The sequence below is a fragment of the Rhizomicrobium sp. genome (assembly GCA_037200045.1).
Taxonomy (GTDB): Bacteria; Pseudomonadota; Alphaproteobacteria; order Micropepsales; family Micropepsaceae; genus Rhizomicrobium.
The window spans coordinates 1,199,027-1,253,996 of record JBBCHM010000001.1; the positions used below are offsets into that span (position 1 = coordinate 1,199,027).

General features: G+C 65.5%; 59 protein-coding genes and 3 tRNA genes (2 of these 62 cut by a window edge). 48 read left to right on the top strand and 14 right to left on the bottom strand.

Annotation, left to right across the window (positions count from 1 at the left end):
* Positions 1-147, top strand: the 3' end of a protein-coding gene (locus tag WDM86_05335; GenBank protein MEI9989444.1) for a sulfite oxidase-like oxidoreductase. The gene continues 522 nt to the left of window position 1, outside the view; the window shows 147 of its 669 coding nt (coding positions 523-669); the start codon falls outside the window, past its left edge; it ends in the stop codon at positions 145-147.
* A 28-nt stretch (positions 148-175) separates the two neighbouring features.
* Here the strand turns inward: WDM86_05335 and WDM86_05340 are convergent, their stop codons facing one another.
* On the bottom strand, positions 176-814 hold the full coding sequence (locus WDM86_05340) for a uracil-DNA glycosylase (protein MEI9989445.1): 639 nt from the start codon (positions 812-814) through the stop codon (positions 176-178).
* A gap of 79 nt (positions 815-893) precedes the next feature.
* On the bottom strand, positions 894-1,487 hold the full coding sequence (locus tag WDM86_05345; GenBank protein MEI9989446.1) for an NYN domain-containing protein: 594 nt from the start codon (positions 1,485-1,487) through the stop codon (positions 894-896).
* Between the two features lie 101 nt (positions 1,488-1,588).
* Between WDM86_05345 and folK the strand changes: the two genes are divergently transcribed.
* Positions 1,589-2,086, top strand: coding sequence for a 2-amino-4-hydroxy-6-hydroxymethyldihydropteridine diphosphokinase (gene folK / locus WDM86_05350; protein ID MEI9989447.1), 498 nt, complete (start codon positions 1,589-1,591; stop codon positions 2,084-2,086).
* Here the strand turns inward: folK and WDM86_05355 are convergent.
* Positions 2,070-2,633 carry a hypothetical protein gene (locus tag WDM86_05355; protein ID MEI9989448.1) on the bottom strand — a complete coding sequence of 188 codons (564 nt, stop codon included), beginning with the start codon at positions 2,631-2,633 and terminating at the stop codon, positions 2,070-2,072. The two genes, folK and WDM86_05355, sit on opposite strands and share 17 nt — an antisense overlap.
* A 114-nt stretch (positions 2,634-2,747) precedes the next feature.
* On the bottom strand, positions 2,748-3,122 hold the full coding sequence (locus WDM86_05360; protein ID MEI9989449.1) for a hypothetical protein: 375 nt from the start codon (positions 3,120-3,122) through the stop codon (positions 2,748-2,750).
* 169 nt (positions 3,123-3,291) lie between these two features.
* Here WDM86_05360 and WDM86_05365 point away from each other — a divergent pair, with 169 nt between their 5' ends.
* Complete coding sequence (locus WDM86_05365; GenBank protein MEI9989450.1) at positions 3,292-3,822, top strand: hypothetical protein; 531 nt, start codon at positions 3,292-3,294, stop codon at positions 3,820-3,822.
* Between the two features lie 169 nt (positions 3,823-3,991).
* A complete protein-coding gene (gene rpoZ, locus WDM86_05370; GenBank protein ID MEI9989451.1) occupies positions 3,992-4,378 on the top strand; it encodes a DNA-directed RNA polymerase subunit omega in 387 nt (128 codons plus the stop codon).
* A 1-nt stretch (position 4,379) separates the two neighbouring features.
* Here rpoZ and WDM86_05375 read toward each other — a convergent pair whose 3' ends face one another.
* Together WDM86_05375 and WDM86_05380 are read right to left on the bottom strand one after the other, a co-directional pair.
* Positions 4,380-4,883, bottom strand: coding sequence for a GNAT family N-acetyltransferase (locus WDM86_05375; GenBank protein ID MEI9989452.1), 504 nt, complete (start codon positions 4,881-4,883; stop codon positions 4,380-4,382).
* The gene (locus tag WDM86_05380; GenBank protein ID MEI9989453.1) at positions 4,884-5,189 is read right to left on the bottom strand and encodes a DUF1778 domain-containing protein; all 306 of its coding nucleotides are present in this window, start codon (positions 5,187-5,189) and stop codon (positions 4,884-4,886) included.
* A gap of 104 nt (positions 5,190-5,293) precedes the next feature.
* On the opposite strand from WDM86_05380, the gene WDM86_05385 reads away from it, so the two are divergent.
* Positions 5,294-7,531 carry a bifunctional (p)ppGpp synthetase/guanosine-3',5'-bis(diphosphate) 3'-pyrophosphohydrolase gene (locus WDM86_05385; GenBank protein MEI9989454.1) on the top strand — a complete coding sequence of 746 codons (2,238 nt, stop codon included), beginning with the start codon at positions 5,294-5,296 and terminating at the stop codon, positions 7,529-7,531.
* Between the two features lie 467 nt (positions 7,532-7,998).
* Positions 7,999-8,283, top strand: coding sequence for a hypothetical protein (locus WDM86_05390; GenBank protein ID MEI9989455.1), 285 nt, complete (start codon positions 7,999-8,001; stop codon positions 8,281-8,283).
* A gap of 156 nt (positions 8,284-8,439) precedes the next feature.
* On the opposite strand, the gene WDM86_05395 is transcribed toward WDM86_05390, so the two are convergent.
* On the bottom strand, positions 8,440-8,709 hold the full coding sequence (locus WDM86_05395; GenBank protein MEI9989456.1) for a hypothetical protein: 270 nt from the start codon (positions 8,707-8,709) through the stop codon (positions 8,440-8,442).
* 325 nt (positions 8,710-9,034) lie between these two features.
* Here WDM86_05395 and WDM86_05400 point away from each other — a divergent pair, with 325 nt between their 5' ends.
* From WDM86_05400 to WDM86_05465, 14 genes are all read left to right on the top strand, one after another.
* Positions 9,035-9,466, top strand: coding sequence for an SgcJ/EcaC family oxidoreductase (locus WDM86_05400; protein ID MEI9989457.1), 432 nt, complete (start codon positions 9,035-9,037; stop codon positions 9,464-9,466).
* Positions 9,467-9,521: 55 nt separating this feature from the next.
* Positions 9,522-9,836 carry a hypothetical protein gene (locus tag WDM86_05405; GenBank protein ID MEI9989458.1) on the top strand — a complete coding sequence of 105 codons (315 nt, stop codon included), beginning with the start codon at positions 9,522-9,524 and terminating at the stop codon, positions 9,834-9,836.
* On the top strand, positions 9,833-10,564 hold the full coding sequence (locus tag WDM86_05410) for a pyridoxine 5'-phosphate synthase (GenBank protein ID MEI9989459.1): 732 nt from the start codon (positions 9,833-9,835) through the stop codon (positions 10,562-10,564). Before WDM86_05405 ends, WDM86_05410 begins: the two co-directional genes overlap by 4 nt.
* Entirely contained in the window at positions 10,561-11,325 is a 765-nt protein-coding gene (locus WDM86_05415; protein MEI9989460.1) for a hypothetical protein, read from the top strand. Before WDM86_05410 ends, WDM86_05415 begins: the two co-directional genes overlap by 4 nt.
* Positions 11,322-11,723 (top strand): holo-ACP synthase, encoded by a 402-nt coding sequence (gene acpS, locus WDM86_05420; protein MEI9989461.1) that lies wholly within the window; start codon positions 11,322-11,324, stop codon positions 11,721-11,723. Before WDM86_05415 ends, acpS begins: the two co-directional genes overlap by 4 nt.
* Before the next feature lie 57 nt (positions 11,724-11,780).
* Positions 11,781-12,635 (top strand): signal peptidase I, encoded by an 855-nt coding sequence (lepB, locus tag WDM86_05425; protein MEI9989462.1) that lies wholly within the window; start codon positions 11,781-11,783, stop codon positions 12,633-12,635.
* Positions 12,556-13,290 (top strand): ribonuclease III, encoded by a 735-nt coding sequence (rnc, locus tag WDM86_05430; protein MEI9989463.1) that lies wholly within the window; start codon positions 12,556-12,558, stop codon positions 13,288-13,290. The genes lepB and rnc overlap by 80 nt, the downstream gene beginning before the upstream one ends.
* Positions 13,287-14,201: a GTPase Era gene (gene era, locus WDM86_05435; protein MEI9989464.1), complete on the top strand. Its 915-nt coding sequence runs from the start codon at positions 13,287-13,289 to the stop codon at positions 14,199-14,201. Before rnc ends, era begins: the two co-directional genes overlap by 4 nt.
* Before the next feature lie 153 nt (positions 14,202-14,354).
* Positions 14,355-15,092, top strand: a complete 738-nt coding sequence (gene recO, locus WDM86_05440) for a DNA repair protein RecO (GenBank protein MEI9989465.1) — start codon at positions 14,355-14,357, stop codon at positions 15,090-15,092.
* Positions 15,093-15,290: 198 nt separating this feature from the next.
* A complete protein-coding gene (parC, locus tag WDM86_05445; protein ID MEI9989466.1) occupies positions 15,291-17,531 on the top strand; it encodes a DNA topoisomerase IV subunit A in 2,241 nt (746 codons plus the stop codon).
* 184 nt (positions 17,532-17,715) lie between these two features.
* A complete protein-coding gene (locus tag WDM86_05450; GenBank protein MEI9989467.1) occupies positions 17,716-18,537 on the top strand; it encodes an enoyl-CoA hydratase-related protein in 822 nt (273 codons plus the stop codon).
* Between the two features lie 177 nt (positions 18,538-18,714).
* Positions 18,715-20,034: an MFS transporter gene (locus WDM86_05455; GenBank protein MEI9989468.1), complete on the top strand. Its 1,320-nt coding sequence runs from the start codon at positions 18,715-18,717 to the stop codon at positions 20,032-20,034.
* Positions 20,035-20,068: 34 nt separating this feature from the next.
* Positions 20,069-21,025: a L,D-transpeptidase gene (locus WDM86_05460; protein MEI9989469.1), complete on the top strand. Its 957-nt coding sequence runs from the start codon at positions 20,069-20,071 to the stop codon at positions 21,023-21,025.
* A 140-nt stretch (positions 21,026-21,165) separates the two neighbouring features.
* Positions 21,166-22,251: a L,D-transpeptidase family protein gene (locus WDM86_05465; protein ID MEI9989470.1), complete on the top strand. Its 1,086-nt coding sequence runs from the start codon at positions 21,166-21,168 to the stop codon at positions 22,249-22,251.
* A 181-nt stretch (positions 22,252-22,432) separates the two neighbouring features.
* On the opposite strand, the gene rlmB is transcribed toward WDM86_05465, so the two are convergent.
* On the bottom strand, positions 22,433-23,239 hold the full coding sequence (gene rlmB, locus WDM86_05470) for a 23S rRNA (guanosine(2251)-2'-O)-methyltransferase RlmB (GenBank protein MEI9989471.1): 807 nt from the start codon (positions 23,237-23,239) through the stop codon (positions 22,433-22,435).
* Positions 23,240-23,344: 105 nt separating this feature from the next.
* Between rlmB and WDM86_05475 the strand changes: the two genes are divergently transcribed.
* The 5 genes from WDM86_05475 (at position 23,345) to WDM86_05495 (ending at position 28,480) form a co-directional block, all read left to right on the top strand.
* A complete protein-coding gene (locus tag WDM86_05475) occupies positions 23,345-23,740 on the top strand; it encodes a hypothetical protein (protein ID MEI9989472.1) in 396 nt (131 codons plus the stop codon).
* A 122-nt stretch (positions 23,741-23,862) separates the two neighbouring features.
* Positions 23,863-26,007: a TonB-dependent receptor gene (locus WDM86_05480; protein ID MEI9989473.1), complete on the top strand. Its 2,145-nt coding sequence runs from the start codon at positions 23,863-23,865 to the stop codon at positions 26,005-26,007.
* Between the two features lie 93 nt (positions 26,008-26,100).
* Complete coding sequence (locus WDM86_05485) at positions 26,101-26,772, top strand: ATP-binding cassette domain-containing protein (GenBank protein ID MEI9989474.1); 672 nt, start codon at positions 26,101-26,103, stop codon at positions 26,770-26,772.
* Positions 26,769-27,980 carry an ABC transporter permease gene (locus tag WDM86_05490; GenBank protein MEI9989475.1) on the top strand — a complete coding sequence of 404 codons (1,212 nt, stop codon included), beginning with the start codon at positions 26,769-26,771 and terminating at the stop codon, positions 27,978-27,980. The genes WDM86_05485 and WDM86_05490 overlap by 4 nt, the downstream gene beginning before the upstream one ends.
* The gene (locus tag WDM86_05495) at positions 27,977-28,480 is read left to right on the top strand and encodes a DUF3299 domain-containing protein (protein MEI9989476.1); all 504 of its coding nucleotides are present in this window, start codon (positions 27,977-27,979) and stop codon (positions 28,478-28,480) included. The genes WDM86_05490 and WDM86_05495 overlap by 4 nt, the downstream gene beginning before the upstream one ends.
* Here the strand turns inward: WDM86_05495 and WDM86_05500 are convergent.
* Positions 28,452-28,835 carry a hypothetical protein gene (locus tag WDM86_05500; GenBank protein MEI9989477.1) on the bottom strand — a complete coding sequence of 128 codons (384 nt, stop codon included), beginning with the start codon at positions 28,833-28,835 and terminating at the stop codon, positions 28,452-28,454. The genes WDM86_05495 and WDM86_05500 overlap by 29 nt on opposite strands.
* A gap of 332 nt (positions 28,836-29,167) precedes the next feature.
* Between WDM86_05500 and WDM86_05505 the strand changes: the two genes are divergently transcribed.
* From WDM86_05505 to WDM86_05570, 14 genes are all read left to right on the top strand, one after another.
* Positions 29,168-29,252, top strand: a tRNA-Tyr gene (locus WDM86_05505).
* 41 nt (positions 29,253-29,293) lie between these two features.
* A tRNA-Gly gene (locus WDM86_05510) sits at positions 29,294-29,367 on the top strand.
* A gap of 110 nt (positions 29,368-29,477) precedes the next feature.
* The gene (gene tuf, locus WDM86_05515; protein MEI9989478.1) at positions 29,478-30,668 is read left to right on the top strand and encodes an elongation factor Tu; all 1,191 of its coding nucleotides are present in this window, start codon (positions 29,478-29,480) and stop codon (positions 30,666-30,668) included.
* 13 nt (positions 30,669-30,681) lie between these two features.
* A tRNA-Trp gene (locus WDM86_05520) sits at positions 30,682-30,757 on the top strand.
* Between the two features lie 32 nt (positions 30,758-30,789).
* Positions 30,790-31,047, top strand: coding sequence for a preprotein translocase subunit SecE (gene secE, locus WDM86_05525; GenBank protein MEI9989479.1), 258 nt, complete (start codon positions 30,790-30,792; stop codon positions 31,045-31,047).
* Between the two features lie 4 nt (positions 31,048-31,051).
* Complete coding sequence (nusG, locus tag WDM86_05530; GenBank protein MEI9989480.1) at positions 31,052-31,612, top strand: transcription termination/antitermination protein NusG; 561 nt, start codon at positions 31,052-31,054, stop codon at positions 31,610-31,612.
* 190 nt (positions 31,613-31,802) lie between these two features.
* On the top strand, positions 31,803-32,231 hold the full coding sequence (gene rplK, locus WDM86_05535) for a 50S ribosomal protein L11 (protein ID MEI9989481.1): 429 nt from the start codon (positions 31,803-31,805) through the stop codon (positions 32,229-32,231).
* Positions 32,232-32,236: 5 nt separating this feature from the next.
* A complete protein-coding gene (gene rplA / locus WDM86_05540; protein ID MEI9989482.1) occupies positions 32,237-32,944 on the top strand; it encodes a 50S ribosomal protein L1 in 708 nt (235 codons plus the stop codon).
* A complete protein-coding gene (locus tag WDM86_05545; protein ID MEI9989483.1) occupies positions 32,941-33,168 on the top strand; it encodes a hypothetical protein in 228 nt (75 codons plus the stop codon). The genes rplA and WDM86_05545 overlap by 4 nt, the downstream gene beginning before the upstream one ends.
* A gap of 271 nt (positions 33,169-33,439) precedes the next feature.
* Positions 33,440-33,955 carry a 50S ribosomal protein L10 gene (rplJ, locus tag WDM86_05550; GenBank protein MEI9989484.1) on the top strand — a complete coding sequence of 172 codons (516 nt, stop codon included), beginning with the start codon at positions 33,440-33,442 and terminating at the stop codon, positions 33,953-33,955.
* A 92-nt stretch (positions 33,956-34,047) separates the two neighbouring features.
* Complete coding sequence (gene rplL, locus WDM86_05555) at positions 34,048-34,422, top strand: 50S ribosomal protein L7/L12 (protein ID MEI9989485.1); 375 nt, start codon at positions 34,048-34,050, stop codon at positions 34,420-34,422.
* A gap of 162 nt (positions 34,423-34,584) precedes the next feature.
* Entirely contained in the window at positions 34,585-38,667 is a 4,083-nt protein-coding gene (gene rpoB / locus WDM86_05560) for a DNA-directed RNA polymerase subunit beta (protein ID MEI9989486.1), read from the top strand.
* Positions 38,660-42,916 carry a DNA-directed RNA polymerase subunit beta' gene (rpoC, locus tag WDM86_05565; protein MEI9989487.1) on the top strand — a complete coding sequence of 1,419 codons (4,257 nt, stop codon included), beginning with the start codon at positions 38,660-38,662 and terminating at the stop codon, positions 42,914-42,916. The genes rpoB and rpoC overlap by 8 nt, the downstream gene beginning before the upstream one ends.
* Positions 42,917-43,293: 377 nt before the next feature.
* Positions 43,294-43,803, top strand: coding sequence for a methylated-DNA--[protein]-cysteine S-methyltransferase (locus WDM86_05570; protein MEI9989488.1), 510 nt, complete (start codon positions 43,294-43,296; stop codon positions 43,801-43,803).
* Between the two features lie 166 nt (positions 43,804-43,969).
* On the opposite strand, the gene WDM86_05575 is transcribed toward WDM86_05570, so the two are convergent.
* Genes WDM86_05575 through WDM86_05585 form a run of 3 tightly spaced genes read right to left on the bottom strand, consistent with a single transcriptional unit; the run spans position 43,970 to position 47,660 of the window.
* Positions 43,970-44,707 (bottom strand): tetratricopeptide repeat protein, encoded by a 738-nt coding sequence (locus tag WDM86_05575; protein ID MEI9989489.1) that lies wholly within the window; start codon positions 44,705-44,707, stop codon positions 43,970-43,972.
* Positions 44,704-45,381 carry a Fe2+-dependent dioxygenase gene (locus tag WDM86_05580; GenBank protein MEI9989490.1) on the bottom strand — a complete coding sequence of 226 codons (678 nt, stop codon included), beginning with the start codon at positions 45,379-45,381 and terminating at the stop codon, positions 44,704-44,706. Before WDM86_05580 ends, WDM86_05575 begins: the two co-directional genes overlap by 4 nt.
* 8 nt (positions 45,382-45,389) lie before the next feature.
* Positions 45,390-47,660 (bottom strand): TonB-dependent siderophore receptor, encoded by a 2,271-nt coding sequence (locus WDM86_05585; GenBank protein MEI9989491.1) that lies wholly within the window; start codon positions 47,658-47,660, stop codon positions 45,390-45,392.
* 132 nt (positions 47,661-47,792) lie between these two features.
* Here WDM86_05585 and WDM86_05590 point away from each other — a divergent pair, with 132 nt between their 5' ends.
* Complete coding sequence (locus tag WDM86_05590; GenBank protein ID MEI9989492.1) at positions 47,793-48,014, top strand: MAPEG family protein; 222 nt, start codon at positions 47,793-47,795, stop codon at positions 48,012-48,014.
* Here the strand turns inward: WDM86_05590 and WDM86_05595 are convergent.
* Both WDM86_05595 and WDM86_05600 read right to left on the bottom strand, forming a co-directional pair.
* On the bottom strand, positions 47,991-48,272 hold the full coding sequence (locus tag WDM86_05595) for a type II toxin-antitoxin system YafQ family toxin (GenBank protein ID MEI9989493.1): 282 nt from the start codon (positions 48,270-48,272) through the stop codon (positions 47,991-47,993). The two genes, WDM86_05590 and WDM86_05595, sit on opposite strands and share 24 nt — an antisense overlap.
* Entirely contained in the window at positions 48,259-48,522 is a 264-nt protein-coding gene (locus WDM86_05600) for a type II toxin-antitoxin system RelB/DinJ family antitoxin (protein MEI9989494.1), read from the bottom strand. The genes WDM86_05595 and WDM86_05600 overlap by 14 nt, the downstream gene beginning before the upstream one ends.
* Positions 48,523-48,884: 362 nt before the next feature.
* Here WDM86_05600 and rpsL point away from each other — a divergent pair, with 362 nt between their 5' ends.
* The 8 genes in view from rpsL to WDM86_05640 are tightly spaced (at most 29 nt apart) and all read left to right on the top strand, a layout consistent with a single transcriptional unit that may run on beyond the window.
* Positions 48,885-49,256 (top strand): 30S ribosomal protein S12, encoded by a 372-nt coding sequence (gene rpsL / locus WDM86_05605; GenBank protein ID MEI9989495.1) that lies wholly within the window; start codon positions 48,885-48,887, stop codon positions 49,254-49,256.
* Between the two features lie 13 nt (positions 49,257-49,269).
* The gene (gene rpsG / locus WDM86_05610) at positions 49,270-49,740 is read left to right on the top strand and encodes a 30S ribosomal protein S7 (protein ID MEI9989496.1); all 471 of its coding nucleotides are present in this window, start codon (positions 49,270-49,272) and stop codon (positions 49,738-49,740) included.
* 18 nt (positions 49,741-49,758) lie between these two features.
* Positions 49,759-51,831, top strand: a complete 2,073-nt coding sequence (gene fusA / locus WDM86_05615) for an elongation factor G (protein MEI9989497.1) — start codon at positions 49,759-49,761, stop codon at positions 51,829-51,831.
* Between the two features lie 28 nt (positions 51,832-51,859).
* Positions 51,860-53,050: an elongation factor Tu gene (gene tuf, locus WDM86_05620; protein MEI9989498.1), complete on the top strand. Its 1,191-nt coding sequence runs from the start codon at positions 51,860-51,862 to the stop codon at positions 53,048-53,050.
* Positions 53,051-53,079: 29 nt separating this feature from the next.
* Positions 53,080-53,388 (top strand): 30S ribosomal protein S10, encoded by a 309-nt coding sequence (gene rpsJ / locus WDM86_05625; GenBank protein ID MEI9989499.1) that lies wholly within the window; start codon positions 53,080-53,082, stop codon positions 53,386-53,388.
* A 12-nt stretch (positions 53,389-53,400) separates the two neighbouring features.
* Positions 53,401-54,114 carry a 50S ribosomal protein L3 gene (gene rplC / locus WDM86_05630; protein MEI9989500.1) on the top strand — a complete coding sequence of 238 codons (714 nt, stop codon included), beginning with the start codon at positions 53,401-53,403 and terminating at the stop codon, positions 54,112-54,114.
* A gap of 1 nt (position 54,115) precedes the next feature.
* Positions 54,116-54,736: a 50S ribosomal protein L4 gene (gene rplD, locus WDM86_05635; GenBank protein ID MEI9989501.1), complete on the top strand. Its 621-nt coding sequence runs from the start codon at positions 54,116-54,118 to the stop codon at positions 54,734-54,736.
* Positions 54,733-54,970, top strand: the 5' portion of a protein-coding gene (locus WDM86_05640) for a 50S ribosomal protein L23 (GenBank protein ID MEI9989502.1). It continues 50 nt past the right edge of the window; the window shows 238 of its 288 coding nt (coding positions 1-238); the start codon lies at positions 54,733-54,735; its stop codon lies off the right edge, out of view. The genes rplD and WDM86_05640 overlap by 4 nt, the downstream gene beginning before the upstream one ends.

Consider the following 54,970-nt stretch of genomic DNA (forward strand, 5'->3'; position numbering starts at 1 on the left):
CGCGTCGTGGTGCCCGACTGGTATTTCTGGAAGAGCGCCAAATGGGTGACGCGCATCGTCTTCCACGCCGAGGACCGCCCCGGTTTCTGGGAGACCCGCGGCTACAACAACGAAGGCGATCCGTGGAAGGAAGAGCGGTACAGCTAACCTCTCCCGCTTGCGGGAGAGGTTATCGTCACAGCGCGTGCAGCGCCGCGATCTTGGCCTCTTTCACCACCGCGTCGAACATCGCCTCCGTCAGCACGCCGGTGTTCGTGTTGTAGCGCGAGCAGTGATAGCTCGAAATCAGCGCCAGCTTGCCGATCTGGTGCGCCCCGCCATGCTTGAACGGATGCGCCGATTTTTTCGCGCCCAGCGTATCGCACACGCTGTCATGCGCGATTCTGCCCAGCGCCAGGATGGCGCGCAGATGCGGCATCGCTTCGATCAGCGCGATGAGGAACTTGCGGCAAGTCCTGATCTCCGCCGGCAGCGGCTTGTTCTGCGGCGGCACGCAGCGCACCGCGTTGCTGATCGCGCAATGCACCAGCTCGACGCCGTCGTCCGGCCGCCGGTCGTACACGCCCTTCGCCAGATCGTGCTTCAGAAGCGTCGCGTAGAGCAGGTCGCCCGCATAGTCGCCGGTGAACGGCCGCCCCGTCCGGTTGGCGCCATGCAGCCCCGGCGCCAGCCCGACGATCAAGAGGCGCGCCTCGCGGCTGCCGAAGGTCGGCACCGGCGCGTTGAAATAGTCCGGATATTCGCGGCGGTTGTCGGCGCGGAATTCCGCCAGCCGCGGACACAGCGGACAATTCTTCGGCGGTTCGGATGTCATTGGGAGCGATTCCACATCGCCCCAATCTGTCATGGCTCGCGAATACGGGCCATGACAATCGGGCTTGCGTTGGCGACCGCTACGCGGTCTGCGCGTAATGCGGGCTCGAACCGGCCGCGGCGTTCGCTGCCGCCGAGCGCGGGCCGCCTTCGCGCGCGATCTGCGGCTTCAGCTCTTCCAGCTCGATGAAATTGTCGGCCTGGCGGCGCAATTCGTCCGCCGCCATCGGCGGCTGGGTGCGCACCGTGGAGACCACGCTGACGCGCCGTCCCTTCCGCTGCGCCGCTTCCACCAGGCGGCGGAAATCGCCGTCGCCGGAGAAGATCACGATGTGGTCGACCTGCTCGGCCATCTCCATCACGTCGATGGCGAGCTCGATGTCCATGTTGCCCTTCACGCGGCGGCGGCCCTGCGCGTCGGTGAATTCCTTGAGCGGCTTGGTCACCACCGCGAAGCCGTTGTAGTCGAGCCAGTCGACCAGCGGCCGCAGCGGCGAGAACTCCTGATCCTCGGCGACCGCGGTATAATAGAAGGCGCGGACGAGAATCCCCTTGCGCGCGAAAAGCTCGAGAAGGCGCTTATAATCGATGTCGAACTGCAAGCCCTTCGCCGCGCCGTACAGATTGGCGCCGTCGATGAATAGGGCCAGCTTCTCCTGCGGGTAAAACAACATATGTGCTCCTGTTCAAGTAATGGCCGTACCGGCAATAATCCCCCGACCGCCAAATGTTCTTCTACGCCAAGCGGTTTCGTTGGCAAGAGCGGAAAGCGCAAATGATATTGATCGCGCTCGGCGCCAATCTTGAATCGCGCGCCGGAGTTCCGGCGCAAACATTGAACGCGGCGCTCGCGGAGATTGAACAGCGCGGCGCGAAGATCGTCGGCGTTTCGCCTTACTATATCACGCCCGCCTGGCCGGATCCGTCCGATCCTCCCTTCGTCAACGCGGTCGCGCGGGTTGCGAGCGAACTGTCGCCACACGCGCTGATGGCGCTTCTCCACGATACGGAAACGTCGTTCGGCCGCGTCCGTTCCACGCCGAACGCGCCGCGCACGCTCGATCTGGATCTCGTCGATTACGACGGCCGCGTGGACGCGGGCCCGCCGGTGCTGCCGCATCCGCGCATCGCCGAGCGCGCCTTCGTGCTCGTGCCGCTGGCCGATGTCGCGCCCGATTGGATTCATCCCGTCACGGGCAAAAGCGTGACCGAGCTGATCGCCGCCTTGCCCGACGCCGAACGGCGGATCGCGCGGCTTACTTCCCGAACGTAAGCGTGGCGCGGATGCGGTCGAATGCCGAGGTCAGCCTCGCGCGGTCGAACGGCCGGACCGTTCCCGGATCGTAATTCTCGATCGCGGAATAATGGATGAAATATCGCACCGCGAGGCAGGGCGAGGTCGCGTCCAGCACGAAGACCGTCGTCTCGTAGCGATTGCCGGCGCCGGCGTCCTCGCTCGTCGCGACGCTGTAGACGCGGCCGTCGGCATGCAGCGTGTGCGCATTCTCCGCCGGATCGACGAACCGCGCCGGCGTGCAACCGCGGCCGGAGAGGCTCTCGACCGAGAGCTTGGTGTCGCCGCCAAGATTGGTGCCCGCGGTCAGGCTCTGTGGAATCTGGATTGCGACGCCCTTGATCTCGCGGCCGGGTCCGAGCTGGTCGTAGACGTATTGCGTGTCGATCGTCCAATCCGCCGGATAGGCGATGGCATAGCCGAGCGTCCGGTCGGTGTAGTGCTTCGGCGGCGCCGCCAGCGCGGCCGTCGTGCCGGCCAGGAGAACCGCGAACCCGATGGAGGTCAGGACTCTGGCACCGGTCATCGGCGTCGTCTCCCCGCGAGCGCGCCAGCCTATCGCCGCCGCGATGCCGATCCAATGAAAAACCCGGGCGGATGTCCGCCCGGGTCTTTCGACGTTCGACAAAGAAGCGCCTGGCTATTTCCAATGCGCCCAGGTCTTGCCGGTCTTCTGGTTGTAGCTGATCGAGATCTCCGAGATCGTGCACAGGTTGAAATTGCTCCAATGCGCGTCGGTGTCGTCGTCATAGACGACCTTCAGATCCCAATTGCAGCCGCCGGCGTGATGCGGGAAGCGGATCAGGACCGACGAACCGTCGTCGAGCGTGTCCTGGCCCAGCACGTCTTCTTCCCAATCGTTGGTCGAAACGGGAGAGACGTAGACTTCCTTGATCGTGTAGCCGGTGTTGTTCACCAGGTTGAAATTCTGCCGCCCCGCCGCGTCAGCGACCGTCGGAGCAAGCATCGTCAGGCCGGCCACCATGGCGGCGGCCAACATCGTTCTAAAAAACATTAAGTCCCCTTTCTGAGAGCCCCTCAACGGAGCGATAGTGCAGCAAACCCGTCCCGCCAAGCAATGGACGGTGGCCGACCGTTCCAAAATACAACACGACTTGCACGTCCGCCATGCCAAAGGGCACACCGCTGCGGGAACCGCCCGCCGCCAACGACAAGGCATCGTCATGACAAGCCTCACCCCGTTCATCGTTCCGGCGCTGGCGCTCTATTTCATCGTGCGCCGCGGCGCCAAGCCCCAGCGGATCAAGCCGGACCGGCTGTGGATCTTCCCCGGCGTCATCACGCTCCTGGCGCTCGGGGCGATCTGGAGCGGCAAGGCGCCGGGCCTCCTGGACGTCGCGGTTTACGCGGTGGCGATACTGGCCGGCGGCGTGCTCGGCTGGTTCACCACCCAGCATGTCGAGCTGACGCTGGACGATGCGACCGGCACGGTCATGAGCCAGCCGACCTTGTTCGGAACCGTACTGACCGCGGCGGTGTTCGTCGCGCGTTTCGCGCTCGATTTCCTGACCACAGGCGGCAATGGCGGCGGCGTGAAGGCGCTGGCGCAGCAGCACGGCGCGAGCCTCGTGCTGATCGCCAATGCCGGATTGCTGTTCGTGGCGGCGCGCGGCCTGTCGCGCGCCTGGCACATGCTGGCGCGCATCAACCCGCTGCTGGAGCAGCACAAGGCCGCGCAATTGCCGCCGCAATAATTTCCTCCCCCGCGGTTGCGGGGGAGGTGCCGAGCGCAGCGAGGCGGAGGGGGACGCCCCGGCCTTGCTTCGGGCGGCAACAATCTATAGGTTCCGCCGCCTTCTGCCCGGTCCGGCGCCGATTTGCCCCCGCATCTGCGCCTAAGACCTTCGAAAGACAAGGATTTCCATGGCTCGCGTCACCGTTGAAGATTGCGTCGACAAGGTCCCGAACCGCTTCGACCTGGTTCTGATCTCGGCCTACCGCGCCCGCCAGCTCTCGGGCGGCGCCGAGCCTTTGGTCGACCGCGACCGCGACAAGAACCCGGTCGTGGCGCTGCGCGAGATCGCCGCCAAGGAAGTGAAGCCCGACGAGACCAAGGAGGAATATATCAAGTCCCTCCAGAAGCACGCCGATGTCGACGAGCCGGAGGAGGCCCGTCCCGACTCCGACGACCAGCGCGAGGACAGCGCGTCGCGCCAGGTCACCGAGGAAGAATTGCTGCGCGCCCTCACCAGCGAGGCCCAGCGCCGCGCCGAGCCGCAGCCGGAACCCGAAGCGGATTACGAAGAGTAGTTCAGCCGAACAGCGCGGCGATCTCGGCCATCGGCTTGAACAGGCGCCGGCCGGCGCTCGGCAGCGCGGCGAAGCCATAGCGTTCGTAGAACGCCTGCGCCGTGTCGTCCTTCGCGTCGACGACGAAGGCAAAGGACGCGATTTCGCTGCGCAGCGTGCGGGCGAACGCGTCGAACAGAAGCGCTTCGCCGAAGCCGCGCCCGCGAAATCCGCCGTCCACCGCCAGCCGGCCCATCAGCGTCGCGGGCACCAGCGGATAGCGCGGCAGCTTCTTCGCCAGGACCGGCGGCAGTTCGGCGAGCAGGACGCTGGTCGCGGAAAGCGTATAAAAGCCGGCCATTTTGCCGTCTTCGACCGTCAGCACGAAGCAGGACGCGACCCGGCGGCGATTGTCCTGCCCGGCCTGCACCCGAAAATACCGGTCGAGCGCCTCGCTCCCGCAGTGAAACGCGGCGCGGTCGTGCTCCTCGTTCAGCGGCTCGATGCGTTCGGCGGCCTTGGCCACTCAGCCCCCGAACCGCTCCAGATAGCGCTGCGCCGCGGCGCGCAGTTTGCCGTTCGGCTTTTTCGGATTGCTCAGAGCCTCGGCGAAGGCGCGGCTGTCCTGCGCGCTCAGGCGGATGAGCTGGGTCTCCTCGATGGTGCGAACCGCCGCCTCCTGCACGCTGTAGAGCACGAAGTCGGTGAGCGAGCGTCCCTGCAATTCCGCCGCGCGCTGGAAGAGTTCCTTCTGGTCGCGGGATATCCGCGCCTCCAGGCGTTCCTGGCGCGCCGGCTGGGACGGAGTCTTGCGGACGGGAGAACGGGCCATGCGATGTCACCTCGGCGGCGATTGTACGGCAAACGGCCGCACAAAAGAAGACATCCTGCCGCCAGGGATTCCTGATTCGTCGCGGATGCGCCTATATTAAGTTCATGAGTGCACCGACGGCGCCCGAAACCAAGGCCGTGGAGCAGGTTACCCCTGCGCCGGAGCCCGTGCGCACGCCCGCGCCCAAGGGCAAGCGCCGGCTGATGCGCCAGACCGAACTGGTCGACCGCGTCAAGGCCTATGACCCCGACGCCGACGAAGCCCTGCTCAACAAGGCCTATGTCTACGCCATGAAGGCGCACGGCAAGCAGTTCCGCGCCTCGGGCGATCCCTATTTCGCCCACCCGCTCGAAGTCGCCGCCATCCTGACCGACCTCAAGCTCGACGTGGCGACCATCGTCACCGCGCTGCTGCACGACACGATCGAGGACACGCTCGCCACTTATGACGACATCAAGGCCAATTTCGGCGAGGAGATCGCCAACCTGGTCGACGGCGTCACCAAACTGTCCCAACTCGAACTCTTCAGCGAGCGCACCAAGCAGGCGGAGAATTTCCGCAAGCTGATGCTGGCGATCACCTCCGACATCCGCGTCCTCCTGGTCAAGCTGGCCGACCGGCTGCACAACATGCGCACGCTCGGGTTCATCCAGAAGCCGGAGAAGCGCCGCCGCATCGCGCAGGAGACGCAGGACATCTACGCGCCGCTGGCCGGCCGCATCGGCATGCAGAACATGCGCGAGGAGCTCGAAGACCTCGCCTTCGCCGAGCTCAATCCCGACGAGCGCAACTCCATCGTCACGCATCTGAGGCGCCTGGAAGGCGACAGCGGCGACCGCATCGGGCGCATCGCCGACCAGATCAAGCGCAAGCTGGCCGAGCACGGCATCGACGCCTGGGTCTATGGCCGCGCCAAGCGCCCGTTCTCGATCTGGCGCAAGCTGCAGAGCAAGCAGCTCAATTTCGAGGCGCTGTCGGACATTTTCGGCTTCCGCGTCATCGTCAAGAGCGAGGACGATTGCTACCGCGCGCTCGGCGTGCTGCACACCACCTGGCAGATGGTGCCCGACCGCTTCAAGGACTTCATCTCCACGCCCAAGACCAACGGCTACCGCTCGATCCACACCACCGTGATCGGGCCGGAGAAGCAGCGCGTCGAGGTCCAGATCCGCACCCAGGAGATGCACGACATCGCCGAGCGCGGCGTCGCCGCCCATTGGCGCTATCGCGAGCACGTCGCCTCCGAGGGCGACGACCGCGCCTATGGCTGGCTGCGCGACATGGTCGATCTGCTCGAGCGCGACAGCGCCGAGGACTTCCTGGAGAATTCGCGCCTCTCGATGTACCAGGATCAGGTCTTCTGCTTCACGCCGAAGGGCGATCTGATCTCGCTGCCGCGCGGCGCCACCCCGATCGATTTCGCCTATGCGCTGCACACCGATATCGGCAATTCGACGGTCGGCGCCAAGGTCAACGGCGTGCACGTGCCGCTGCACACGCCGCTGCGCAACGGCGACCAGGTCGAGATCATCCGCACCAAGGAGCAGACGCCGTCGCCCTTGTGGGAGCAGTTCGTCGTCACCGGCCGCGCCCGGGGCGAGATCCGCCGCTTCCTGCGCCACGCCCAGCGCGACGAGCATGTGAAGTTCGGCCGCAACATCCTCAAGAAGGTCTTCGCCGACGAGGGCGCCGAGCTGACCGAAAAGGCCATCGTCGACGTCGCCAAGAAGCTGCATGCCAGCAAGGCCGAGGATGTCTATGCCGAGGTCGGGCGCGGCGCCCTGCGCGGCCAGGAAGTGCTCGAAGCGGTGTTCCCCGAACTGAAGAAGGACCCGGAGCGCCGCAAACGCGCCGCCTTCGCCGAGCCCGCCGCCAAGCGGCCGGTCTCGATCCGCGGCATGACGGAGGGCATCTCCTACCGCCTCGGCCAGTGCTGCCATCCCCTGCCGGGCGACCGCATCGTCGGCCTGCGCACGCCGGGGGAGGGGGTTGTGATCCACACCATCGATTGCGCCGAGCTCGAAAAGGCGCAGGATTCGATCGAGGACTGGATCGACGTCTCCTGGGGCCGCCACGCCGCCGAGGGCGGACCCTCGATCGCCCGCGTCGCGGTCAGGGTGAAGAACGCGCCGGGCTCGCTGGCGGCGGTGATGAGCGTGATCGCGCACAATGGCGGCAACATCTTCAACATGAAGGTGACCAACCGGAACCCGCTGTTCTTCGAGTTCACCGTGGACATCGAGGTCCGCGACCTGGCGCACCTGCAAAACATCCTGGGCGCGCTTCGGGTGAACGCGGCGGTGGAGTCGGTCGACCGCGTGCGCGAGCAGGAAAGCGTGTAAGACCGATTCTATTGGGCCAAGAGTCGCGCGCCCTGGACTCGGACTAATTGCCGCGAGCTATACGTGGGACGAAGATGGCTTTGACCTCCGAGTTTGGTAGGAGCTCATATTTGATGTCGACCTCGACACCGGCCAATTCAATGGCGCCCAAATAGGCGCGATAGGAAGTTAGAAGTTCAGTCACGGATTCGGGGCGAACGCCCAGCTCCGATCGCCTCTCGTTGGTGTATTTGCTATAACCTTCGAACGACATACTCATCGGCGACCTCAAGAGGTATACGGCGTCTGATCCCTCGCTTCCCCAATGCTTCGAATCATCTCTCTACTTTATTGCTTAACCCTAAACCTTCTCCCAGGTTAGTTGTGGATATTGTTAAATGCTACTTAATGGGGTAGCGTTCCGTTCGGGGCTTTTTCCAGAGGCAAAGGTGGCTGTTCTTCGACTCGACCTACCTGGGGGAATTGATTTGAATCAGACGGAGGATTTTTCTGTACGCGCCACAGTTTCGGAAGCGACGGAAGTTGAACTGAAGGAACTTCTGTTCCAGCGCCCGGGGGCGGTGCTCGTTGACGAGTTGTCCAACATCTTTGCAGTTGTCGTTCGACCGTCGGAATTCAATCTGCTTGCGGGCATGGCCGACCTCGCTACCAATCTCGACATTTACCGCGCGCGGGCTGACGATCCCAAGCGCGGTACTCTCTCGTTTGCCGAGTTTACGGCCCTCAATCTCAAAAAACGCGCCGAGATATAGGAGGGTTCCGAAATGCTAGGGCCGCTGTACGTAGAATTTGATGAGGCAGCCGTCGAAAAATATCTGGATGGGCATCCGAGCCATACCGAGCGGGGATGTCTGCAAGATTTTTTTGAGGACCTTCAGCGAATCGGTAGTAGTGCCCCCTTCACGAACTCAGGAGGGTACTTCGTCGTCGATGTGTGTGGTTACATCGTCCACCTTCGCGACATCGCCGACGATGGAACCCGCGTTCGCGTCGAAGGCATAGGTCGCTCTCTGGTCGGAGCGTCGGCCACGCGCTAGCCGATCGGGGAATTCATGCACGGTGTCTTGCACGATTGGCCCGAATTGTTCGGGATTGCGGGAAGCGTTTTTGGTGTCGCCGGAACGTTTCTCATGGCCAACCGGCATTTGAACATACGCTTCTACAAAATCCCCAGCCATATGATCTATGCGTTCACGAATACACGACGCGCAGATGTCGAAGAGCAAATTTCGGAATGGACTAGAGAGAACTCGCTTCAGTCCATTCGAGGACTTGCGTTAATCGCGCTTGGATTTTTGCTTCAGGTCGTGCCGAGCGTTTGGAAGCTCGTTACCTGAGAGCCCGCTTGCGCGCCCGGCCCGAATTTGAGAGGGCCGGCGCCAACCGACAACTGCCCGCGCACCGGAAAGAAATTCCAGCCGCCAACCCCGCAAGCAGCGCTCCGGCGTGGCGGCCCGCCGCGATCCTGCTTATCCTGCGGCGAACCGCGCAGGGGGACATGTCATGTCGGCGACCGACACCAAAGCCATCGAAGACCTGATCGCGTCCGAGGACGCCGCCTGGGGGCAGGGCGATGCCGCCGCCTTTTCCAAGGCCGTGCTCGCCGACTGCGTCTTCACCAACATCTTCGGCCAGGTCTTCGTCGGCCATGATGCGTTCGAGGCGCAGCACGCGCACATCTTTTCGACCATCTATCGCGGCACCAGGCTGCGCCAGACCGTCACCCATCTGCGCTTCCTGCGCCCGGACGTTGCGGTGGCGGATACGAGCGCGGCGGTCTTGGGCCTGACGCGTCTGCCGCCCGGCCTCGCGAGCCCCGACGGCGCGCTGCACACCAGGCTGCTCCAGGTCTTCGTCAAGGATGGCGGCGCCTGGGGCATCGCGGCCTATCACAATGTCGACCTCAAGCCGCCGCCAGGCCCGCCACCGGCGTAAGAGCCATGCACGCGCGACTTATCCAACAGCGCGAAAACCGTCGTACAATCGCGCCATGAGAACCGACAACGACTCCTTCGCCCTGCCGCCCGCGATCGCCGCCGCGCGTCTGCGCGCGCCGCGGCACTTGCGCAAATCGCGCGACCGCGAAAACAATTATATTGCCGAAAACACCGTAAGCCACGGAAAGAAAAAGACGAATCGGAAACGTGCCGGCGCGCCTTCCGGCAACCGCAACGCCGTCACGCACGGCGCCTACACCGCCGAACACCGGGCGTTCCGCGCCCAGGTCCACCGCCTCATCCGCGCGGCGCGCGAGACCCTGGCGCTGCGCAAGCTGGCGGTCGCGCTGTGGGGGCAGCGGTCGTGACGAAGCTCCGCCTCGGCGTGAACATCGACCATGTCGCCACGGTGCGGCAGGCGCGCGGCAGCGCCTATCCCGATCCGGTGCGCGCCGCGCTCCTGGCGCAGGACGCCGGCGCCGACGGCATCACCGCGCATCTGCGCGAGGATCGCCGCCACATCTCCGACAGCGACATCGACCGGCTGTCGCGGGAATTGAAAATCCCGCTCAATCTCGAAATGGCCGCGACCGACGAGATGCACGTCATCGCGTTGAACGCCAGGCCGCACGCCGCCTGCATCGTGCCCGAGAAGCGCGAGGAGATCACCACCGAAGGCGGCCTCGACGCCGCGCGCCAGCACAACCATCTGGCGCCCATCGTGCGCAGCCTCGGCGCCGCCGGCATCCGCGTCTCGCTCTTCATCGAGCCGGCGCGCGAACAGCTCGACGCCGCAAGGTCGCTCGGCGCGCCCGTCGTCGAGCTGCACACCGGCGCCTATGCCAATGCGAGCGGCGCCGAACAGGAGCGCATCCTGAAACGTCTGCGGGACGCCGCCGTCTACGGCGCGTCCCTCGGCCTGGAAATCCATGCCGGCCACGGCCTGACCTACGACAACGTGGCGCCCATCGCCGCCATCCCGCAGATTCGCGAGCTCAATATCGGCCATTTCCTGATCGGCGAGGCGATCTTCATCGGCCTCGACGCCGCCATCCGCCGCATGCGCGCGCTGATGGACGAGGCGCGGGCGTCTTGAACCTTTACATCTTCCTGCCGGCGCTCGCCGTGATCGCGGCCATCCTGCTCCTGTCGCGGCGGCTGCCGCGCCGCGTGCTCATGGTTCTCGGCCTCGTCTTCGTGGTGGCCGGGGCGGGCGCTCTCGCCGCGCTGGAACTGTGGTATTCGCCCGCCCGCACCCAGCCCTTCGCGATGCGCCTGTCGCTGGACGCGGCCGGCGCCACGGTCGCGAGCCGGCCCTTCACGCTCGGCCTTAGCGGTCCCTACAATCTGCTTCTGCAGCTCGATCGCGGCGACGGCGTGCTCGCCTTCGGCTGCCTGACCGCCGAGCCCGGTTTCGAGGCGCTGTGTCCCGGCCGCGAACCCGAACTCGATGTGAGCTGGACCGTCAGCGAAGCCGGCACGCTCATCGCGCGCGGTGGCGGCGGCCTTGCCCGCTGGAAGGCGCGCCGGGCGGCGCTCGATCCCAAGGCGGCGGCGGCCAAGCTCGCCGCGTTCCACGCTTATGCCGACCACGCGCAGGAACCGTCCGACCAGACGCCGCTCTATCACGACCTCGGCACGTTCCGGGGCGAAGCTGGCCGCGGTTACGAGATCGAATTCCGCGTCGGCCGCGCCGCGCCGACCCTCGCCAAGCTGCATCCCCGCGTCATCGTCGGCCTCGACACCGCCGTGACCAGGTCCGCCGGCCCCACTTTCCTCGGCCTTGCCCTGTTGTGCCTGGGCGGCGGAGCTTTCATGCTGCTGCTGTCCTTTTCGAGGCCCAAGACGGCGCCATGATCATCGGCCTGGGTTCCGACCTCATCGACATCCGCCGCGTCGACAAATCGATCGAGCGCTTCGGCGAGCGCTTCCTCGGCCGCATCTTCACGGCGGTCGAACGTGAAAAATCGGACAGGCGGGCGCAGCGCTCCGCCAGCTACGCCAAGCGCTTCGCCGCCAAGGAGGCGTGTTCCAAGGCGCTCGGCACCGGCCTTCGGCGCGGGGTGTTCTGGCGCGACATGGGGGTGGTGAACCTTCCGGGCGGCAAACCCTCGATGAAGCTGACCGGCGGCGCCCTGAAACGCCTGCAGGAGATCACGCCAAAAGGTCACACCGCCCAAATCGACCTGACCATCACCGACGATTTCCCGCTCGCCCAGGCGGTGGTCATTATCTCGGCCGTTCCAGCCGCTTAAGCAGTTTCTCGCGCGCCGCCTTGACCTTCTTCCGCGCCCCCCGCAAAACACCGCACCATGTCCGACGAAGACCCCGAAAAGCTGATCGACGAGCTCATCGACGCGCCGCACCCCGCGCCCGTCGTCAAACCGGCGCCGGCGCCCGTCGTCACGCTCCCCGCGCCGCCACCGCCGCCCAAGCAGGGCGAGTCCTGGGTCGAGACCGGCAAGACCATCGTCTACGCGCTGCTGATCGCGCTCGTCATCCGCACCTTCCTGTTCCAGCCCTTCAACATCCCGTCGGGCTCGATGGAAGCGACGCTCTTGATCGGCGACTATCTCTTCGTCGAGAAATTTTCCTACGGCTACAGCCGCAATTCCTTCCCCTTCAGCTTCCCGCCCTTCGCCGGCCGCGTGTTCGGCTCGCCGCCGACGCAGGGCGACGTCGTGGTGTTCAAGATGCCGAACCAGGCCTCCGAGCACTACATGGAGGATTACATCAAGCGGGTGATCGGCATGCCCGGCGACCGCGTGCAGATGATCGACGGCGTGCTCTATCTGAACGACAAGGCGGTGCCCAAGGTCCGCGTCGCCGACTATATCGAGCGCGACGAATTCGGCCTCGTGCACCACGTGCCGCAGTTCCGGGAGACGCTGCCCAGCGGCAAGTCCTATCTGGTGCTCGACCGCGAGACCACGGCGTTCGACAACACCCCTGCCTATGTCGTGCCCAAGGGCGAATACTTCATGATGGGCGACAACCGCGACAATTCCGACGACAGCCGCGGCGATGTGGGCTACGTTCCGGCCGAAAACCTTGTCGGGCGCGCGGAACTGCGCTTCTTCTCCATCGATGAAAGCGCCATCTGGTACGAACCTTGGACCTGGCCCGGAGCGATCCGCTTCAGCCGGATGTTCACCCTCATCGACTGAGCTGGAAGACCGTCTCGGCCACCGCTTCTCAGACCGCGATCTGTTGAAGCGCGCGCTGACCCATTCCAGCGCCAACGCGATCGCCTCCAACGAGCGTCTCGAATTCCTCGGCGACCGCGTGCTCGGCCTGGTCATCGCCGAGGATCTGCACAAGCGCTATCCCGACGACGCCGAGGGCGCGCTGGCCCTGAAGCTCAACGCCTTGGTGCGCGAGGAAGCCTGCGCCCGCGCCGCCGAGGCGGCGGGCCTCGCCGACAGCCTGATCCTCGCCAAGTCGGAATCGCTCAGCGGCGGGCGGCGCAAGGGCGCGATCCTCGCCGGCGCCTGCGAGGCGGTGATCGCCGCGCTCTACCAGGACGGCGGGCTCGAGACCGCGCGCCGCTTCATCGAATGCTATTGGGCGCCGATGATCGAGACGCTCAGCCCCGACATGCGCGATCCCAAGACGACGCTGCAGGAATGGGCGCAGGCGCGGCGCGGCAATTCCGGCGCGCCGGTCTACGCGCTGGTGAAGCGCGAGGGCCCCGACCACGCGCCGCATTTCGTCGTGGAGGTCCGCGTCGCCGGACAAGACCCGCTCACCGGCGAAGGCCGCTCGAAGCGCGAAGCCGAACAGGACGCGGCGAAGAAGATGCTGGAAAAGGTACGCGAATGACCCATTGCGGCTTCTGCGCCATCATCGGCGCGCCGAATGCCGGCAAGTCGACGCTGGTCAACGCGCTGGTCGGCTCCAAGGTCGCCATCGTCAGCCCCAAGGTGCAGACCACCCGCATGGCGGTGCGCGGCGTCGCGCTGAAGGACGACACCCAGATCGTGTTCATCGACACGCCCGGCATCTTCAAGCCGCGCCGGCGCCTCGACCGCGCCATGGTCAACGCCGCCTGGGCAGGCGCCGGGGACGCCGACGCCATCGTCCTCCTGGTCGACGCCGCCGAACTCACCGCGAACCCGAAGGGCCGCGCCGCCGATGACACCCACGCCATCGTCAAGGCGCTGAAGGACGCCGACACGAAAGCCGCGCTGGCGCTCAACAAGATCGACGGCATGAAGCGCACCGATCTGTTGCCGATGGTGCAGGCGTTCAACGCCGAGGGCGCGTTCGAGGAGATCTTCCTGATCTCCGCGCTGAAGGGCGACGGCGTCGCCGATCTGCTCGCCTGGGTGGCCAAGCGGATGCCGGAGGGCCCGTGGCTCTATCCCGCCGACCAGTCGGCCGACATCCCCTCGCGCCTGCTCGCCGCCGAGATCACGCGCGAGAAGATCTATCTGCGCCTGCACGACGAGTTGCCTTATGCGTCCGCCGTCGAGACCGAGAAATGGGAGGAGCGCAAGGACGGCTCCGCCCGCATCGAGCAGACGATCTACGTCCAGCGCGAGGGCCAGAAGGCGATCGTTCTGGGCAAGGGCGGCGCCACGATCAAGATCATCGGCGAACTGGCGCGCAAGGAGATGGAGGAGATTTTTGGGCGCCGCATCCATCTCTTCCTGTTCGTGAAGGTCCGCGAGGACTGGGCGGAGCAGCGCGCGCATTACAAGGAAATGGGTTTGGAGTTCCCGGAGGAATAGAAAGCTCCGTCAAACAAAAAGGTGTCATCGCCCGCGAATGCGGGCGACCCAGGTGACATCTTCGCCGCTCTCGCCGATTTCGCTCTCATCCCGCACACACGCGAATGCCTCAACTGGGTGGCCCGCATTCGCGGGCCATGACACATTGGCGCGATGGAATGGACCGACGCCGCCCTCGTGCTTTCGTCCCGCCCCCACGGCGAAACCAGCGCGATCCTCGAAACGCTGACCCGCGAGCACGGCCGCCATCTCGGCCTGGTGCGCGGCGGCGCGTCGCGCAAATCGAAATCCGTGCTCCAGCCCGGCAACAGCGTGCAGCTCCATTGGCGCGCGCGGCTGAACGAGCATCTCGGCAATTTCACCGTCGAGCCGGCGAAGGCCCGCTCCGGCGACATGATGGAGAGCCGTGAGGCGCTGGCCGGCCTCAACGCCTTCACCGCGGTCGCCTCCGCCGCGCTGCCCGAGCGCGAGGTCCACGCGCCGGTGTTCGAGGCCGGCACGCTGCTGCTCGACGCGATGCAGGCGAGCGATTTCGCCCATTGGGGCGCGCTCTATGTCCGCTGGGAGGCGGGCCTGCTCGAGGAACTCGGCTTCGGCCTGGACCTTTCGCGCTGCGCCTCGACCGGCGCGACCGAGAACCTGATCTACGTCTCGCCGCGCACCGGCCGCGCGGTGTCGGGCGAGGCGGGGGCGCCCTACAAGGACCGGCTGCTTGCGCTGCCCGGTTTCCTGCTGGGTTCGCAGAATGCGACACCCGACGCCGCCGACGTCGCGGCGGGCCTGAAACTCACAGGACATTTTCTGTTGGAGCGTGTGCTCATGCCGCACGGCAAGGAAATCCCCGCCGCCCGCCTACGCCTCGACGCGCTGGCGATCGGCGAATCGCGGTAAACCAACCCTCCCGTTCACGGGAGGGTCGAACAAATCGACGCGAAGCGGCGATTTTTCGGGGGTCCATAGCGTCAGCGTATGGACGCGGAGCGAAGCGGAGCAGGGGGACAAACTCCCCGAAATTTGCTCCGCTGCGCTTCGCAAATTTCGACCCTCCCGTGAACGGGAGGGTAGGACACCAACACAAGCAACTTGACCATGGCCGACATCACAGACGACATCCGCCCCGAACCCCTCGGCAAAGCCCTCGCCGAGCGCTACCTCGCCTATGCGCTCTCCACCATCACCATGCGCGCGCTGCCCGATGCGCGCGACGGATTGAAGCCCGTCCACCGCCGCATCCTCTACGGCATGCGCCTGCTGCGTCTCGACTCCACCTCGGCGTTCAAGAAATCCGCCAAGATCGTCGGCGACGTGATGGGCTCGTTCCACCCGCACGGCGACCAGGCGATCTACGACGCGCTGGTGCGCCTCGCCCAGGACTTCGCCACGCGCTACCCGCTGGTCGACGGCCAGGGCAATTTCGGCAATATCGACGGCGACAATCCTGCCGCCTACCGCTACACCGAAGCGCGCATGACCGACGTCGCGGCCATGCTGCTCGACGGCCTGGACGAGAACGCGGTCGATTTCCGCCCCAATTACGACGGCCAGGACGAGGAACCCGTCGTCCTTCCCGGCGCCTTCCCGAACCTGCTCGCCAACGGCTCGTCCGGCATCGCGGTCGGCATGGCGACCTCGATCCCGCCGCACAATGTCGGCGAATTGTGCGAGGCGCTGAAGAAGCTCATCGACAATCCGAACACCCGCGACCGCACGCTGAGCGACATCGTGCGCGGCCCCGATTTCCCCACCGGCGGCATCCTGGTCGATGGCCCCGAGACCATCGCGGAAGCCTACAAGACCGGCCGCGGCTCCTTCCGCGTCCGCGCCAAGTGGAAGCGGGAAGAGGGCGCCCGCGGCGTCTACCAGATCGTCGTCACCGAGATTCCCTACCAGATCCAGAAGGCCAAGCTGATCACCCAGATCGCCGAGCTTCTGGAACAGAAGAAGCTGCCGCTGCTCGACGACATCCACGACGAGAGCGCCGAAGACATCCGCATCGTGCTGACGCCCAAGAGCCGCACGGTCGAGGCCGAGATATTGATGGAGCAGTTGTTCCGCTCCAGCGACCTGGAATCGCGCTTTCCGCTCAACATGAACGTGCTCGACCACGGCACCGTGCCGCGCGTCATGAGCCTGAAGGACGTCCTCCAGGCGTTCGTCGATCACCGCCGCGAGGTGCTGGTGCGCCGCTCGACGCACCGCCTCGAAAAGATCGCCGCCCGCTTGGAAATCCTCGAAGGCTATCTCGCGGTCTTCCTGAACCTCGACAAGGTGATCCGGATCATCCGCACCGAGGACGAGCCCAAGCCCGTTCTGATGAAGGCGTTCAAGCTCACCGACAACCAGGCCGAGGCCATCCTCAACATGCGCCTGCGCAGCCTGCGCCGGCTGGAGGAGATGGAAATCCGCGCCGAGCACGACGCGCTGACCCGGGAACAGAAGGACCTCAAAAAGCTGCTCGCCTCCGACAAGCTGAAGGACGAGAGGCTGATCGAGGAGGTCAAGGCGATCGACGCCAAGTTCGGCGCCAGGACCGCGCTCGGCAAGCGCCGCACCCAGATCATCGAGGCCAAGCACATCGACAAGATCGAGGCGCTGGCCGAAGAAGCCGTGGCGCTGGCCACAGCCGTCGAGAAGGAGCCGGTCACCGTCGTCCTTTCCGAGAAGGGCTGGCTACGCTCCTTCAAGGGCCATATGGAAGAGAACGACAGCGTCAAATACCGCGAGGGCGACCGGCGCAAATTCTGGATCCACGCCCAGACCACCGACAAGCTTATGTTGTTCTCGACCGACGGCCGCTTCTTCACGCTGGAGGCGAGCAAGCTGCCCGGCGGGCGCGGCAATGGCGAGGCGATCCGCACCTTCATCGACCTTCCGCCGGACGCCGATATCGTGACGATGTTCGCGCATGTCCCGGGCCGCAAGCTCCTGCTCGCCGCCGAAAGCGGCCACGGCTTCGTGACCAGCGAGGACGAGGCGGTGGCGATGACCAAGGCCGGCAAGCGCGTGATGAACGTGAAGACCGGCGTCGAGGCCAAGGCTTGCGCCTTTGTCAGCGGCGACAGCGTCGCGGTGATCGGCGACAACCGCAAGCTCCTGATCTTCGGCCTCGACGAAGTGCCCGAGATGGCGCGCGGGCAAGGTGTGTACCTGCAACGCTACAAGGACGGCGGGTTGCTGGACGCGACGACGTTTGTCGGCAAGGACGGCCTGAAGGACGAGAACAACCGCGAATTTTCCGCCGCCGAACTGAAAGACTGGCGCGGCGAACGCGCGCAAGCGGGCCGCCTGCAGCCCCGCGGCTGGGCGAAGAGCGGCAAGTTCGCGCGCTGAACAACCCTCCCGTTCACGGGAGGGTCGAAATTTGCGCAGCAAATTTCGGGGAGGGGACAGCCTCTCCGCTTGAGCTCGACTTGCGCCGCTGTCCCCTCCCCGAAAAATCCTCGCTGCGCTCGGATTTTGTCGACCCTCCCGCAAGCGGGAGGGTTAAATACGGCGCTGACATCAGGAGCCGCCCATGCCCTTTCATGACATCCTCTACGCCTCCGACGGCGGCGTCGCGACGATCACGATGAACCGGCCGAAGTTCAAGAACGCGCTGTCCTACCGCCTGCTCGACGAGATCGACGCCGGCTTCACCTTGGCCCAAAACGACAAAGCCGTCCGCGTCGTGGTGCTGCGCGGCGCCGGCGGGAATTTCTCGTCCGGCCACGACCTCGGCACGCCCGAGGCGCTCGAATACCGCAAGAATCTCGGCGCCGAGCCCGGCACCATCGAGGCCTATGACGAGTTCAAGAAATACAATCTCGACGTCCATCTGCGCTGGCGCAATTTCCCCAAGCCGACCGTCGCGATGGTCGAAGGCTTCTGCATTTACGCCGGCTGGATGACAGCCGCGTGCTGCGACGTCGTCTTCGCCGCGTCGAACGCCGAATTCCTCGCCGGCTTCGTCGAATACATGTCGATCCCCTGGGACATCGGCATCCGCCGCGCCAAGGAGCTTTGCTTCGAGAGCCGCTTCATCTCCGCCCAGGAGGCGCATGATTACGGCTTCGTCAATCGCGTCGTGGCGCCGGAAAAACTGGAGCAGGAGACCTACGACTACGCCCACCGCGTCGCGGAGAATTCCCCCGACGCGCTGCGCTTCGCCAAGATCCAGATGAACAAGGCGCAGGATGCGCAGGGCTTCACCAACGCGGTGGAGGATTCGCTCGGCGACTATCAGGCGATGATGTATCTGCTGGGCAGCGAGCAGATGCGGGTGGGCGGGCAGCGCCGGCTCCTGACCGTCGATCTGGCCGTCAAGGGCCGCAAGAAGGAACGCCGCGGGCAGAAATAGCAATCTTTGCTGCCGCCACGCCTCGGTTGTCATGGCCCGCGAATGCGGGCCACCCAGGTGACGCCCGGCACGGATGGAGGCAGACTGTCGATGCGCGAAACTGGCGCGATCCGAGAAGATGTCAACTGGATGGCCCGCAGTCGCGGGCCATGACAGGTTGAGCAGGGGGAGAAATCATTGTCGATCGAACGGACTGCCGCGCGCCCCGGCACCGGTGGCGTCTCGCGCCGCTACATCCTGGTGATGCTGACGCTCGTCTATGTCGTCAATTATCTCGACCGCAACATCCTCAACATCCTGCTCCCCGCGATCAAGGCGGAATTCCACCTGACCGACGCGGCGCTCGGCCTTTTGTCGGGCACCAGCTTCGCGATCCTCTACGCCATCCTGGGCGTGCCGCTCGCCTGGCTCGCCGACCGCGTGAACCGGCGCAACGTCATCGCCTATTCGATGATCCTGTTCGCCGCGATGACGGCGGTCTCGGCGCGGGCCGCGAACTTCTTCCAGCTCGTCGCCGCGCGGATCGGCACCGGCATCGGCGAGGCGGGCACCAGCCCTTCCGTCAACTCGATCATCTCCGATCTCTACGAGCCGCATGAGCGGGCAGGGGCTCTGTCCTTCTATGCCGCCGGCCTCAATATCGGCCTGCTGGTCGCCTTCTTCGGCGGCGGCTGGATCGAGCAGCATTACGGCTGGCGCACCGCGTTCCTCGCCGCCGGCCTGCCGGGCCTGGTGCTCGCGCTGCTCTTTCTCTTCACCGTGCCCGAACCGAGGCGCGGCCAGGTGGACGGGATCGCCGACACCGGCCGCGCGCCGCATCTGCCCGAGACGATCGCCTTTCTGTGGTCGCGCAAATCCTTCCGCTTCATCGCGCTCGGCACCGGCATGGCGTCGTTCGGCGGCTATGCCGGCAATTCCTTCGTGCCCGTCTTCCTGGCGCGCACCCATCACATGAGCCCGTCCGAGATCGGCGTGACGCTGGCGGTCCTGTTCGGCGTGGTCGGCGGCATCGGCACCTATATGTCGGGCGTCCTGGCCGACTGGCTCGGCAAGCGCGACGTGCGCTGGAACATGTATGTCATCGTGATCTTCATCGTCTGCGCCCTGCCGTTCTTCCCGTTCTATTTCCTCGCGCCGAGCCTGCCCGTCGCGCTCGTCTGCGCCGTGATGCCGACCGCGAGCGGCGCCGCCTATCTCGCGCCGTCCTACGCCATGGTGCAGAGCCTGGTGCCGCTGCGCATGCGCGCCCAGTCGGCCGCGATCCTGCTCTTCGTGCTCAACATCATCGGCTTCGGCCTGGGGCCGCTTTCGGTCGGCAAGCTGAGCGACCTGTTGACGCCCGCGCTCGGCAGCGACGCGCTGCGCTGGGCTTTGCTCGCGACGGTCGTCACCTGGACGATCGCGGCCTGGTGTTTCTGGATGGCGAGCCGCCGGCTGCCGGCCGAACTTGCCAGCGCCAATGCGCCGCCCGCCGACACCGTCGAGGTCGGCGCTTGATCCCGCCGCGCATTGCGGCAGGATGGCCGGCGCGATGACAGCCAGGATCGAAGTGGGAAGCTTGAGAGGCTTCGCGGCCGTCGCCGCGATCCTGATGCTCGGCATGGGCGTCGCGATGGCCGTCGGCGGCCAGGATCGACATCCCGCGCCGCGCATCGCCGGAGCGATGCCGCCGCCGCGCCCCGGCAAACCCGCCCCGATGGTCAAGGTCCTCGTCGCCGAACCACGCGCCACGCCGCTTGTTCCGCGAACCATCGCGCGCGCGGTGTCGAAACCGGTTCAGGCGCCGCAGACGGTCGCGATGGCCCCGCTGCCGCCGCAAACCATCGCGCCCGATCCCGCCACGCCGGCCGAAGAGGCGAGCCGCGTCGCCGCGCGGGTTTCCGCCAAGGTGCCGTCCGCCCTCGCGCCCTATTTCGACACCTTCATCTATGTCAGCAAGGCGGCGAGCGGCCCCTGGGCACAGCGCCTGTTCCTGTTCCGCAAACAGCCTGACGGCACGCTTGCCCTCGACCAGAGCTTTCCCGTCTCGACCGGCCGCGAACGCTCCGAGCAGTATTTCACCGCCACGCCCACCGGCCTGTTCGAGCTCGACGTCCACCGCTTCTTGCCGATGGCGCGCTCGGCCAAGTGGAACGACGCGGCGATGCCCTGGGCGATGTTCCTGAACTACGCCTATCGCACCCAGATGTCGGGCGTGGCGCTGCACGCCGCCATCGGCCGGCGCGAGCGCGCCGATATCGGCCATCGCGCCTCGGGCGGCTGCGTCCGCCTGCCGCTGGAGAAGGCCGATCTCCTCTTCCACCGCTTCCTGGCGGAGGAGCGCGGCCAGGTCCCCGTCTTCACCTTCGATCCCGCCCGGGGAACGACCAACACGGCGGGAATCGTCAGCCATGATGCGCAGGGCAACATCGTCCTCGCCGACGGCCTCAAGGTCCTCGTCATCATCGACAACTTCTCCGGCGAACCGCCCCCGCTGCCGCAATCCTGAGTTTCCCCGCCAGGGCAGCCAAAAGCCGCACCACGGAATTAACCGGCCTCGTCCCGAAGCGGGACAGACGGTTTATTTTTGGTTATCATGCGCGGCGGACCCTGTTTTCGGATTCCATGTCGGCGCTGCGGAAATTAAGCGTGGTCTACCTGCTGTGCGCCCTGGCATTCGGCGTGGCGATCGCGTTCGACCGCGATCCGCCGCTCGAACGGGCCAGCCGCGCGACGGTGGCCGCCGCGCTCGACGCGACCCGGACCTATGTCGTCGCTCCGGCGTCCGGCCTCTTCCGCGACGCGGGCCGGCGCGTCGCCGATCTCATCGCCGGCCCGGCCAGGCCCAAGGCGCCCGTCGCGGCGCCGCATCGCGACATCGCGCGGGTGAAGCTGCATCCGCCCGCCTTGCCGGTGCCGTCCGAGCCGGTCCTCGCCGCGCCGCGGGCTCCGGTCGTCGCCCCGCCGGATATCCAAACCGCCGAGGACGCGGCACCGCCCGCCGCAGCGCCGCCGCCGCCCGCGCCGTCGCGTCCCGAACTGTCGCTCGCGCCGCCGCCACCCTCGCGCGCCGCCGTCGCGCCCGCCGACATCGTGCGCGTGTCGATGCGGCTGAAGGAAAGCCTGACGCGCGAGATGTTCGAGAATTTCTCGCTCTTCCTCTATGTGTCGAAGGCCGACACCGGTCCCTGGGCGCAGCACATGTATGTGTTCAAGAAGGACGGCTCGGGCGATCTCGCGATGCTCTACAACTGGCCGGCCTCGACCGGGCGCGAGAAGGACGAGATCGCGCCCAACGGCACGCGCCAGCCGAGCTTCACGCCGCGCGGCTATTACCAGCTCGACCCGGCGCGCATGTACAAGACGCATTTCTCCGGCCAGTGGCACGAGCCGATGCCGCACGCGATGTTCTTCAACTGGCAGCATGACGGATTGCAGACCGGGCTCGCCATTCATGGCGCCGTGGGGATCGAAGTCGGCCAGCTCGGCAGCCGCGCCTCCGCCGGCTGCATCCGCATCGCGCCGCAGAACGCGGCGCTGCTCTTCAACCTGATCCGCTCGCAGTACAAGGGCCTGGCGCCGCGCTTCGCCTTCGACCGCCGCACCGCGACGATGAGCAATGACGGCCTGATGATGCACGACGCCGACGGCAATCTGCGGATGGCCCAGGGCTACAAGGTGCTGGTGTTCGTCGAGAACTACGGCGGCGAGAACGTCGTGGCGGCGTTGTACTGACGTTCCCGAATTGCGCGCGATTCCTCTCCCGTTTACGGGAGAGGACGCAAAAGCTTGCACTTAGCGGAGCACTTGCGGAGCTAAGTGCTTAGCTTTTGCTGGTGAGGGGGCGAAGCTTGGCGCGAACCCTCACCCGAACGTCGCTTCGCGCCGTTCGACCTCTCCCGCGAAGCGGGAGAGGTTAAGAGCGCGTCATCTCGTACAGCGCCACCGCCGCCGCGTTCGACACGTTGAGGCTCTCCATCGCCGCCGCGATCGGCACATGCGCGGCGACATCGCATTTCTCGCGCACCAGCCGGCGGATGCCGGCGCCCTCCGAGCCCAGCACCAGCGCGACATCGCCCTTGTGCATCGCATCGGCCAGCGTCAGTTCGCCGTCGCCGGCCAGCGCGATGCGCCAGAACTCCCGCTTGCCGAGATCCTCCAGCGTCCGCGCGATGTTCACCACCGTGATCACGGGTATGATGTCGAGCGCGCCCGACGCGGCCTTGGCGAGGACGCCGGTCTCCGGCGGCGAATGGCGGTCCTGCACCACCACCACCGTCACGCCGAACGCCGCCGCGGTGCGCAGGATCGCGCCCTCATTGTGCGGATCGGTGATCTGGTCCAGCACCAGCACGATGCGCCGCTTGCCCGCCGCTTCGTCGAGGATCGATTCAAGTTCGCGCCGGGGCAGGGGCTCGACCAGGAGCGCCACGCCCTGATGCACCGCGCCCTCGGGCAGGATCTTCGACACGCCCGCCATGTCGACGATCTCGTGCTTGACGCGGTTGAGCAGCTTGGCGCCGATCTCCTCCGCCGCGCGCTCCGTCAGGACCGCCCGCCGCACGAACCTTTTGGGATTGGCCAGCGCCGCGCGCACCGCATGGGTGCCGTACAGCCACAGCCCGCTTTCGGGCTTGGCATGCGGCTTGAAGAATTTGCGTTCCGGCTTGCGCTCGGATTTGCCGGTTGGGCGGCGTTCACGCCCGCGTTCCTGTCGTGCCATGGCGGGCGCTTATAGGCGAAAGGCCGCCCGCGCAAGTCGTCGCAGGCCCGCCGATCACGGCAAATTGGCTTTCCTGCTGCATTGCGGTAGGATCATATCCTGGCCATGCAACGAAACCGTCACCCGGGAACCAAGGTCCGCGCCGCGTCGCGCGGGATGGTCTCGCGCGCCCTGGTGCTGCTGACGCTCGTCGCCTTCCTGGTCCAGGGCTTCGTCACCCAGACCCATATCCATGCCCGCCCGGTCGGCGCGCCGGTGGCGGTCGACCTGTTCGACGGCGCCAAGGCGCCGGCCAAGGACAACGCACCCTCCAAGAACGACGAGGCGAACTGCCCGCTCTGCCAGGCCTTCGCCAGCAGCGGCCAGTTCCTCACCCCGGCGGCCGCGGCGATCCTGCTGCCGTCGTTCTCGGTTTCCGTCATCCAGCTCGTCCCGCTCGCGGCGAAGCTGGTCCGCTCCGCCAGCCACGCCTGGCGTGGCCGCGCGCCGCCCTCGGCCTAAGCCAAAAGCCAGACTCGCGATCCGTCGCCGGCGTCCCGCGCCGGCCACCGGGCGCATTCCACAACATTCGCGATGCAAATCCGTACACGGGGGCATTGCGGCTTTGCCGAGGTATTTTTCCGATGAATCGTTCCCAACTTCTGGCCGGCGCGGCCATCACCTCCCTGCTGTGCCTGAGCGCGGCGCCGGCCGGCGCCGAGGAAATCGAGACCGTGGTCGTGACCGCCGCCAAGCTCAACGCGGCGCGTCTGGGCATCCAGGCCCAGGTCGGCGCCTCGACCTACACGATCAGCGACAAGGCCATCGAGGCGCAGCCCGGCGGCGACAACAACCTGCTCAACCAGGTCGTGCTCCAGGCCCCCGGCGTGGCGCAGGATTCGTTCGGACAGCTCCATGTCCGCGGCGAGCATAACGGCCTGCAATACCGCCTGAACGGCATCATCATCCCGGAGGGCATCTCGGTGTTCGGCCAGACGCTGGACCCGCGGCTGGTGGGCTCGCTCAAGCTGATCACCGGCGCGTTGCCGGCCGAATACGGCCTGCGCACCGCCGGCATCATCGACATCCAGACCAAGTCCGGCGTGTTCCAGCCCGGCGGCGACGTTTCGGTCTATGGCGGCAGCCACAACGAGGTGCAGACCAGCGCCAGCTATGGCGGCTCCGACGGCGGGCTCAACTACTTCGTCTCCGGCGACTACACGACCAACTCGCTCGGCATCGAATCGCCCGACGGCAGCAGCGATCCGTTGCACGACCGCACCAAGCAGTATCACGGCTTCGCGTTCCTCCAGGACATCCTGGACAACAACTCCTCGATCACCGCGATCCTCGGCACCTCGAACGATATGTTCCAGATCCCGAACCAGCGCGGCCTTCAGCCGAGCGGCCTCGACGGCATCACCGGGCTCGGACCGGCGGGCGAACTGACCGCCAACGGCCAGTTCCTCTTTCCCAGCGGCAATCTCAACGAGAACCAGCGCGAGACCACCGATTACGGCATCGTCAGCTATCTGCGCTCGATGGGGGATGTCGACGTCCAGGTCTCGGCCTATGGCCGGTTCTCGAGCCTGTTCTTCACGCCCGACGCGATCGGCGACTTGCTCTACAACGGCATCGCGCAAACCGCCTATAAGCGCGACGTCGCCTATGGCCTGCAGGCCGAAGGCGCCTGGCATGCCGGCGACGGCCACACCCTGCGCGCCGGCGTGATCTACCAGGCCGACGACCTCGCCAGCCGCACCTCCTCGCAGGTCCTGGCCGTCGACGGCGCCGGGATGCAGACGCTGCCCGACACGCCGCTCACCATCCCCGACAACGGCACCAAGCATGCCTGGAGCTACAGCCTGTACCTGCAGGACGAATGGGAACTCATCCCCGACACGCTGACGCTGAATTACGGTGTGCGCTGGGACCAGTTCGGCGCCTTCGACTCCGAGAACCAGCTCAGCCCGCGCGTCAATTTCGTCTGGACGCCGACCGACACGATCACCGTCCATGGCGGCTATTCGCGCTATTTCTCGCCGCCGCCGATCGAGCTGGTGGGCACCACCGATGTCGCGCTGTTCAACGGCACGACCGCCGCCGCCGGCAGCACGGTCGACGACACGCCCAAGGCCGAACGCGCCGACTACTACGATATCGGCGTGCAGAAGACCCTGCCGGACGACGGGCTCACCTTCGGCCTGGACGGTTTCTACAAGCTCTCCCACAACCTGATCGACGAGGGCCAGTTCGGCGCGCCGATCATCCTGACGCCGTTCAACTATCTCCACGGCAAGCAGTACGGCGCGGAGCTGACGGCCAATTACGACGACGGCGGCCCGCTGACCGGCTATGTCAACGCCGCCTATGAGCGGGCGGTGGGCGAGGACATCGTCTCCAGCCAGTTCCAGTTCGATCCGGGCGATCTCGCCTATATCGCGAACCACTTCATTCCGCTGGATCACCAGCAGCTCCTCTCGGTCTCGGCCGGCGCGTCCTACAATTGGCGCGACATCCGCTTCAGCGCCGATTTGATCTACGGCTCGGGCCTGCGCCGCGACGGCCTCACGCCCAACGGCGATCACGTCCCCGACTACACCCAGGTCAATATCGGCGTCAGCCACACCTTCAATCCCTGGGGCGACAAAGGGCTCACGGCGCGGTTCGACGTGATCAACCTGCTCGACGAGAAATACGAGATCCGCGACGGCACCGGCATCGGCGTCGGCGCGCCGCAATTCGGTCCCCGGCGCGGCTACTTCTTCGGCTTGTCGCAAGCGCTGTAGGCGGCGCGCGGGCGGCCGGATATTCGGCCGCCCGCGCATCGGCGGCGTGCGCGAGGAACGCCACGCCGGTCGCATAGCGGACGGGTGCTCGTCATGAACGATGATCGCGTATCGAAGAAAGCCATCCTGGCGACCGCCGGCGTCGTGCTGGAGCGCGGCGGAAGACAATTCGCGCGACTCCCCGATCTTAACGTCGCCGCCGGCCAGTCCGTGGCGATTGTCGGCCCTTCGGGCTGTGGCAAGACCACGGCGCTGATGGCGCTGGCCGCGATCCGCGCCCCGCGGCACGGCACGATCGAGATCGAAGGCACGAAGCTTTGGGCGCTTGGCCGGGGCGGACGCGACGGGTTTCGCGGCCGCCGCATCGGGTTGGTGTTCCAGTCCTTCCATCTGATCGATGCCTTGAGCGTCCGCGCGAACATCCAGATAGCGGCGCAATGCGCCGGCCATCCCGTCCACGATCCGCAGCGTCTCGACCGGCTGATGGAACGCCTCGGACTGACCGCGATCCAGTCGCGGCGCGCCGACCGGATCAGCCACGGCCAGGCGCAGCGCACCGCCATCGCGCGCGCCCTGATGAACCGGCCGGCCGTCATCCTGGCCGACGAGCCGACCTCGGCCCTCGATGATGCGAACACCGCGGCGCTGATGGCGCTGCTGGTCGAGTCCGCCGTGTCGGAAGACGCCGCTTTGGTCGTGACGACGCATGACCGCCGCGTGCTGGACGCCGTCGATACCGTCGTCGAAATGGAGGCGCTGCCATGATGGCGGTCACGCTGGCCTTTGCCTATCTGCGGCGGCGCTGGGGACAGGCGCTGCTTTCGATCCTGGTCGGCGCGCTCGGCGTCGCGGCGGTGGCCATCGCCTATGTCGGGCTGGATGCGTTTCCGGCCGCCGCGGAACGCGCCTGGGGCGGCGTCGACCTCGTCATCGGACCGAAGGGCTCGGCGCTGGACCTGGTTCTGTGCTGCGCGCTGCACGTCTCCGATCCGCGCGGACTGGTTTCGGAAAAGGCGGCGATGGCGGCGGCCTCCCATCCGCTGATCCGTGTCGCGGCGCCCATCGCGCTGGGCGACAATGTCGAGGGCTGGCGCATCGTCGGCACCACGCCGCAACTTCTTTGGATCTATCGCACCGACGTGGTGCAGGGCCGCGTCTGGAACAAGCCGCTCGAAGCGGTCCTGGGCGCGGATGCGGCGGATGCCCTGCATCTCAAAATCGGCCAGAGCTTCATCGGCGCCCACGGCCTTGCGGCGGGCGGCGAGCTGCATTCGCAGTTCCCCTACCGCATCGTCGGCATCCTGCCGCGCACCGGCTCGGCGCTCGACCGGCTGGTCCTCTGCGATATCGAAACCGTCCGCTACATCCACAAGATGCACCAGGAGGACGAAGCCGCCGCGACCGGCGTGACCGAGACCTATGTCAATCTCCCCGACGCCGCGACGGCCGTCGTCGCGTCGTACAAGAGCCCGGTGGCGGCGTTGCTTGTCCCGCGCCTGATCGATGCCAGCCCGGAGCTGACGGCGGCGAGCCCGAGCTTCGAGATCGCCCGGCTGATGAGCTATCTGCGGCCGCTGACCGTGGCGGCGACCGCGCTGGGCATCCTGCTGGTCGTCATCGCGGCGGCCGCCGCCGCCGCCGCCCTGATGGCCACGATGAACGCCCGCACCCGCGACCTCGCGCTGCTCCGCGCCTTGGGCGCCGGACCCGTGACCATCGCGACGGTCGCGATCGCGGAAGCGGCGATCATCGCGCTCGCGGCGCTGCTGCTGGGCGCCGGTCTCGCCGCGCTCCTGTTCTATGCCGGGGCCGGCCTGCTGGCCGAGCGCACCGGTCTTCTGATCGAGCCGCGGATCGACGGCGACGCGGTTCTGTATCTCGTCATCGGCGCCCTTGGCACGGCGCTGATCGCCGCTCTTTTCCCCGCCATCCGTGCCGCGCGCACACCCATAGAGGAGCTGCTTCAGTCATGATCCGCAAATCCCTGACACTGGCACTCATCATCCCGGTCTTTCTGTTGAGCGCGGGCTTCCGTCCGCAGCAGAAGGTCCTGGCCACCGACCCCAACGCGCAGCCCGCCGACGAGCGCGCGATGCAGGACCGGCTCCCGAAGTCGCACGACGCGCTGTGGTCGAAACTGCTCGACAGCAAGGTCGCCTACAACAACCGCACCGGCATCTACAGCATCACCGTGTCGCCCCAGATCAAGGCGCTGGCGAACCGGCAGGTGACGGCCAGCGGCTGGGTCCTGCCGCTCGACGGCTCCGATCAGACCCGGCATTTCCTGCTGACGCGGCGCACGCCGGTGTGCATGTTCTGCCCGCCCGGCGAGCCCAACGAGGTCGCCGAGGTCGTCAGCCCCACGCCGATCGCCTGGACCGACAAGCTGGTGACGGTCACCGGCCAGTTCAGCCTCGTCAACAACGGCGAGAAGGGCATCTTCTTCAAGATCGCGGCGAACGCGATCCGCTGATGCGGCAGGCCGCAAGCAGCGCCTTGGCCCGTGGCACCGTCAGGCCGCCGCGCCACGCGGCGCAGGCTTCGCCCGCCGGCGCGAGCGCCCGCGCATAGGGCAGGATGGCGTCGCCGTCGCCAGCCGCGAGCAGTGCCCGGCGCGGCGGGTGGATTGCGGCCGGCACGGCGGCCCGTTCCAGGCCCGGCGATACGGCGCGGATCGTCGCCCGCGCCCGCGCCTCCTGGTCCAGAAGGACGATCCGCAGGCGCCGGCCATCCTTTTCGAGGGCGGCCAACACGGGAAGTTCCATCCGGCACGGGATGCAGGTCGGGGAATAGTAGACTTCGAGAATCGGCGGCGGCGGAACGGGCATGGCGGAAACCCTAGTCGGGCGGGGGGCCATCCGCCATCGCCGGACCCGCCTTTGCCCCGAATCCGGCGGACCGGCTGTCAAGCAATCAATTCGCTTGCGCCGGCCGGCGGGCCGGGAATAGCCTTTCCGTCAAGCTGTTGTTCGCGGGGGCAAATTCGGGCCTGTTCCGCGCTAATAAACTGTTGACAGCTTGATCCTCTTAGCCAATAACCCGCGATCCGCAGCCAACCCTTCCGAAAGGCACGTACACACGTTCGTTCCACAAAAACGGACGCGCATCGGTGCCGCCTCGGAACTGGCGCGTAAGTAGTTGAGCCGGTTGAACAATCGAAGGAGGGGTGCCCGAGTGGCTAAAGGGGACGGACTGTAAATCCGTTGGCTACGCCTACGCTGGTTCGAATCCAGCCCCCTCCACCAGCCGGCTGGAACGAAGAAGAGGACGAAGGAAGTCGAATAAGGCGGGTGTAGCTCAATGGTAGAGCAACAGCCTTCCAAGCTGATGACGAGGGTTCGATTCCCTTCACCCGCTCCAATCTCGCCCTTGTAGGGCTTCGGTTGGCAGGCCACCTCACTGGGACGGGGCGAAGAAGAACCGAGTACCCCCGCCTCGGGCGGGACGTGAAGAACGAAGGATAAGAGATTATGGCCAAGGCCAAATTCGAGCGTAACAAGCCGCACTGCAACATCGGGACGATCGGCCATGTCGACCATGGCAAGACGTCCTTGACGGCCGCCATCACCAAGGTCCTGGCCGAGACGGGCGGGGCGACGTTCACCGCCTATGACCAGATCGACAAGGCGCCGGAAGAGAAGGCGCGCGGCATCACGATCTCCACGGCGCATGTGGAATACGAGACCGCGAACCGCCACTACGCCCATGTCGACTGCCCCGGCCACGCCGATTACGTGAAGAACATGATCACCGGCGCCGCCCAGATGGACGGCGGCATCCTGGTGGTGTCGGCGGCCGACGGCCCGATGCCGCAGACCCGCGAGCACATCCTTCTGGCCCGCCAGGTCGGCGTGCCGGCGCTGGTGGTGTTCCTGAACAAGTGCGACATGGTCGACGATCCGGAGCTGTTGGAGCTGGTGGAGATGGAAGTGCGCGAGCTGCTTTCGTCGTATCAGTTCCCGGGCGACGACATCCCGATCATCCGCGGCTCGGCGCTGATGGCGCTGGAAGACAAGAACAAGGAGATGGGCCACGACGCGATCCTGAAGCTGATGGCGGAAGTGGATCGCTACATCCCCCAGCCGGAGCGTCCGATCGACCAGCCCTTCCTGATGCCGATCGAGGACGTGTTCTCGATCTCGGGCCGGGGAACTGTGGTCACGGGAAGAGTCGAGCGCGGCATCGTGAAGGTCGGCGAGACGGTGGAGATCATCGGCATCCGTCCCACGTCCTCGACCACGGTGACGGGCGTCGAGATGTTCCGCAAGCTGCTCGATCAGGGCCAGGCGGGCGACAACATCGGCGCACTTCTGCGCGGCGTCGAGCGCGAGGGCGTGGAGCGCGGCCAGGTTCTGGCCAAGCCGGGTTCGGTGACGCCGCACACGAATTTCACGGCGGAGATCTACGTGCTGACGAAGGACGAGGGCGGCCGTCACACGCCGTTCTTCGCGAACTACCGTCCGCAGTTCTATTTCCGCACGACGGACGTGACCGGCATCGTGAAGCTTCCGGAAGGCACCGAGATGGTGATGCCGGGAGACAACGTGTCGATCGAGGTCGAGCTGATCGTTCCGATCGCGATGGAAGAGAAGCTGCGCTTCGCCATCCGCGAGGGCGGCCGCACCGTCGGCTCGGGCGTCGTCGCCAAGATCATCAAGTAGGGGCTTGTGTCCTAGGAGTGTAGCTCAGTTGGTAGAGCGGCGGTCTCCAAAACCGTAGGCCGTGGGTTCGAGTCCCTCCACTCCTGCCAGTAATGTGAAACGGATTGAACGAAGAAAAGACATGGCGGACGCGACGAAAAAGACGGCGGATACGGCGGGCAAGGATTTGCCGGCGCCGGTGCGCCGGCGCACCAATCCGCTGGCGTTCTTCGGCGAGGTCCGGCGCGAGGTTTCCAAGGTCACCTGGCCCTCCTGGAAGGAGACCTGGCTCACCTCGGCGATGGTTTTCATCATGGTGGGCCTCACCATGGTGTTCTTTTTCGGCGTCGACTGGATTCTTTCCTACGGCGAACGTCTCCTGATCGGCGCGGTGGGCTAAAGCGATGAGCGACGCAGCAACCAAGACCGTCAACGCCAACGCGAAGTGGTACATCGTCCACACCTACTCGAATTTCGAGAAGAAGGTGGCCGAGGAGATCAAGCGCCAGGCGAAGATCCAGGGCCTCGAGGAAGAGGTCGTCGACGTCGTGGTGCCGACCGAGGAAGTCCTCGAAGTGCGCCGCGGCCAGAAGGTCAAGGCGGAGCACAAATTCCTGCCGGGCTATGTGCTCTTGCACGCCCACCTGACGGATCATTGCTACCACCTGGTCAAGAACGTGGCGAAGGTCACCGGCTTCCTCGGCCAGAACAACAAGCCGATGCCGCTGCGCCAGGCCGAGGTCGACCGCATCCTCAACCAGGTCAGCGAGGGCGCGGAGAATCCGAAATCGACGATCACCTTCGAGATCGGCGAGCAGGTCCGCGTCGCGGACGGCCCGTTCACCTCCTTCACCGGCACGGTGGAAGAGGTCGACGAGGACCGCAGCCGCGTGAAGGTCGCCGTCTCGATCTTCGGCCGCGCGACGCCGGTCGAATTGGAATTCACGCAGGTGGAGAAGGTCTGACGCAACCACCTCGGTGTCATGGCCCGCGAATGCGGGCCACCCAGGTGAAACGGGTGCTGTGAGAGTCATTGGCGCGCGGATGCGCGTTTGATGGGTGGCCGGGTCAAGCTGGCCACGACGAGTGCAAAGGAACGCGGGAGGGCCAAGCCGGTCCGTTCGAACCGCAAACCGCTAAGGAGGCGGTCAGAGAGTGGCAAAGAAGATTACCGGTTACATCAAGCTGCAGGTGCCCGCCGGCGCGGCCAATCCGTCGCCGCCGATCGGCCCCGCGCTCGGCCAGCGCGGCCTCAACATCATGGAGTTCTGCAAGGGCTTCAACGCCAAGACGCAGGACCAGGAGAAGGGCACCCCGATCCCGGTGACCATCACCGTGTTCTCGGACAAATCCTTCACCTTCGAGATGCGCACGCCGCCGGCGTCGTTTTTCCTGAAGAAGGCCGCCAAGCTCACCTCGGGCTCCAAGTCGCCCGGGCTCACCTCCGCCGGGTCGGTGACCAAGGCGCAGGTCCGTCAGATCGCGGAAGCGAAGATGAAGGACCTGAACGCCAACGACGTCGAGATGGCGATGCTCATGATCGAGGGCTCCGCGCGCTCGATGGGCATCGAGGTGAAGGGATAACCGCGATGACACTCTCCAAGCGATTCAAGAAAGCCGTCGAAGGCGTCGACGCCACCAAGGCCTATCCGGTCGAGGAAGCCGTCAAGCTGATCAAGTCGCGCGCCACCGCCAAGTTCGACGAGACGATCGAGCTGTCGATCAATCTCGGCGTCGATCCGCGCCATGCCGACCAGATGGTGCGCGGCGTGTCCTCGCTGCCGAACGGAACCGGCCGCAAGCTGCGCGTCGCGGTGTTCGCCAAGGGCGCCAAGGCCGACGAGGCCCGCAAGGCCGGGGCCGACATCGTCGGCGCCGAGGACCTCGCCGCCGAGGTCACGGCCGGCAAGATCGATTTCGACCGCTGCATCGCGACGCCCGACATGATGGGCATCGTCGGCCGCCTCGGTAAGGTGCTGGGTCCGCGCAATTTGATGCCGAACCCGCGCGTCGGGACGGTGACGATGGACGTGACCCAGGCGATCAAGGACGCCAAGGGCGGCGCCGTCGAGTTCCGCGTCGAGAAGGCGGGCATCGTCCAGGCCGGCGTCGGCAAGGCGAGCTTCACCGAGGACGCCATCGTCCAGAACGTGAAGTCCTTCGTCGACAGCGTGATGAAGGCCAAGCCGACCGGCGCCAAGGGCGTCTACATGAAGAAGGTGTCGATCTCCTCGACGATGGGCCCGGGCGTGAAGATCGCGCTGGCATCCGTCGGCGCGGGCGGCGCGGAGGCATGACGGTGGCGGCGTGGTTCGGGCCCAAGGACGTCGGTTCGGGGATCAGCCCCCGCGGCGTTGCCGGCTGGATTGCGCTGTTGGTGTTCCTCGGCGGGCTCGCCGGCATCACTTGGCTGCATCGCCATTACGGCCTTGCGCTCTGGTCGTTGCTGGCGGCTCTGGCCGTATGGGTCGTGGCGTTCTTCGCGGTGGTGTCCTCCACCTACCGCTACGACCGAGTTTGAAGAATTCCGGCGGACGATCGCCGGAACTGTCCGAGACCGCTGGAGTGCTTCGGCACTTAAATGTCCAGCGCAGACAGGGAAGAGAACCGGAATTCGAGGCCCATCTTCGGATGTCAGCCTCGCGCTTCGGGTTTGAGCCCTGGGACAGGAATTGTGTGTCACAGGGCAGGGCTCCGGATCGTCACGGAGACCTGTTGAGAACTGGTCTGGACGCCAAGCTACGGCCTTTTTGGCCTCAAGTAGCGAAGCGATAGGCCAAAAAGGAGCAGAAGTGGACAAAGCAGAGAAAGCGGAAGTCGTCGAAGAGCTGAAAGGCGTCTTCGCGAATGCCGGCTCCCTGGTTGTCGCCCACTATACCGGCATGACGGTGGCCCAGATGAACGATCTGCGGGGGCGCATGCGCGCCGCCGGAGCGTCCTTCCGGGTGTCGAAGAACCGTCTGGCGGTGCGCGCGCTCCAGGGAACGCCCGTGGAAGGCATCTCCCACCTCTTCAAAGGTCCGACCGGCATTGCGTACAGCAAGGACCCGGTCGCGGCTTCGAAGGTGGCGGTCGCCTACGCCAAGGATAACGAGAAACTCGTGATCCTGGGCGGTTCGGTCGGAGCAACGGCGCTGGATGCCGAGGGCGTGAAGGCCCTTGCCACCCTGCCGTCGCTCGACGAACTGCGGGGCAAGCTCGTGGGCCTCATTCTGGCGCCCGCGACCAAGATCGCCGGGGTTGTTCAAGCCCCCGCCGGTCAGCTCGCCCGCGTCATCGCGGCGTATTCCAAGAAGGAAGCGGCATAGGGGAACAGCGGCCATTCGGCCGTGCGACCCCAAAAGTGGACGTCAACCTATTCATCAACATCGAACCCGAACCAACTGAAGGAACTATCGAAATGTCTAAGATTGAACAGCTCGTCACCGATCTCTCGGGCCTCACCGTTCTCGAGGCCGCGGAACTCGCCAAGCTTCTCGAAGAGAAGTGGGGCGTTTCGGCCGCCGCTCCGGTTGCCGCCGCTGCTGCCGCTCCGGCCGCCGCCGCTGCCGCCGCCGTGGAGAAGACCGAGTTCACCGTCGTCCTGACCGACGCCGGCGACAAGAAGATCAACGTGATCAAGGAAGTGCGTCAGATCACGGGCCTGGGCCTCAAGGAAGCCAAGGACCTGGTCGAAGGCGCGCCGAAGGAAGTGAAGGCGGACGTCTCCAAGGACGAGGCCGCGAAGATCAAGAAGCAGCTCGAGGACGCCGGCGCGAAAGTCGAGCTGAAGTAAAGGAGGCGAGGAGGGTTGAAGAACCCACCCCGCGTACATATTTCGTTAAACCCACCCCCTCCCGGCGATTCGCGCGCCGGGAGGGCCGGTGGAACTCGTCATTGGTTTAGCAATTACTCGCACACCGCAGCGGTCAATTAGGACCGCAAGAAGGACGCAAGAATGACGCTCTCGTTCACCGGACGCAAAAGGCTCCGCAAATACTTCGGCAAGATCGCCGAGGTCGCGGAGATGCCCAACCTCATCGAGGTCCAGAAGACCTCCTACGACCAGTTCCTCCAGGTGGATAAGCTTGAGGAAGGCCGCAAGGACGAGGGGCTGGAGACGGTGTTCCGCCACGTGTTCCCGATCAAGGATTTCTCGGAATCCTCGCTCCTGGAATATGTCGACTACCACTTCGAAGAGCCGAAATACGATGTCGAGGAGTGCCAGCAGCGCTCCATGACCTATGCCGCGCCGCTCAAGGTGACGCTGCGCCTCATCGTGTTCGATGTGGACCAGGAAACCGGCGCCAAGTCCGTCAAGGACATCAAGGAGCAGGACGTCTATATGGGCGATGTCCCGTTCATGACCGAGAACGGCACCTTCATCATCAACGGCACCGAGCGCGTGATCGTCAGCCAGATGCACCGCTCGCCGGGCGTCTTCTTCGATCACGACAAGGGCAAGACCCATTCCTCGGGCAAGCTCCTGTTCGCCGCCCGCGTCATCCCCTATCGCGGCTCGTGGCTCGATTTCGAGTTCGACGCCAAGGACATCATCCATGTCCGCATCGACCGCCGCCGCAAGCTGCCGGCGACGACGCTGCTCTATGCGCTCGGCCTGACCCAGGAAGAGATCCTGGAATATTTCTACACCAAGATCGCCTTCAAGCGGCACAAGGACGGCTCCTGGCATACCCCGGTCGAGCCGGGCTGGATGCGCAACGCCAAGGTCGGCTCCGACTGGAAGAACGGCAAGACCGGCGAAGTCATCGCCGAGGCCGGCTCCAAGATCACCGTGCGCCTGCTGCGCAAATGGCAGGAAGACGGCATCAAGAACGTCGCGATGTCCGAGGAAGAGCTGGTCGGCCGCTACAACGCGCTCGACATGGTCAATCCCGAGACCGGCGAAATCTATGTCGAGGCCGGCGACGAGCTGACCGCGGCGAGCATCGCCACCCTGATCGAAGCGGGCGAGAACGAGATCAGCATCATCAACGTCGACGGCATCACCATCGGCGGCTATGTGCGCAACACGCTGACGGTGGACAAGAACCACTCCCGCGAGCAGGCGCTGATCGACATCTACCGCGTCATGCGCCCCGGCGAGCCGCCGACGCTGGACACGGCGGAGACGCTGTTCGGCCAGCTCTTCTTCGACAGCGAGCGCTACGACCTGTCCTCGGTCGGCCGCGTGAAGATGAACATGCGCCTGAACCTCGACGCGCCCGATACGTATCGGACGCTGCGCAAGGAAGACATCCTGGCGATCCTGAAGGCCCTCACCGAACTGCGTGACGGCCGCGGCGAGATCGACGACATCGACAATCTCGGCAACCGCCGGGTGCGCTCGGTCGGCGAGCTGATGGAGAACCAGTTCCGCGTCGGCCTCCTGCGCATGGAGCGCGCGATCAAGGAGCGGATGTCCGCCGTCGATATCGACACGGTCATGCCGCACGACCTGATCAACGCCAAGCCGGTCGCCGCCGCGGTGCGCGAGTTCTTCGGTTCGTCCCAGCTCAGCCAGTTCATGGACCAGCAGAACCCGCTGTCGGAGCTGACCCACAAGCGCCGCATGTCGGCGCTCGGACCGGGCGGCCTGACCCGCGAGCGCGCCGGCTTCGAAGTGCGCGACGTGCACCCGACGCATTACGGCCGCATCTGCCCGATCGAGACGCCGGAAGGCCCGAATATCGGCCTGATCAACTCGCTCGCCACCTATGCGCGCGTCAACAAATATGGCTTCATCGAGAGCCCGTACCGCAAGGTCGTGAACAAGCACGTCACCGACGAGGTCATCTACCTCTCGGCGATGGAAGAGGCGAAGTACACCATCGCCCAGGCCAATGCGACGATCGACGCCCGCAATAGGCTGAACGACGAGCTCGTGTCGTGCCGCAAGGGCGGCAACTTCGTCATGACCACGCCCGATCAGGTCGAGTTCATCGATGTTTCGCCCAAGCAGCTTGTCTCGGTCGCCGCGGCGCTCGTGCCGTTCCTCGAGAACGACGACGCCAACCGCGCCTTGATGGGCTCGAACATGCAGCGCCAGGCCGTGCCGCTGCTGCGGCCCGAGGCGCCGCTGGTCGGCACCGGCATGGAAGAGGTCGTCGCGCGCGATTCCGGCTCGGCGATCGCCGCCCGCCGCTCGGGCGTCGTCGACCAGGTCGATGCCACCCGTATCGTCATCCGCGCCACGGAAGAGGCCGATCCCACCAAGCCGGGCATCGACATCTATCGCCTGCGCAAGTTCCAGCGCTCCAACGCCTCGACCTGCATCAACCAGCGTCCGCTGGTGAAGGTGGGCGACCAGCTCAAGAAGGGCGACATCATCGCCGACGGCCCGTCCACGCAATTGGGCGAGCTGGCGCTCGGCAAGAACGCGCTCGTCGCGTTCATGCCGTGGAACGGCTACAACTTCGAGGACTCCATCCTCATCTCCGAGCGCATCGTGCGCGACGACGTCTTCACCTCGATCCATATCGAGGAGTTCGAGACGATGGCGCGCGACACCAAGCTCGGTCCTGAGGAAATCACCCGCGACATCCCAAACGTCGGTGAGGAAAACCTCAAGAACCTCGACGAGGCCGGCATCACCTATATCGGCGCCGAAGTCGTCGCGGGCGACATCCTGGTCGGCAAGGTGACGCCGAAGGGCGAAACCCCGATGACCCCGGAAGAGAAGCTGCTGCGCGCCATCTTCGGCGAGAAGGCGGCCGACGTGCGCGACACCTCGCTGCGCGTTCCGCCGGGCGTCACCGGCACGGTCGTCGAAGTGCGCGTCTTCAACCGCCACGGCGTCGACAAGGACCAGCGCGCCATGGCGATCGAGAAGGCCGAGGAAGAGCGCCTCGCCGAGGATCGCGACGACGAACTCGCCATCCTGGAGCGCAACATCTTCGCGCGCCTCTCGGAGATTCTGCTCAACAAGACCGCGTCCCACGGTCCCAAGGGCATGGCGCCGGATACCAAGATCACGCAAGCCGTGCTCGACGCCATCGCCAAGCATCAATGGTGGCAGATCGGCCTGCGCAACGAAAAGGCGATGGCCGAGCTGGAAGGCATGCGCCAGCAATACGACGAGTCCAAGTCGCGCCTCGACAAGCGCTTCGCCGACAAGGTGGAGAAGCTGCGCCGCGGCGACGAGCTGTCGCCCGGCGTCATGAAGATGGTCAAGGTGTTCGTCGCGGTGAAGCGCAAGCTGCAGCCCGGCGACAAGATGGCCGGCCGCCACGGCAACAAGGGCGTGATCAGCCGCATCGTTCCGATCGAGGACATGCCGCATCTGGAAGACGGCACGGCGGTCGACGTCGTGCTCAATCCGCTCGGCGTGCCGTCGCGCATGAATGTCGGCCAGATCCTGGAGACCCATCTCGGCTGGGCCTGTTCGGGCCTCGGCAAGATGATCGGCGAGACGCTGGACAAGGTGAAGCGCGACGGCAAATACGAGCCGCTGCGCAAGCAGCTCAAGGCGTTCTACGAGGACGACGAGCGCCTCAAGGAACTCGACGAGCAGGGCATGTCCGAACTCGCCGAGAACCTGCGCCCCGGCATCCCGATCTCGACGCCGGTGTTCGACGGCGCCAAGGAGAAGGACATCGTCGACATGCTCCGCCAGGCGGGCCTGACCGATTCCGGCCAGGTCACGCTCTATGACGGGCGCACCGGCGAATCCTTCAAGCGCAACGTCACGGTCGGCTACATCTACATGCTGAAGCTGAACCATCTGGTGGACGACAAGATCCACGCGCGTTCGATCGGCCCGTATTCTCTCGTGACGCAGCAGCCTCTGGGCGGCAAGGCCCAGTTCGGCGGCCAGCGTTTCGGCGAGATGGAGGTCTGGGCGCTCGAGGCTTACGGCGCCGCCTACACGCTGCAGGAAATCCTGACGGTCAAGTCGGACGACGTGGCGGGAAGAACCAAAGTGTACGAAGCGATCGTACGGGGCGAAGACACGTTCGAGGCCGGTATCCCGGAATCGTTCAACGTCCTCGTCAAGGAAATGCGTTCGCTGTCCCTGAATGTGGAGCTGCTCAATGGCTGAATCTTTCGAGACTGAAGCAAGATCGCACCGCCGCGACTCGGCGCGCGCCAACCAGGAGCTGGCCAACGTCTTCCAGGCGGTGAAGGAAATCCCGACCTTCGACCGCATCCGGATCTCGCTGGCCTCGCCGGATCAAATCCTGCGCTGGTCGCACGGCGAGGTGAAGAAGCCGGAGACGATCAACTACCGCACGTTCAAGCCCGAACGCGACGGCCTTTTCTGCGCCCGCATCTTCGGGCCGGTGAAGGATTACGAGTGCCTGTGCGGCAAGTACAAGCGCATGAAGTACAAGGGCATCGTCTGCGAGAAGTGCGGCGTCGAGGTCACGGTGCAGAAGGTGCGCCGCGACCGCATGGCCCATATCGAACTGGCCAGCCCCGTCGCCCATATCTGGTTCCTGAAGTCGCTGCCGTCGCGCATCGGGTTGATGCTCGACATGACGCTGAAGGACCTGGAACGCGTCCTCTATTTCGAGAACTACATCGTCATCGAGCCGGGCCTGACCCCGCTCAAGGAGCGTCAGCTCCTGACCGAGGACGAGTTCTACAAGGCGCAGGACGATTACGGAAACGACAGCTTCACCGCCGAGATCGGCGCCGAGGCGATCCGCAAGCTGCTGATGGCGATCGACCTGGAGAAGCTGCGCGATCAGCTCCGCGTCGACATCGCCGGCTCCAACGGCGGCGAGAAGCAGAAGAAGCTCGTCAAGCGGCTCAAGGTCGCCGAGGCCTTCATCGATTCCGGCAACCGCCCGGAATGGATGATCCTCACCGTGGTTCCGGTGATTCCGCCGGACCTGCGCCCGCTGGTTCCGCTGGACGGCGGCCGTTTTGCGACGTCCGACTTGAATGATCTCTATCGCCGCGTCATCAACCGCAACAACCGCCTCAAGCGCTTGATCGAGCTGAAGGCGCCGGACATCATCGTGCGCAACGAAAAGCGCATGTTGCAGGAGTCCGTCGATGCGCTGTTCGACAACGGCCGCCGCGGCCGCGTCATCACCGGCGCCAACAAGCGTCCGCTGAAGTCGATCGCCGACATGCTGAAGGGCAAGCAGGGCCGCTTCCGCCAGAACCTGCTCGGCAAGCGCGTCGATTATTCCGGCCGTTCGGTCATCGTGGTCGGTCCGGAGCTCAAGCTGCACCAGTGCGGCTTGCCGAAGAAGATGGCGCTCGAACTGTTCAAACCGTTCATCTATGCGCGGCTCGAGGCCAAAGGCTTCAGCCAGACGGTCAAGCAGTCCAAGAAGCTGGTCGAGAAAGAGAAGCCGGAAGTCTGGGACATCCTCGAAGAGGTGATCCGCGAGCATCCGGTGCTGCTCAACCGCGCCCCGACGCTGCATCGGTTGGGCATCCAGGCGTTCGAGCCGGTGCTGATCGAAGGCAAGGCGATCCAGCTTCATCCGCTGGTCTGCACCGCCTTCAACGCCGACTTCGACGGCGACCAGATGGCCGTGCACGTTCCGCTGAGCCTCGAGGCCCAGTTGGAAGCGCGCGTCCTGATGATGTCGACCAACAACATCCTCAGCCCCGCCAACGGCAAGCCGATCATCGTGCCGACGCAGGACATCGTGCTTGGCCTCTACTACCTCAGCCAGGAACGTCCGAACGAGCCGGGCGAGGGCATGGTGTTCAACGACATCGGCGAGATCGAGCACGCTTTGTTCGCGAACTCCGTCACGCTGCACGCCAAGATCAAGTGCCGCTACAAGACGGTGGACGCCGAAGGCAAGCCGGTCACGCTGCGCGTCGACTCCACGCCCGGCCGCATGATGATCGCGGAAATCCTGCCGCGTAACCCGAAGATCCCGTTCGCCCTGGTGAACAAGCTCCTGCGCAAGCAGGAGGTGTCGCACATCATCGACGAGGTCTACCGCCATTGCGGCCAGAAGGAGACCGTGCTGTTCGCCGACGCGGTGATGGGTCTGGGCTTCCGCGAGGCCTGCAAGGCCGGCATCTCCTTCGGCAAGGACGACATGGTCGTGCCCGACACCAAGGTGAAGCTGATCGACGAGACGCGCCACAAGGTGCGCGAGTTCGAGCAGCAGTACCTGGACGGCCTCACCACCGACAAGGAGAAGTACAACCTCGTCGTCGACACCTGGTCGAAGTGCACCGACCTGGTGGCCGCCGAAATGATGAAGGAGATTTCCGAATCCAAGATCGACCCGAAGACGGGCCGCATGGAGGAGATGAACTCCATCTACATGATGAGCCATTCCGGTGCCCGCGGTTCGCCGCAGCAGATGAAGCAGCTCGCCGGCATGCGCGGCCTGATGGCGCGTCCGGACGGGTCGATCATCGAGACGCCGATCCTGTCGAACTTCAAGGAAGGCCTCACCGTGCTCGAGTACTTCAACTCGACCCACGGCGCCCGCAAGGGCCTGGCCGACACCGCGCTGAAGACCGCCAATTCCGGCTATCTGACGCGCCGCCTTGTCGACGTCGCCAACGACTGCATCATCACCACCGAGGATTGCGGCACCAAGAAGGGCGTCTACGTCCAGGCCGAAATCGACGGCGGCACGATCGTGTCGTCGCTGCCGGAGCGCATCCTGGGCCGCACCGCGGCCGAGGACGTGAAGCATCCGGACACCGGCGAGATCATCATCAAGCGCGGCAAGGAAGTCACCGAGGACATCGCCGACAAGATCGAGCAGTCGCACATCCAGCGGGTTCGCGTCCGCTCGGTGCTGACCTGCGAGCTCAAGGACGGCGTGTGCGGCAAGTGCTATGGGCGCGATCTGGCCCGCGGCACTCCGGTCAATATCGGCGAGGCGGTCGGCGTGATCGCGGCGCAGTCGATCGGCGAGCCGGGCACCCAGCTCACCATGCGCACCTTCCACATCGGCGGCGCGGCCCAGGTCGCGGGCCAGTCCAAGATCGAGGCGTCCTATGACGGCAAGATCAAGCTGGTGAACCGCAACATCGTCAAGAACTCCGACGGTGAGCTGATCGCGATGGGCCGCAACATGCAGGCGGTGATCACCGATCCCAAGGGCCAGGAGCGTGCCTCGTACCGCATCGTGTACGGCGCGCGCCTCAAGGTCGACGAGGGCGCCACGGTCAAGCGCGGCGACCGCCTCGCGGAGTGGAATCCGAACTCGCTGCCCGTCCTCACCGATGTCGACGGCACGGTGAAGTACGAGGAGCTGATCTCGGGCGTCTCCTTCCGCGACGTGTCGGACGAGAAGACCGGCGTGTCGAACAAGGTGGTGATCGACAGCCGCACCGGTTCCGGCGCCAAGGCGACGGAGCTGCGGCCGACCATCGTCATCGTCAACAAGCAGGGCAAGACCGTGCAGGTGCCGGGGGGCGGCGAGGCGCGCTACGCGCTTTCCGTCGACGCCATCCTGTCGGTCGAGGACGGCTCGGAGGTCCGCGCCGGCGACGTCGTCGCGCGCATCCCGACCGAGGGCGCCAAGACCCGCGACATCACGGGCGGCCTGCCGCGCGTGGCGGAGCTGTTCGAGGCGCGCAAGCCCAAGGAAGCCGCGGTGCTCGCGGAAGCCGACGGCTTCGTCGAGTTCGGCAAGGACTACAAGAACAAGCGCCGCGTCATCGTACGTCCCAAGAACGAGAAGCTGGAGCCGACGGAATATCTCATCCCGAAGGGCAAGCACATCTCGGTGCGCGAGGGCGACTATGTGGAGAAGGGCGACTACATCGTCGAAGGCAACCCGTCTCCGCACGACATCCTGCGCATCAAGGGCATGGAGGAGCTGGCGACCTATCTCGTGAAGGAGATCCAGGACGTCTATCGTCTCCAGGGCGTGAAGATCAACGACAAGCACATCGAGGTGATCTGCCGCCAGATGATGCAGAAGCTGGAAGTCACCGAGGGCGGCGAGACCACGCTGCTCGCCGGCGAACAGGTCGACCAGCTCGAGATGGACGAGGCGAACCAGAAGGCGACCGACGAGGGCCTCAAGCTCGCCGAAGGCCGTCCGGTCCTGCTGGGCATCACCAAGGCGTCGCTGCAGACGCGTTCGGTGTTCTCGGCGGCGTCCTTCCAGGAGACCACCCGCGTGCTCACCGACGCCGCCGTCAACGGCAAGGTCGACACGCTGGAGGGCCTGAAGGAGAACGTGATCGTCGGCCGTCTCATCCCGGCCGGCACCGGCGGCGCCATCGCGCGCCTGCGGCACGTCGCGACGGAGCGCGACCGGGCGATCCAGGAGGAGCAGGCGAAGGCCAACGTGCCGGTTCCCCAACTCGAAGGTCCCGCCCCGCAGGAAGCGGCGGAGTAAACCGCGGCCTCAAGCAATCCGAAAAGGGCCGCTGGCGACAGCGGCCCTTTTTGTTTTCCGTCATGTCTCAACAAAAAGGGTGTCATGGCCCGCGAATGCGGGCCACCCAGCTGACATCGGCGCGCTCTCGCGTTTTCAGGGCTCTCTCCCACAATGGCCTATCCAAACATTGGATCACCTGAATGGCCCGCATTTGCGGACCATGACAGCAGAGGCAGTGACGGCGCGCCTGCGCGCCAAAGTTTCACGCGGAGCCGCGGAGAACGCGGAGGTTCGCTCAACTCCGCGCCTCCGCGTCTCCGCGTGAAAATTACGGCGTCCGAAAACAGCGCAAGAACCGGGTGGCACTCCGCCGCGCGCGGAGTCACTCTCCCGCCATGACCGACGCACACCGCTGGGCCGCCTTCGACACGCGTTTCGCGCGCTTCGCCGCCGCGATCGATGCAAGCGGCCGCGTCGTGCGCTTCTGGCTGCATGCCGACAAGGCAAACCCGCGCGGCATCGAAGACGCCGCCGCCCTCGCGCCAATCCGCGCCCAGGTCGAGGAATATTGCGCCGGCACGCGCCGCGGCTTCGATCTCGACATCCACGCGGAAGAGGGCGGCGATTTCGAACGCGCCGTCTGGGCCGCGATGTCGCGAATTCCGTTCGGCGAGACCGTCTCCTACGGCGCCATCGCCAGGCAGTTCGGCGATCCGAACGCCGCGCGCGCCGTGGGCCTTGCCTGCAACGCCAATCCGATCCCGCTGATCGTTCCCTGCCACCGCGTCATCGGCGCCGATGGCGCGCTGGTCGGCTTCGGCGGCGGGCTTGCGCTGAAGCGCGCGCTGCTCGATTTCGAAAGCGTGATCGTGGGACGGCCGCGCGACCTGTTCGCGAGCATATAACGCAACACATAATACAGTTGTCATGGCCCGCGAATGCGGGCCACCCAGTTGACTTCTGCACTCTGCGACTCGCTTAAGGGCAGCTGTCGCGAGAACTCGTGATCGACGCCGGGATCACCTGGGTGGCCCGCATTCGCGGGCCATGACACCGGGGATGTTGGAAAACCTATCCCACCACCAACGCCCGCACCCGCGCGTCGCGATGCTTGCGCAGCGCCGCCGCGATGTTGCTCCGCGTCGGCTCGGGCGCGGTGTCGAGCGCCTCCTTGAACCAGCGCAGCGCGCCGGTGACGCAGCCTTCGGCGCAGAGGATCGTCGCGTAATTGTAGGCGCCGCGGAAATAGCCCGCCTCGGCCGACCGGCGATACCACACCCGCGCCGCCGCCGGGTCGCGCGGGCAGCCCCAGCCTTCCTCGTGACAGCGCGCGACGAGGTTCATCGCCCGCTCATGGCCCTGCGCCGCCGCCGCGAAGTACCAGCGGAACGCCGCCGCGCGGTCGCGCGCCACGCCGTTCCCGTCCAGCAGCAGATGCCCCAGATTGTATTGCGCCCAGGCCAGCCCCGCCTCGGCCGCCACCGCGTAGTGCCGCGCCGCACGCGTGAAATCGCGCGCCGTGCCCCAGCCGTTCTCGTAAGCGCGCCCCAGCATGTTCGCGGCATCGCTGTCGCCCGCCTTGGCGGCGCTGAGGAAGCAGGCGAACGCCGCCCGCTCGTCCTTGGCCGTGCCCTGGCCCTCCAGCAGCATCCGCCCCAGACGCACCTGCGCCGCAGCGATGCCGCACGCGGCCGCCGCCGCGACCCACGCCGCCGCGTCGCCGCCCGCGAGCAGCGCCCGCAATTCCGCCGGCGGCATCATCGTGAGCGCCGCGACGCGCCAGGCATCGGCGGAGGTCGGCGCGTTCATGCCGGCTCGCCCCATTTGCGCACCAGATTGTGATAGAGCGCGGTCAGCCGCAGCACCGGCGCGCTGTCGGGCGCGCCCGTCTCGATGATGGCGCGGTCGAGTTCGAACAGCATCTGCCGCTCGGCGTCGTCCTTCACCATGCTCTGCACCCAGAAGAACGAGGCGACGCGCGCGCCGCGCGTCACCGGCGCCACGCGGTGCAGGCTGGTCGCGGGATAGAGGATGAGGTCGCCCGCCGGCAGCTTGGCGCTGTGCGTGCCATAGGTGTCCTGCACGATCAGCTCGCCGCCGTCATAGTCGTCCGGCTCGCTCAGGAACAGCGTCCCCGACACGTCGGTGCGCAGCCGGCGCTGCGTGCCCGGCACCAGCCGGATCGCGTTGTCGACATGGGCGCCGAAATTCATCCCCGCCTCGTATTTGTTGAACAGCGGCGGATAGACCAGGGCGGGCAGGGCGGCCGACATGAAAAGCGGGCTGCGCTCCAGCGCCTTCAGGACGAGCGCCCCCAAGGCACGCGCGTCCGCGCCGGTCTCGGCGAGCTGCAAATTCTCCTTCACGCGCACCGATTGGTGCCCGGCGGTCACCTTGCCGTCGCCCCATTGTGCCGACGCCAGCCGCGCCTGGACCGCGTCCAGCTCGTCCGCCGTCAGCACCTTGGGAACATGCAGCAGCATCGCGGTCCTTAGAGCGACGCCGTCGCGGTCAGGAGGACCGTCCGCCCGGGACCGGGCACGACATGGTTCTCGCCCGGACGCGTGAAGTAAGACGTCGCGTAATAGAACTCGTCGGTCAGGTTGTAGGCGTTGAGCTGCAGACCGAACGTGTCGTTGAGCCGGTAGCCGATCATCGCATCCCAGGTGACATAGCCCGGCGCGGTGGCGGTGACGATCAGGCCGGGCACGGTCATGTTGTCCGTGCCGGCGCGGCGCATGCCGGTGTAGTTGAGGCCGGTGCCGATCTTCAGGCCGCTGTCGAAATCGTAGGTCGTCCACAGATTGGCCTGGTTGTGCGCCGTGTTCGGGATCGGGCCGTGCACGCCCACGCCCGCCAGTCCGACCGCCGTCGGATCGAGATAGGTGTAGCCCAGGATGACTTCCCAGTTCGCGGTGAGGCGGCCCTGCGCGCCGAACTCGAAGCCGTTCACGCGCTCCGTGCCGGCCAGGGTCTGCAGCGTCGGGTTGGTGGGGTCGGAGATGCGGGCATTGGTCATCTCCGTGTTGAAGATGGCCGCCGTGACCGACAGCATGTCGTCCAGCACCTGCGCCTTGGCGCCGAGCTCGAAGGTGCGGTCCTTCTCGGGCGGCAGCGACTGGTTGCTGGCTGACAGCGACAGGCTTTCCGCCGACGGGTTGAACGAGGTGCCGTAGGAGAAATAGACGCTGGTCTTGTCGGTCGGCTTGTAGACGAGGGCCGCGCGCGGGCTCCAGATGTCGTCGGTGTGGCTGAAATGCGAGGGCGTCCTTCCGACGGCCTGGTCGAAGCGCACGCGGAAATCGTCATAGCGGATCGAGCCGGTCAGGAACCATTGCGAATCCAGGCTGACCGTGTCGGTGACATAGAGGCCGGTGGTGTTCGTCTTGGTGACGGGCTGCTGGTTGATCGTGGTCTGCGTGCCGGGGAACGCCTCGAGCGGATTGGGCGCGAGGATCGGCTGCGGCAGGATCGAGACGTCCTGGTTGACGAACCGCGTCAGGTCGGCGCTTTCGTTGTCGTATTCCGTGCCGAAGGTCAGCACGTGATCGAGCGCGCCGGTGGAGAAGCGCGCCGTGAAGCCCAGATCGTTCATCGCGGTGGCGATGGTGCCTTTCGAGCTCGGCCGGTCGCGCAGCACATAGATCGCGCTCACCGGCGTGCCGACGACGGGATAATAGGGATTGTACGAGCCCGGCGTCCACGACACCGGCGTCGGCTTGGCGACGCCGGCGCAGAGCGGCGCGCCGGCGAAATAGCCCTGCGTCGCCGCCGACGCGAAGCAGTTCGCCGTGCCGTAGATCGATGCGGTCTGGCGCGAATCGAACCAGTAATGCCCGTAGCGGATCGTGTCGCTCATCGACCAGGTGTCGTCGAATTTATGCTCGAAGCGGCCGGTCACGACGTCGACCTCGGTCTTGAAGCGGTCGTCGTCCGCCAGGCCATAGAACGTATCGCGCGGCACGGGCGCCGGCTTGTCGAACAGGAACGGGATGCCGTAATCGGGGATGTTGTCTTCCTGCTGGTGCAGGTATTTCAGCGTGAAGGTCGTGTCGGTGCCGATGCCGAAGGCGATCGCCGGCGCGACGCCGAAGCGCTGGTTGCGCGAGAACGGCCTTCCGTCCTGGTTGTTGCGCTGGCCCATCAGGTTGACGCGGATGGCCGCGTCGTCGCCCAGCACATAGTTCACGTCGGCCGTGCCGCGGATTTCCGCGTTGGTGCCGCCGGTCACCGCGAAATCGTCGATCGGATAAAGCTCCGGCGTCTTCAGCACCTGGTTGATCACGCCGCCGGTCGAGCCGCGGCCGAACAGCGTCGAGGCCGGTCCCTTGTAGACCTCGATGTTCTGGTAATCGAAGGTGTCGCGGTCGTAGAGGCCGGTGTCGCGCAGCCCGTCCATGAAATAGTCGTCGCCGGCGGAGAAGCCGCGCAGGTTGATGAGATCGCCATGCGTGCCGCCTTCGCCCGCGTTCAGCGTGATGCCCGGCACGTTCTTCAGCGCGTCGGCAAGATTATTGACGCCCTGCTGCTTGATCACTTCCGCCGGGATCACATTTATGGACTGCGGCGTGTCGAGGATCTTTTCCGGCAATAGATCGACGTTCGTGCGCTGCGCGGTCACGACGACGGTTTCGACCGTGGCGTTGGCGGTTTCGTTCAGCGCGACCTGCTGTCCATGCGCGGCGGTGATGGACGAGATGCCGGCCCCGGTGAGGCCGATGGCGGTGCGTACGAGCCGGTCGCTCGATTTGGCGGATAGCATTGATTCCCCTCGGGTTCTGAAACTGATAATCGTTCGCAACTTATGGGGGAACATACAGTCCGTCGCCGGCCTGTCAATGCGAATTAGTTGCAGACAACCAGCACCGCCTGATGGAACAGCCGACGGCATTTTATGCGCTGGTTTCTACATCGTGCTGGCCGGCCCACCGATGTGCCGCGCGAGGATCTGGCCTGGGGCCATGTCGGATTGCGCGTGGCGCATTCGCTGATCCCGAACACGACCAACCGCGTGATCTCGCGCTTTCGCGTCTTCGCCGCGTCTATCCTGGTCCTGATGGCGATGGCGGGTGCAGGAAGTGCCGGCGTCGTCTTAGAGATCGAGTTCGCTGTGTGAACCGAGCCGCACGAGACGCAACACATCCGCCCCGAGCTTTTGATATATCAGGACGAGATCGGGTCGGATGTGACAGTCGCGAAAATCCTTCCATTCGCCAGTCAGCGGATGATCGCGGTATTTTTCCGGAAGCGGTTGATCCGTCACGAGGAATGTGATGACCGCCCGCAGGTCGCGTTCGAGTGTTGCCCGGTGCAGACCCTTGGCTTCGCGCTTATAGTCCCGTCTGAACCTTGTCGTGCGGTCAATCGTCCGCATTCAGGTCGGCCATCAAACCATCGATATCGCCGACCACCTTTACATCTCCGGCACGCGCCGCTTTCATGGCCTCGATGGTTTCCGCGTTCGGAATGAGCGGATCGAAGGGCAGGGCCTTTTCGGCCACCGTGCGCATCAGCATCAGCCGAACGGCATCCGACACGGTTAATCCGATCGTCTCGAGAATAGCGGTCGCTTCTTTCTTCACGCGTGCATCAATTCGGGCGCGAACTACGGCGTTTGCAGTCATGGCGATATCTCCGGTGAGCTACATTGTAGCTCACCGGCTGCCATACCTCAACCTGTCTCCCTCCGTCAGGGTCGTGGCCGCCCGCCGCGAAATTTCCTGTCTTTCCGTGCTTGACGCCCCCATGCCCCCCGAATATAAGGCGCGACCTTTCAGGGACAGGTCGTTGGGCCCAAATCGCCCAAAACGCTGTCGGAAAGCCAGTTTAGAGCGTTAAACGCGCGACTCAGGGCAAACCCCTCAGTCCTCCGCGCTCAACCGGGGCGGGCCTTCAGGCCGGCACCGGATATTTGTTTCGGCTTTGGCGATGGTCGCCAGGGCTCATCGAAGCCGGGCGGCGAAAACCGCCCAAGTTGGGAAGAAGCATGCCGACGATCAATCAGTTGATCCGCAAGCCCCGCGGCGAGAAGCCCAGGCGCAACAAGGTGCCGGCGCTCCAGGAGTGCCCGCAGAAGCGCGCGGTCTGCACCCGCGTCTATACCGTGACGCCCAAGAAGCCGAACTCGGCGCTGCGCAAGGTGGCGAAGGTTCGCCTGACCAACGGCTATGAAGCCCTCTCTTACATCCCCGGCGAAGGCCACAATCTGCAGGAGCACTCGGTCGTGCTGATCCGCGGCGGCCGCGTGAAGGACCTTCCCGGCGTTCGCTACCACATCATCCGCGGCGTGCTCGACACGCAGGGCGTCAAGGACCGCAAGCAGCGCCGGTCCCTGTATGGCGCCAAGCGTCCCAAGTAAGGAGCACCGATAGATGTCACGCCGCCGCCGCGCCGACAAACGCGAGATCACCCCGGACGCCAAGTTCGGCGACCTCGTCCTCGCCAAGTTCATGAACAGCCTGATGTATGACGGCAAGAAGTCCGCCGCCGAAGGCATCATCTATGGCGCCTTCGATACCATCCAGCAGAAGACCAAGACCGATCCGATCCAGGTCTTCCACGAGGCGCTGCGCAACGTCGCCCCGGCGATCGAGGTGAAGTCCCGCCGCGTCGGCGGCGCCACCTATCAGGTGCCGGTCGAGGTTCGCACCGACCGCGCCCGGGCGCTCGCGATCCGCTGGCTGATCACCGCCGCGCGCGGCCGCAACGAGCCGACCATGACCGGCCGGCTCTCGGGCGAGCTGATGGACGCCGCCAACAACCGCGGCACCGCCGTCAAGAAGCGCGAAGACACCCACAAGATGGCGGACGCCAATCGCGCGTTCTCCCACTACCGCTGGTAAAGAAGCAAAGAGTCTCCCATGGCCCGCGTCACCCCGCTCGAAAACTACCGCAATATCGGCATCGCCGCGCATATCGACGCCGGCAAGACGACCACGACCGAGCGCATCCTCTATTACACCGGCAAGAGCCATAAGATCGGCGAAGTGCACGACGGCGCCGCCACCATGGACTTCATGGAGCAGGAGCAGGAGCGCGGCATCACGATCACCTCCGCCGCCACGACGTGCTTCTGGAAGGACCACCGGATCAACATCATCGACACGCCCGGCCATGTCGATTTCACCATCGAGGTCGAGCGTTCGATGCGCGTGCTCGACGGCGCGGTCGCCGTGTTCGACGCCGTCGCCGGCGTCGAGCCGCAGTCCGAGACCGTGTGGCGCCAGGCCGACAAATATCACGTGCCGCGCATCTGCTTCGTCAACAAGATGGATCGCACCGGCGCGAACTTCCAGCGCTGCGTCGACATGATGATCGACCGCCTCGGCACCCGCCCGATGATCATCACCTGGCCGGTCGGCTCGGAATCCGAATTCAAGGGCATCATCGACATCGTCAAGATGAAGGCGCTGATCTGGAAGGAAGAGCAGCTCGGCGCGAAATACGACGAGGTCGAGATCCCGGACGAATACGCCGACAAGGCGAAGGAACTGCGCGCCGCTCTGGTCGACATGGCGGTCGAGCAGGACGACGACGTGATGACGGCTTATCTCGACGGCACCGAGCCGTCGGAAGCCGATCTGAAGCGCTGCATCCGCAAGGGCGCGATGTCGTTCGCCTTCGTGCCGGTGATGTGCGGCTCGGCGTTCAAGAACAAGGGCGTGCAGCCCCTGCTCGACGCCGTCGTCGACTACCTGCCGTCGCCGCTCGACATCCCGCCGGTCAAGGGCGTCGACCTCAAGGGCAACGAAGTCGAGCGCCCCGCCGACGACAAGGCGCCGTTCGCCGGCCTCGCCTTCAAGATCATGGACGATCCCTTCGTCGGCTCGATCACCTTCGTGCGCGTCTATTCGGGCTCGATCACCTCGGGCACCGGCGCGCTCAACTCGGTCAAGGACAAGACCGAGCGCGTCGGCCGCATGCTGCTGATGCACGCGAATTCCCGCGAGGACGTGAAAGAGGCCAATGCCGGCGACATCGTCGCCTTCGCGGGCCTCAAGCTGACGACCACGGGCGAGACGCTGTGCGATCCCAACAATCCGGTGATCCTGGAGCGCATGGAATTCCCCGATCCGGTCATCGAGGTCGCGATCGAGCCGAAGACCAAGGCCGACCAGGAGAAGATGGGCATGGCGCTGGTGCGCCTGGCGCAGGAGGATCCGTCCTTCCGCGTCTCGACCGACCAGGAATCCGGCCAGACCATCCTCAAGGGCATGGGCGAGCTGCACCTGGAGATCAAGGTCGACATCCTGCGCCGCACCTACAAGGTCGAGGCCAATGTCGGCGCGCCGCAGGTGGCTTATCGCGAGACCCTCAGTCGTCCGGTTTCGATCAAGTACACCCACAAGAAGCAGACCGGCGGTTCGGGCCAGTTCGCCGAAGTGTCGATCGATTTCGCGCCGCTGGAGCCGGGTGCCGGCTTCGTGTTCGAGAACGACATCGTCGGCGGCTCGATCCCGAAGGAGTTCATCCCCTCGGTCGAAAAGGGCCTGAAGGCGCAGAAGGAATCCGGCCTGCTCGCCGGCTTCCCGGTGATCGACTTCAAGGCGACGCTGACCGACGGCAAGTACCACGAGGTGGATTCCAACGCGCTCACCTTCGACATCGCGGCGCGCGCGGCGTTCCGCGAGCTCGCCAGCAAGGGCGTCGTCAAGCTGCTCGAGCCGATCATGAAGGTCGAGGTCGTGACGCCGGACGAGTTCACCGGCGGCGTGATCGGCGATCTGCTCGGCCGCCGCGGCCAGGTGCAGGGCCAGGACACCCGCGGCAACGCGGCGGTGATCTCCGCCATGGTGCCGCTCGCCAACATGTTCGGATACATCAACCAGCTGCGCTCGCAGACCCAGGGTCGCGCGCAGTATTCGATGGAATTCGATCATTACAGCCAGGTGCCGCAGACCATCGCGGACGAGATCAAAGCCAAGTACGCCTAATCACGCGCCACATCGACCGGAGAATAAAATGGCGAAAGCTAAATTCGAGCGTAACAAGCCGCACTGCAACATCGGGACGATCGGCCATGTCGACCATGGCAAGACGTCCTTGACGGCCGCCATCACCAAGGTCCTGGCCGAGACGGGCGGGGCGACGTTCACCGCCTATGACCAGATCGACAAGGCGCCGGAAGAGAAGGCGCGCGGCATCACGATCTCCACGGCGCATGTGGAATACGAGACCGCGAACCGCCACTACGCCCATGTCGACTGCCCCGGCCACGCCGATTACGTGAAGAACATGATCACCGGCGCCGCCCAGATGGACGGCGGCATCCTGGTGGTGTCGGCGGCCGACGGCCCGATGCCGCAGACCCGCGAGCACATCCTTCTGGCCCGCCAGGTCGGCGTGCCGGCGCTGGTGGTGTTCCTGAACAAGTGCGACATGGTCGACGATCCGGAGCTGTTGGAGCTGGTGGAGATGGAAGTGCGCGAGCTGCTTTCGTCGTATCAGTTCCCGGGCGACGACATCCCGATCATCCGCGGCAGTGCCCTGATGGCGCTGGAAGACAAGAACAAGGAGATGGGCCACGACGCGATCCTGAAGCTGATGGCGGAAGTGGATCGCTACATCCCCCAGCCGGAGCGTCCGATCGACCAGCCCTTCCTGATGCCGATCGAGGACGTGTTCTCGATCTCGGGCCGGGGAACTGTGGTCACGGGAAGAGTCGAGCGCGGCATCGTGAAGGTCGGCGAGACGGTGGAGATCATCGGCATCCGTCCCACGTCCTCGACCACGGTCACGGGCGTCGAGATGTTCAGGAAGCTGCTGGATCAGGGCCAGGCGGGCGACAACATCGGCGCGCTGCTGCGCGGCGTCGAGCGCGAGGGCGTGGAGCGCGGCCAGGTTCTGGCCAAGCCGGGCTCGGTGACGCCGCACACGAATTTCACGGCGGAGATCTACGTGCTGACGAAGGACGAGGGCGGCCGTCACACGCCGTTCTTCGCGAACTATCGTCCGCAGTTCTATTTCCGCACGACGGACGTGACCGGCATCGTGAAGCTTCCGGAAGGCACCGAGATGGTGATGCCGGGAGACAACGTGTCGATCGAGGTCGAGCTGATCGTTCCGATCGCGATGGAAGAGAAGCTGCGCTTCGCCATCCGCGAGGGCGGCCGCACCGTCGGCTCGGGCGTCGTCGCCAAGATCATCAAGTAAGCGGAATACGGATCGAAGGTCTAAAAGACATGCAAAATCAGAACATCCGCATCAGGCTGAAGGCCTTCGATCACCGCATCCTCGACAATTCGACGCGGGAAATCGTCAACACGGCCAAGCGCACCGGCGCCCAGGTTCGCGGTCCCATACCGCTGCCCACCGGCATCGAGCGCTTCACCGTGAACCGGTCCCCGCACATCGACAAAAAGAGCCGCGAGCAGTTCGAAATCCGGACCCACAAGCGTCTCCTCGACATCATCGACCCCACGCCGCAGACCGTCGACGCTTTGATGAAGCTCGACCTCGCGGCCGGCGTCGACGTCGAGATCAAGCTTTAAGGAGTGAGCGCGATGCGCACAGGCGTCATCACGCAGAAGGTCGGCATGACCCGTCTGTTTCTGGACGATGGACGGCACGTGCCCGTCACCGTCCTCAAGCTGGACGGCTGTCAGGTCGTCTCCACGCGTACGGAAGACAAGGACGGCTACACCGCGGTGCAGCTCGGTTCCGGCTTCGCCAAGGCGAAGAACCTGACCAAGGCCGATCGCGGCAACTTCGCGAAGGCCGAAGTGGAGCCCAAGCGCAAGCTTGCGGAATTCCGCGTCGACGCCGGCAATATGCTGGAGGTCGGTGACACTTTGAAGGCGGACCACTTCGTGCCCGGCCAGAAAGTCGACGTCACCGGCGTTACCATCGGCCGCGGCTTCACCGGCGCGATGAAGCGGTGGAATTTCCGCGGCCTCGAAGCGTCGCACGGCGTGTCGATCTCGCACCGCTCGCTGGGCGGCACGGGCGGCCGCCAGGACCCGGGCAAGACCTTCAAGAACAAGAAGATGCACGGCCATTACGGCGTGGACAACGTCACGACGCAGAACCTCGAAATCGCGAAAGTCGATGTCGAGCGCGGCCTGATCATGGTTCGCGGCGCGGTGCCGGGCCACAAGGGCGGCTGGGTCATGGTGCGCGACGCGGTCAAGCGTCCGCACAAGGACGTGCCGATGCCGGCTTCGGTCGCCAAGCGCGCCGTTGCGGCGAAGGCGCCCGAAGCAAAGGTTGGGGGCTAAGATGAAGACCAAGGTCCTCAAACTCGACAACACCTCGGGCGGCGACGACGTCGAGCTCAACGACGCCATTTTCGGGCTTGAGCCGCGCGCCGATCTGATCCAGCGCGTCGTCGTCTGGCAGCTCGCCAAGCGCCGCTCCGGCCAGCACAAGACGCTGACCCGCGCCGAGATCAACCGAACCAAGCACCGCTTCGGCAAGCAGAAGGGCGGCGGCACCGCCCGTCACGGCGCCCGTTCGGCTCCGCTGTTCGTCGGCGGCGCCAAGGCGATGGGTCCGGTCAGCCACAGCCACGAATTCGACCTGCCCAAGAAGGTCCGCGCGCTCGGCCTGCGCCACGCGCTGTCGGCCAAGGCGAAGTCCGGCTCGATCGTCGTGCTCGACGAGGCCAAGTCCGCCGCGGTCAAGACCGGCGCGCTGGCCAAGCAGTTCGCCGGCCTCGGCCTCACGAAGATGCTGATCATCGATGGCACGTTCGACAAGAATTTTGAACTGTCGGCGCGCAATCTCAGCCATGTCGCGCTGCTGCCGGCCGCCGGCCTCAACGTCTACGACATCGTCCGCAACGACAAGCTGGTCCTGACCAAGGCCGCCTTGACCGCGATCGAGGAGAGGCTCGCATGACCTATCACCACGACGTCATCCTCTCGCCGGTGATCACCGAAAAGGCGACCAAGCTGACCGAGACCAACCAGGTCGTGTTCCGCGTGCCGTTGAACGCCACCAAGCCGAAGATCGCCGCCGCGGTCGCCGAGCTGTTCAAGGTCAAGGTCAAGGCGGTGAACACGGTCACGGTCAAGGGCAAGAAGAAGCTCGCCCGCGGCAAGCCGTACAAGCGCAGCGATTTCAAGAAAGCGA

Bases quoted from the DNA above. Each gene is read 5' to 3' on its own strand.
- era (MEI9989464.1), top strand. From the start codon at position 13,287: ATGACCCATTGCGGCTTCTGCGCCATCATCGGCGCGCCGAATGCCGGC.
- acpS (MEI9989461.1), top strand. From the start codon at position 11,322: ATGATCATCGGCCTGGGTTCCGACCTCATCGACATCCGCCGCGTCGAC.
- WDM86_05490 (MEI9989475.1), top strand. From the start codon at position 26,769: ATGATGGCGGTCACGCTGGCCTTTGCCTATCTGCGGCGGCGCTGGGGA.
- WDM86_05495 (MEI9989476.1), top strand. From the start codon at position 27,977: ATGATCCGCAAATCCCTGACACTGGCACTCATCATCCCGGTCTTTCTG.
- WDM86_05500 (MEI9989477.1), bottom strand. From the start codon at position 28,835: ATGCCCGTTCCGCCGCCGCCGATTCTCGAAGTCTACTATTCCCCGACC.
- rplL (MEI9989485.1), top strand. From the start codon at position 34,048: ATGTCTAAGATTGAACAGCTCGTCACCGATCTCTCGGGCCTCACCGTT.
- WDM86_05460 (MEI9989469.1), top strand. From the start codon at position 20,069: ATGACAGCCAGGATCGAAGTGGGAAGCTTGAGAGGCTTCGCGGCCGTC.
- tuf (MEI9989498.1), top strand. From the start codon at position 51,860: ATGGCGAAAGCTAAATTCGAGCGTAACAAGCCGCACTGCAACATCGGG.
- rpsL (MEI9989495.1), top strand. From the start codon at position 48,885: ATGCCGACGATCAATCAGTTGATCCGCAAGCCCCGCGGCGAGAAGCCC.
- WDM86_05580 (MEI9989490.1), bottom strand. From the start codon at position 45,381: ATGCTGCTGCATGTTCCCAAGGTGCTGACGGCGGACGAGCTGGACGCG.
- rplA (MEI9989482.1), top strand. From the start codon at position 32,237: ATGACACTCTCCAAGCGATTCAAGAAAGCCGTCGAAGGCGTCGACGCC.
- parC (MEI9989466.1), top strand. From the start codon at position 15,291: ATGGCCGACATCACAGACGACATCCGCCCCGAACCCCTCGGCAAAGCC.
- recO (MEI9989465.1), top strand. From the start codon at position 14,355: ATGGAATGGACCGACGCCGCCCTCGTGCTTTCGTCCCGCCCCCACGGC.
- rpsJ (MEI9989499.1), top strand. From the start codon at position 53,080: ATGCAAAATCAGAACATCCGCATCAGGCTGAAGGCCTTCGATCACCGC.
- rpoB (MEI9989486.1), top strand. From the start codon at position 34,585: ATGACGCTCTCGTTCACCGGACGCAAAAGGCTCCGCAAATACTTCGGC.
- fusA (MEI9989497.1), top strand. From the start codon at position 49,759: ATGGCCCGCGTCACCCCGCTCGAAAACTACCGCAATATCGGCATCGCC.
- WDM86_05570 (MEI9989488.1), top strand. From the start codon at position 43,294: ATGACCGACGCACACCGCTGGGCCGCCTTCGACACGCGTTTCGCGCGC.
- WDM86_05480 (MEI9989473.1), top strand. From the start codon at position 23,863: ATGAATCGTTCCCAACTTCTGGCCGGCGCGGCCATCACCTCCCTGCTG.
- WDM86_05475 (MEI9989472.1), top strand. From the start codon at position 23,345: ATGCAACGAAACCGTCACCCGGGAACCAAGGTCCGCGCCGCGTCGCGC.
- WDM86_05365 (MEI9989450.1), top strand. From the start codon at position 3,292: ATGACAAGCCTCACCCCGTTCATCGTTCCGGCGCTGGCGCTCTATTTC.
- WDM86_05400 (MEI9989457.1), top strand. From the start codon at position 9,035: ATGTCGGCGACCGACACCAAAGCCATCGAAGACCTGATCGCGTCCGAG.
- WDM86_05595 (MEI9989493.1), bottom strand. From the start codon at position 48,272: ATGCGGACGATTGACCGCACGACAAGGTTCAGACGGGACTATAAGCGC.
- rpoZ (MEI9989451.1), top strand. From the start codon at position 3,992: ATGGCTCGCGTCACCGTTGAAGATTGCGTCGACAAGGTCCCGAACCGC.
- WDM86_05450 (MEI9989467.1), top strand. From the start codon at position 17,716: ATGCCCTTTCATGACATCCTCTACGCCTCCGACGGCGGCGTCGCGACG.
- tuf (MEI9989478.1), top strand. From the start codon at position 29,478: ATGGCCAAGGCCAAATTCGAGCGTAACAAGCCGCACTGCAACATCGGG.
- WDM86_05355 (MEI9989448.1), bottom strand. From the start codon at position 2,633: ATGACCGGTGCCAGAGTCCTGACCTCCATCGGGTTCGCGGTTCTCCTG.
- rnc (MEI9989463.1), top strand. From the start codon at position 12,556: ATGAAAGCGCCATCTGGTACGAACCTTGGACCTGGCCCGGAGCGATCC.
- nusG (MEI9989480.1), top strand. From the start codon at position 31,052: ATGAGCGACGCAGCAACCAAGACCGTCAACGCCAACGCGAAGTGGTAC.
- WDM86_05585 (MEI9989491.1), bottom strand. From the start codon at position 47,660: ATGCTATCCGCCAAATCGAGCGACCGGCTCGTACGCACCGCCATCGGC.
- rplC (MEI9989500.1), top strand. From the start codon at position 53,401: ATGCGCACAGGCGTCATCACGCAGAAGGTCGGCATGACCCGTCTGTTT.
- WDM86_05395 (MEI9989456.1), bottom strand. From the start codon at position 8,709: ATGGCTGGGGATTTTGTAGAAGCGTATGTTCAAATGCCGGTTGGCCAT.
- WDM86_05340 (MEI9989445.1), bottom strand. From the start codon at position 814: ATGACATCCGAACCGCCGAAGAATTGTCCGCTGTGTCCGCGGCTGGCG.
- WDM86_05600 (MEI9989494.1), bottom strand. From the start codon at position 48,522: ATGACTGCAAACGCCGTAGTTCGCGCCCGAATTGATGCACGCGTGAAG.
- lepB (MEI9989462.1), top strand. From the start codon at position 11,781: ATGTCCGACGAAGACCCCGAAAAGCTGATCGACGAGCTCATCGACGCG.
- rlmB (MEI9989471.1), bottom strand. From the start codon at position 23,239: ATGGCACGACAGGAACGCGGGCGTGAACGCCGCCCAACCGGCAAATCC.
- WDM86_05360 (MEI9989449.1), bottom strand. From the start codon at position 3,122: ATGTTTTTTAGAACGATGTTGGCCGCCGCCATGGTGGCCGGCCTGACG.
- rpsG (MEI9989496.1), top strand. From the start codon at position 49,270: ATGTCACGCCGCCGCCGCGCCGACAAACGCGAGATCACCCCGGACGCC.
- WDM86_05590 (MEI9989492.1), top strand. From the start codon at position 47,793: ATGCGCTGGTTTCTACATCGTGCTGGCCGGCCCACCGATGTGCCGCGC.
- folK (MEI9989447.1), top strand. From the start codon at position 1,589: ATGATATTGATCGCGCTCGGCGCCAATCTTGAATCGCGCGCCGGAGTT.
- rpoC (MEI9989487.1), top strand. From the start codon at position 38,660: ATGGCTGAATCTTTCGAGACTGAAGCAAGATCGCACCGCCGCGACTCG.
- WDM86_05385 (MEI9989454.1), top strand. From the start codon at position 5,294: ATGAGTGCACCGACGGCGCCCGAAACCAAGGCCGTGGAGCAGGTTACC.
- WDM86_05575 (MEI9989489.1), bottom strand. From the start codon at position 44,707: ATGAACGCGCCGACCTCCGCCGATGCCTGGCGCGTCGCGGCGCTCACG.
- WDM86_05345 (MEI9989446.1), bottom strand. From the start codon at position 1,487: ATGTTGTTTTACCCGCAGGAGAAGCTGGCCCTATTCATCGACGGCGCC.
- rplD (MEI9989501.1), top strand. From the start codon at position 54,116: ATGAAGACCAAGGTCCTCAAACTCGACAACACCTCGGGCGGCGACGAC.
- WDM86_05485 (MEI9989474.1), top strand. From the start codon at position 26,101: ATGAACGATGATCGCGTATCGAAGAAAGCCATCCTGGCGACCGCCGGC.
- WDM86_05405 (MEI9989458.1), top strand. From the start codon at position 9,522: ATGAGAACCGACAACGACTCCTTCGCCCTGCCGCCCGCGATCGCCGCC.
- secE (MEI9989479.1), top strand. From the start codon at position 30,790: ATGGCGGACGCGACGAAAAAGACGGCGGATACGGCGGGCAAGGATTTG.
- WDM86_05545 (MEI9989483.1), top strand. From the start codon at position 32,941: ATGACGGTGGCGGCGTGGTTCGGGCCCAAGGACGTCGGTTCGGGGATC.
- WDM86_05380 (MEI9989453.1), bottom strand. From the start codon at position 5,189: ATGGCCCGTTCTCCCGTCCGCAAGACTCCGTCCCAGCCGGCGCGCCAG.